Below are 56,080 nucleotides of genomic sequence, written 5' to 3'. Positions count from 1 at the left end.
CATGCTGGCGGTGCGCTTCAATCTGGTGCCGGGCGTCGGCGAGCTGTTCATGATCCCCGGCTACACCGTCTCCGGCGCCTGCGACATCATGTTCTGGGAGGGGATCCCCGGCGGCCCGCTGGACGTCTTCCAGGGCGTCAAGGACCCCGCCGAGCACCTGGACCTCACGCTGGAGCTGATGAAGCGCTTCACCCCGTGGGAGTACGACCGGGCCCGCAAGGTCGAGCTGACCGACGCCGGCGGCACGCTCGCCGGCCGCTACGCGCCGACCGTCCGCAAGCCGGTCGGCCGCCTTCCCTCGGGCGGCGCGGTGCTGGGCGTGGCGGACGTGGTGGTGGCCAACGACCCGATCACCGGCCAGGGTTCCAACACCGCCTCCAAGTGCGCCGCCTCCTATCTGGCCTCCATCCTGGAGCGCGGGGACAGGCCGTTCGACGAGGAGTGGATGCAGGCCACGTTCGAGCGCTTCTGGGAGGACACGGCCCGGCACGTCACCAAGTGGTCGAACGGCCTGCTGGCACCGCCGCCGGAGCACGTGCTGCAGCTGATCGGCGCGGGCATGGAGCACCAGGAGCTGGCGGACCGCTTCGCCAACGCCTTCAGCGACCCGTCCGACCTGGAGAACTGGTTCTTCGACCCGGAGAAGGCACAGGCGTACCTGGCGAGCCTGGCCTCGGACTGAGCCGCGCCCACCGCCGGCCGCGCGCCCCCGCCGGCCGTACGCGGCACGGCCGGTGCACACCTCACCGGCCGTGCCGCGCCGCCTCCGCGTGGCGCAGCGCGGCCAGTTCGCCGTCGTCGAGCGAGGCGAGCGCCCGTTCCACCTCCGCCAGCCGCCGCCCGGCCACCTCCCGCCGCCGCCCGCTGTCGGCGGCGAGAGTGAGCTGCCGGTCCAGGGCGTCGCGCGCCCGGGTCGCGAGCCGGTCCAGCCGCCGCTCCTCGGCCGACAACCGGGCCGCGTCGGCGGCCCGGTCGCCCAGCACCCGCTCCACCGCCCGCCCGTGCTCCAGCGCCGTGCGCACCTCCCGCTCGTCACGGCCGAACAGCAGCCGCAGGGAGGGCGGAAGCACCCCGGAGGAGCCCCGGTAGTGCTGCCGGGCCAGCCGTCCGGCCTCGTCGCGGGCCTCGGCCAGCCGTACGCGGACGCCGGCCAGTTCGCGCTGGAGCCGGTCGACCTTCCCGCGCCGCTCGGCCGTCTCCCGCTCGACGGCGCGGTGTTCCCGGCCGGCGCTCTCGGCCCGCCGGTACAGGTCCCGCATCCGGGTCAGCAGTTCGCTGACGGGCACGTCACCGGCCGCCGGGGCGTCCCCGAACGCTCCGCCTGCCTCCCCGGTCCCCCCGGCCCCGTACCCGTCCGGGGCCGGGGGAGGGGAGGGGGCCGCCGCGGCGGACGGCCCCGGACCCGCGGCGATCGCGGCACCCGTCACCACCGCCACAGCCGCCCGCACCAGACGGGCCCGCACCCTCGCCACCGGCTCACCTCCGCGCTCCGCACCGCCACCGCCTTCGCGGGCTCCCGCGAAGGCCCTGCGGCGATCGTGGCACGCGCGGCCGGGGCCGGCCTCCGCAGCGGCGCCCCGGCTGCGGCAAACGCCGTAAGGATCCGTGGAGCACGGTGGCCCGGCCGGTGCCTCAGACCGGCCGCTTGACGGTGATGGCCAGCGCCCAGTCGCCGGGCCGCTCGGTGTACATCACCGCACCCGCCAGATCGCTCTCCTCGGTGGGCGTGACGTCGTCGTAGGGGAAGGCGTAACCGCGGCCGTCGGCCGCCAGCTCGTGCACGGCCCGCGCGTACTCGTGCCGGGGACCGTGGGTGTAGAACCCGGCGGAGACCGCGTCGGGCTGGGAGGGATTGCTCAGCAGCGTGGTGCGGCACAGCGCGGCGCCCAGCACGGCGGCGATGCGTCCCTGCTGGGTGGCGTTGATCCCGTGGAGGGTGCCGTCGCAGCCGAAGATGTCGGCCTCGGCGGTGGTGCCGGCCGACCCCGGCCTGGCGAAGGAGGCGGGGGAGCCATCCGTGATGCCCTCGAAGACCAACCGGTCGCCGTGGGTCCGGCCGGTGACGGTCCTGCCCGGCCAGACGTCGCCCAGGGAGATCCGCAGGTCCCGGCCGCCGTCGGCACGGTAGGCGTGCCACACCTGGTCGACGTAGGACCGGTAGTGCCCGGCGAACACCTCCGTGCCCAGGTCCGGGAGCTTGGCGGGGCTGGAGACCCGCACCAGGCGGTCGCCGTCGTACAGCGCGCACCTCCCCCAGTCGCCGCCGGCCCGGCGCAGCCGCTCGGCCAGCGCCGCCGTCCCGCCGGCGGGCATGCCGCCGACGTGCTGCACCTGTCCGCTGCCGGGGGTGAGGGTCAGGGAGATGGGCAGGGCGACGCCGTCCACGCAGGTGATGTTCCCCCAGATCCCGCTCGGGTTGTAGGTGAACTCACAGTAGTCCCAGGCGGTGCGGTACGAGGGGTCGGAGGGGTTGGCGGCCGACGGCTGGACGAGGGCGCCGGCGGCGCCGCCCGCGTTGGGGTTGGCGAAGAAGGAGACGCTCTGCCCGAGCGAGACGTACGCCCGGCCGCCGGTGAGGTGGTCGTTGAGGGGGATGTCCCGGTCGAACGGGATCCGGTGTGATTGAAGGAAGCCGCTCAGGTCGTGCATTCGCTCGGCAGGGTTGGGGATCGGGTCCAGGCGGCCGGTGGAGGGGTTGAGGAAGCCCTGCCCGCCGCCGGGCACGTCGGCGTGGACGTAGGCGAACGCGGTGGACCGGCCGGTCTCGTTGGCGAACCGCACGGTCGGTACGGCGGCGGCCGCACCGGCGGGCGGGCCGGCGGCGAAGCCCGAGGACGTGGCGGCGTATCCGATGACGGGGGCCGAGACGGCCGCGGCGGACAGACCGAGGAACCTTCTGCGTGACACCACGGTGGGGATCTCCTGACGGACGTGGTATTGGCATGGGCACGACATGTAGAGCCGTGCGTCCGGCCGCGGCCCGAAGGGGCGGGGAAGGCCGGACGAGGCCACTGTGCTGAGAGCCCGTTCAAAGGTCAAGACTTTTGCCTGAGAGCGCTCTCATTTAAGGTTCTCTTACAACTCCCGAAGTTCCAGAGCGAGTTGAGCCGCCGCTCCGCGCTCCGTACTCAGCGGTCCCCGGTTCCCCCGGCCCCTGTGCCCGGCCGGCTCCACGGCCACCTCGGAGCGCGCCGCTGCCTGCCCTCCGGCTGGTACACGTACCGCCAGCCGCGCGGCAGCACCGACCACCTCCCGCCGCCGGTCACCGCCTCCAGGCGGTAGACGTGGACGACGGGCCGGCCGCCCGCCGGATCGGGGACGGGGATCTCGTAGTACTTCGGCGGGCGACCGGTGGGGCCGAGCAGGACGGGCAGCACCCGCCCGTCCATCGGCCCGCCGGTGAACGCCGTCTCCTCGCTTCTCACCGCTCCAGTGTCACAGCAGGTGGAGGGCGTCGCCGACCACCGGGGCCACCTGCCGGACCAGCCGCCCCGCCGGCCCGTCCGGCCGCTCCAGCGCCAGCGCGGCGCGGGCGATCCGCGCCGCCCGCGCATCGCCGGCGGCGGTGGCGGCGAGCAGGGCGAGGAAGTGGTCCACCAGCCAGTCGCGCAGCTCGGGCAGCGGCGGCTGCTTGCCCTCGTCGAGCCAGATCAGCGAGGCGGCCTCCACCGCGGCGATCCAGGTGCGGACCGCCATCCGCAGCCGCGGGCCCGGCTCCAGACCCGGTTCCACCCTCAGGTGCAGCAGGATCTGCTCGGCCGCGGCTCGCCGCACCCCGTCCACGATCGCGTCCGTCCGGGACGTCTCGGCGACGCTGCCGCCCCTCAGCAGGGCGGCGAACCCCGCGTCGTGCCCGTCGACGAAGGCGAGGTAGCGGTCCAGCGCCCGTGACAGCCTGCGGCTGAGCGGGCCGCTCTGCGGCTCGGCGAAGCACCGGCGCAGCTCCTCGGCCGCGCTGCCGAGGGCGGCCTCGTACAACTGCTGCTTGCCGCCGGGGAAGTAGCGGTAGACCAGGGGGCGCGAGACGCCGGCCGCCGCGGCGACGTCGTCGAGCGAGACGTCCTCGGGGGCGCGGTGCGCGAAGAGGACCAGCGCGGCGCCGATGAGCTGGTCGCGCCGCTCCTCCACGGTGAGCCTGCGGTATGCCGGGGCGGTCATGCGGGCAGCGTAACCGCCGCCGGGCACCCCCGTCCCGTCCGTCCGTACCGCCGCCCCCGCGCCGCGCCGCCCCGTACCGCCTTGCCCGGGCACCGTCCTATGCCAGCAGCCCGGAGCTCCGCCACAGCCTGCGGCCGGCCCCGCGCAGCACCCCGATCTCGTCCAGGAACTCCGTCAGCCGCCCGGCGCCCGTCTGCATCACCTCGCGGCGGTGGCCGCTCGCCCTCACCTGGGCGAGGGCCTCGCGGCGGTCGAGCCCGACGTCGGTGTAGACCTGCGGGTTGACGAAGGATATGGACATCACCCGGGCCGCCTGCCCCGAGCTGATCCGGGTCAGCTCCGCCTCCCAGCGCGGGCAGCTCACCATCTGGCGGCGCAGCTCCTCGCGTGCGTAGCGCACGTGCCGGGCCTCCTCGACGACGTGGATGCGGGTGATGCCGCGCACCAGCGGCTGGACGCGCTCGTCGGGGAACGTCAGCCGCTGCATCCAGTCCAGGACCTCCTCGCCCAGCAGGGTCGCGGTGAACGAACCGGGCGTGGTGGAAACGGTCTTGAGGACCCGGGCCAGGTTGTGGTGGAACCGCGGGACCGGGTACGGCCGCACCCCCGCCCGGGAGATGAAGCGGGTGAACATCTTGGAGTGCCGGCACTCGTCCTCGATCTCGGTGAGGGCGTAGCGCACGTGCGAGCTGTCCATGGGCTTGTCGTAGATGTGCCGCACCAGCAGCTGGATGAGGATGATCTCGAACCAGACGCCGAGCGAGGCGAGCGAGGCGGCCTCGCGGCGGGCGAGGTCCATCCGCTGCTCCTCGGACATCCGCTTCCACAGCGGGGTGCCGTAGAGGGAGACCAGCTCCGGCGGCCAGAACCACTTGCCCTCCTCGAAGGGCGCGTCCCAGTCCAGCTCGCGGTCGGGATCGAAGGAGTGCCTGGCCGACGACTCGAGCAGGCGCTCGGCCACCTGTTCGCGGTCCTTGAGCAGCCCGAGGGCGTCCCGGAGCCCTCCGGCATCGGTCGCGGTCGTCATCGCACGGCCACCTCACTGTCGGGTTACTGACGGTCACACCTGGCTCGCCTCTTATGAGACCGCTCGTCAGCAAGCCCGTCAATCCCCCGCGCACGACCGGCCGGACGCGCGGAAGCGTCCGGCACGGCCGGGAGTCAGTCCTCCCGGCCGTGCGGACCGAAGGTCGTGCGCAGGTCGAACGCGTACGGCGTCGGCCCGTGCTCCCGCAGGTGCAGCAGGCGCTCCTCGGCCTCCGCCACGGTGGGCCGGTGCCCGTCCGCCACCCACCACAGGGCGGCCATCGCCTCGCCGACCCGCTCGAACCACTCGTGGCGCCGCTTGAGCAGCTCCCGGTGGCGGCCGGCGTACATGAACGCCTTGAGTGAGGGGAGGTCCCGCCAAACCGACATGTTGATGATCAGCCAGTCGTCCCCGAGCACGGGCACGTCCGTCGCGTTGCCCGAATCGCTCTGCAGCCGCCACACGAAGCCGTCGGCGCCGTCGGCGGTGGCGTTGACCGGGTCGAGGGCCTCGGTGAAGTCCCGCAGCAGGGGAGAGTCCAGTGGAGCCCTGAGGCGGGCGATGTTGACCTGGGCGAGGTGGTGCGCGGAGTCGGTCGTCATGGACCGCACGCTAGCGGCGGGCGCGCCGGCGGTGCGGGGTTTTCCGCCCTTCGGACGGCCCGCGCACGGCGGCGCCCGCCCCCGCCGCCGGGTGGGCGACGGGGACGGGCGTGCGAAGGTTCGGCCGCGGCCGTCAGCGGTGGCAGAACTTCGGGGCCGGGCCGATGTTCTCCACGTAGCGGGCGGAGACCCAGCCGTCGTGGTGGTGGTGCTTGCGGTCCAGCTTGTACCAGCGCGGGTTGCCGTCGATGTTCTGGCTGTTGACCTTGCACTCGATGTGGATGATCTTGCCGTAGGGCAGGGTCGCCAGAACCCGGCTGCGGGTGTTGGGGTGGCTGCGGACGTTCAGGCCGGAGCGGGCGATGACCCGGCCCTTGTAGGTGTGGTGGTGCCTGTCGTCCATCGACTCCGGCGCCATCTCCGGGTTGCGCGTCTCGGCACCGGCGCGCGGGGCCTCGACGCTCTGCCGGCCGAGGTCGGCGGAGGGGGCGGGAGGCTCGGCGAAGGCCGGCCCGGCGGCGGTGGCGAGTGCGACGGCGCCACCGGCGGCGACCAGGGCGAGCTTGCTGAGCTTCGACTTGACCATTGTGGAGAAACCTCCTGGGAGGGGAGGGTCCGGTGCGGGGACCGGGCCCGGGGAAAGGACACATGGACTGCGTCACGGCCCGTGATGAGCCGATCACTACCACGCGCAATTCACGTTAAATCGGCACATATGAGCACGCAATTCATCACAGTCGGTGACCGAATCGGCTAAGTCCCAGCTCAGAGCCCTTGTGGCCGCCCGGAGGCGCTTTTCGTCCCGATGCCCCGCACGGGTGAAGACGCCAGTGCTTCCCCGCAGGTCAGCGGCCCGCCCCGTCACCCGGACGCACCCGCCGCGCCGCGAGGGGGAGGCCGGTGCCCGTCCGGAGGCGCGGGTCGCCGGACCGGCCGAATCCGCGGGGCCCGTCCATGCGTGTGCCCCGCCGGTTTCCCCCGGCGGGGCACACGCGTGGACGGATGCGGGCAGGCGCGGACGGACGCGGAAGGGTCCCGCCGGAGAAGCCCGGCGGGACCCTGTGCGGTCAGCGCGTCCCCGGTGCGGAGCGCCTCCCGGTCACCACGTCACGTTGCCGTTGCCGCCGTCGAAGACGACGTCGGAGCAGGAGTAGAAGTTCTCCTGGCTGTCGGAACGGGTCCAGTGGATGTACATGAGGTGCTGGCCGGAACGCTGCGGCAGCCGGACGTCCCAGTAGTAGTGGCCGCTCTCGGACCCGACGCTGCCCGACTGCGGCGGGTTGGTCACGGTGTTGATCTTCTCCAGGTCACCCCAGGCCAGGGCCTTGTTCGGGGACCAGCCCTGCTTGGTGATGTAGACGTCGAAGCGTCCCGGGTGGTGCGCCCAGTTGCTGTGCTTGATCCGGACGCTGGCGCCGGAGGTGAGGTGCGTCTTCGGCCAGTCGCTGCGGGCGGCGTTGTACGAGGAGAAGTCGAACGGCCCGCGGTCGCCGCCGCTGCACAGCTTGCCGTCCGGGATGTAGCCCGTGGTGCGTCCGCCGCCGTTGGAGTCGAGCACGGCGAACCAGTTGTACAGCCCGGTGGTCCCGTCCTCCCGGACCGCGGCCGCGCAGGCCGGGTTGGCGGGCGTCTGGTGCCCGCTCCTGACCAGGTCCTGGTAGCACAGGTAGGTGCGCGAGCCCGGCATCATGGTCGCGCCGTGCGCCGTCGCCGGGGTGGGCGCGGAGGCCATGACGAGGCCGAACAGGGCGGCCCCGAGGAGGGCTAAGGAGCGGGGGGAGCGGGCCGACGCCGTGCGCCGGGCGGTGTGCTGAACAGCCATGGTGGGGGGTCTCCTTCGGAGTCTTCCGCGCCGGCGGGCGGCCGCCGGCGCCCGCCCGCGGAGAACGGGCCGGGCCGGCGGCGACCCGCCGTCGGGTCTGCGGCCATGCACGGAGGCGCTCCCGTCGGCGGCGGTCGGCCTGAAGGGCGTGGGGATCATCCGGCGACTACCCCTGGGAGCGCTCCCATTGCTTCAAGGTATCGCCGCGTGAAGCGCTCGTAAACGTCTTCTCGCGACACGGCTTCGAAAGTTCCCCGGAACATGGGAGAAACCACCGCGAAACGACCCTGTGACGCCGGTGCCCGGCGCCGGCGCGTGCCCCGGCCCCGGCGGTCCGCCGCCCCTACACGGCCGGCCCGGCGGCCTCCCCCGCCAGATACGCGCGCATCACCTCGGTGTGCGCCGGGAAGGCCAGTTCGGCCGGCTCCTCCAGCACCATCCACTCCGTCGCCTCGGCCGTGGGCGCCGACGGAGGGAGGGAGGCGGCGTCCCGCTCGGGCAGCAGACCGAACACCAGGAGGCTGGTACCCCCGTTGTGGACGTCGACCAGGGTCACGTCCCGCGCCGCGGCCTCGAGCCCGGTCTCCTCCCACAGCTCGCGCACCGCGGCCTGCCGCCAGCTCTCGCCCAGCTCCATGTAACCGCCGGGCAGCGCCAGTTCGCCGCGGAAGGGCTCGATGTCCCGCCGCACCACCACCAGCCCCCGACCGCCCCCGGCGGTGGTGACGGGCTGGAGCGCGACCGCCACGGGCAGGGGGTTGGCCCAGCTCGTCTCGCCGCAGCCCGCGCAGTCCCTGGGCCACCCGGCGCCGTCCGCGTAGCGCGTCCCGCAGTACGGGCAGTGGGTGATGCGGCGGCCCGGCGTGAATCCCATGTGCTGACTGCCCCTCTTCCGTGTAAGGCCGCCCGCCGACGGTTCGGCGGCGCTCCCTCGTCCAACCCGCTCATCCAACCCGATCGGCCGAGGCGAGGGGAGCCGAGGGGGCCCGGCCGCACGGCCGGGCCCCCTCGTGCCGGTCACGTTCCGCCGCGCCGCGCGTCAGCAGTTCGGCACGCCCGGCAGCTTGGCGTCGGGGTGGTCGATGTAGATGTTGGAGATGAAGCCGCCCTGGTCGCGGAGCTTGCTCCACCAGTTGTTGGTGTAACCCTCGGCGTTGACGGTGTCGCCCTGCTTCTGGCAGACGACCGTGACCCGGGTGGGACCGGCCAGGGTGGTCACCACGGCCGAGGAGAGGTAGGCGTCGGCGCGCACGCGTACGCCCGAGCCCCAGGTCGTGAAGCTGCTCCCGCCGCCGCAGCCGTTGTCGCTGGTGAGGTAGTACTGGTGGTAGCCGCCGGGATAGGCCAGGGCCGAGCCGTTGATGCGGATGTTCTGCCCGACGCCGTTGTAGAGCTGCTCGTAGTGAATGTGGGCGCCGGAGGAGTTGCCGGTGCTGCCGGTGGTGCCGATCTGCTGCCCCTGCCCGACCCAGGCGCCGCTCGCCACGGAGAAGGACGCCAGGTGGAAGTAGTACGTCTTCCAGCCGCCGCCGTGGTCGATGACGACGTAGTTGCCCGCGCCGCCCGCCTGGTAGTGCCGGGTGGCCGTGCCCGCCGCCGAGGCCAGGACGGGGGCGCCCGCGGTGGAGCCGCCGTCGGCGCGGACGAAGTCCAGCGCGCGGCGCACCTCCGCGGAGTGGTGGCTGTAGGTCCATCTCTGGCCGCAGGCGTAGGGGGCCTTGAAGTTGGGGGCGGCCAGGGTGCCGGCCTCCGCCGCCGCGGCGGCCGGAGCCGCGGTGAGCGTTCCGGCCAGTACGGCCAGCATTCCGGCCAGCGAGGCCAGGAGCCGCCTGAGCGGCCGGCGCCGCGAGGCGGGGGGCGTGAGGGATCGCGAAGACATGCGGTGGCTCCTCGTGGTGTGAGGGTGGGGGCGCAGCCCGCGGAACGCGCCGGCCGCCGGCTGCGGGACGGTGGGAACCTAGCCGGACCGGCGCCGGCTCACAACGGGCGGCGGGAGCCTTTCGAACCAGCTGGAATGCCTTGCGCGCCAAGGACTTACGGCCTTCCGCGGCGACCGCCGCCGAGCGTCCCCTTCACAGGAGGCGGCCGTCCAGCAGGGCCGTGCCCAGCGGGGTGCGGCGGTGCAGCACCCGCATCCCGTCCCGCCGGGAGGCCACCAGCCCCGCGTCCCGCAGCACCGCCACATGGTGGCTCACCGTCGACGGCGCCAGGCCCGTACGCGCCGCCAGGCCGGTGGTCGTCACCGGCTCCTCCAGCAACTCCAGCACCCGCGAGCGCGTACCGCCGATCAGCTGCGCCACCGGCGGCGCCGCCTCGTCCCGCCGCAGCCGGGTCAGCCAGCCGGGCGCGGGGGAGAGCGGGTGAACCAGGACCGGCGGCAGCGAGTCGTCCGCCGGCACCAGTGGGGTGCGGACGCAGAAGAAGCCGGGCATCAACGTCAACGCCCTTCCTTTCAGGGGCAGTTCACGCTCCACCGGATACGGGGCGCGCAGCGCGTGCCCGCCGTACTCCCACCCCTCGGGCGCGGCGTAGCTCGCCAGCAGCGCCTCCGCGCCCCCGGTCAGGGCGGCCTCGCCCCGGCGGCCGCGGTCGGCCGCGGCCTGCGCCCGGACGGCCGCCAGATACGGGGCCACCGCCACGTCGTGGTAGCGGCGCAGGGCCTCGCCCAGCCAGCGCAGCGCCTCCGCCCCGCCCTCGGCCACCCACCGCACGCTCCGCGGCACCGGACCGCGTACGTACACCCGCGCCAGCTCCTCGGCCAGCCGCCGCCGGGGTGTGGCCAGCACCCGCTCCAGCGCCGTGTCCAGATCGTCCTCGCCGCAGCCGGGGGTGAGGAAGTCGGGGAAGTACGGGGCCGGCGGGCACAGCCGCATCAGCTCCCGGACCAGCGGGACCATCCGGTGCCGCTCCAGCGCGGCGCGCACCTCCTGCCGCCAGGGGTCGAAGACGAGCGCGGCCTGCCGGTTCTGCAGCAGGTGCAGGCTCAGTACGGCCTCCCACAGCGGATCGGTCCGCCGCGCCACTCGCAACCGGGCCAACTCCCCGCTGTCGAAGCGCACATGCAACATGGCACATCCCATCGAGGCCGCGGCCCCGCCGGGCCGATTCCAGCGGGAACCTTCCCACCGCCGAACCGGGTTGAACGGCCCCGCGCGACCACGTACCTGTCCGAGGCGGATGGCATCCTTGCCCGGTGCCGATCGACGCGCACGGGTACGCCCCGCCCGCCCCTGGGACCGTCCCGCCGCGCCGGGACCCCTCTGCCCACACCCTCCGGAGGAAGCATGGACCTGCTCGTGTCGCTCGACGGGGCAGTGGCCACTCTCAAGGCCCCGCTGGGCCCGGCGGACATCGAACAGGGCTGGTCCGACGACCTCCGCCGGGAGATCCAGGAGGAGATCTCGATCTGCCGCTCGGCACTGCGGTGCCACGGCCCGGCGATGGTCCGCCACCTGCGACCCCGCCTGGACGAGTGGCTGGCGCGTGAGGGCGTGAGGCCGGGACGTCTGCGCGATGTGGTGCTGGAGATGCAGCGGCTGATCACCGAGGCACGCGACGGTATCTGATACTCCGGTCGGATCGGTCGCCGCGGTAGAGGCGGAATGGGTCGATCAGCTGGACGGTGGGGTCTTCCTCGGCGAGGCGGCGCAGTTCGCCGGCCAGCGCAAGGCGTCGGCTTCGGTGGTCTCGGTGGCGGTGAACATGAAGCCGCCGCTCGCCCGCGTGACGGCGTCCGGGAGGAAAGTCTTTCCCCGGCGACGCCGGCCGGAGACCACGCCCAGGGCGGCGCGTGGGTTGGGCAGGGTGGCGAAGCGGGTCAGTTCAACCACCCTAAGTCGCGGTCGAACACCTCGACGGACCTGTCCACGGTGCGCATTTGCATGTATAAGTGCACTTATTATAGCTCCGCTTATTCATCGTTCCGGTCCTCTTTCGCGTGCGTGCAGACTCCGCCGAACCGCCGGTACCCGGCTCAACAGCACCTACATCCCGGTTCGCCACCGGACACGCCTCACGCAACCGATCGCGCATGGCCCACACCTCTCCGGCTCGCCCATCTGGCGACTACGGGCCCCGGGCTCATCGGTCGACGAGGCCCCTTGCCGCGTTCGCGCCCTGTGCGCAGGCGACAGCCGGAAGAACCGGCAGTCACTCCGAGGAGATCGCTCCCCCAACCGGTCACACTCGTTCAGAGAGTGGTGGGTTCCGCCGAATGGGCTACTCCGCGAGCGGTGAGAGTGGTCTCAGGAACAGCAACCGGAGGGAAGCACTCATGGGGAACGTCCATGTCCGCAAGGGAGAATACCGGTATGCCTACCACACCGACCCCGACTGTCCCGCGCTGAACGGCAAACCGGAGACCTTCGTCGGGAAGGTGGAGATCTCCGAGGAAGACGCACAGGCGCAGGGGCTCAAGCCCTGCCGACAGTGCAAGCGGTAGCAAGCGTGATCGTTCCGCACAGGGGCGCGGCATCAATTCGAGGAGAAGAGCATGGCGTTGAGGCGGAAAGGATCACGGCGCATCGTGGTCGACGGCACGGCCTACCGCTGGCGTCTGCGCGGGAGGCCTACATACGGCCAGGGCATGTGCTGGTCTCCCTGCACCTACGCCGTCGAGGAGGCCGGCCGGGCACCGTGCTCGTCGTCACCACCGACCGGCCGCACACCGGCAACTGGGTCGGCGTGCCCGCCGGCCCAGCGCTGCCCGGTGAGGTCGCGCATGCCGTCCGCACCGCCCTCGCGCGCGGCTGGACGCCGGAGCGCCCCGGCTCCCCGTTCCATCTGGACCGGTCGGCCGGCTTCGTCCCGTGGGGCTGAAGGGGCGGGTGATGTCCTGGGACCGTAGGTCCAGGTGCACATGTGAAGACCCCGCACCCAGCGTCGTGGCTGGTGGCGGGGTCTGTCGGTACCTTCTGCGAGGTACCCCCGGCAGGATTCGAACCTGCGCACACGGCTCCGGAGGCCAGTGGCGGGCGAACCGGTACATGGGCGCTGACCTGCGGGGGAGTGAGGTCGCGAGCCGGCCGAACTCAAGATCATTACGTCATTACTACGCGGACCGCCTGTCACGGCCGTAGGGCGGCCGGTAGCGTCGTTCGCATGATCCGGGGTGATGACGAGTCTCAGGGCTGGGCAGAGGAGTTCACGGCCGAGAGCGCGGGGGCCGTCCTCCTTCAAGCATGTGAGGCGGCTGGGCTGGAGCCTTCCGGCGCGGAGCTGCTGCGGCTCGGCTCCAATGCCGTGTACCGCCTGGCGGCCTCCCCGGTCATTGTCCGCATCGCGCGCGACCGGGGCAGCCTGGAGGAGATGGAACGGGCCGTACGGGTCGCGCGCTGGCTGGAGGAGCAGGACTTCCCGGCCACCCGCGTCGTCCCTGGCGTGGAACAGCCTGCGGTGATCGGCGGGCGGGTCGTCACGTACTGGGTGAACGCGCAGGACCGTACCGAGTACGCGGGCCTGGACGAACTGGCGGACCTGCTCCGTCGGCTGCACTGGCTGGAGGAACCGGAGTCGCTGCGGCTGCCGTACTTCGATCCGGCCGCCAAGCTGTGGGCGTCCTTCGACGGCCTGGACGGCGTCTCCGAGGAAGACCGGACCTTCCTGGAGGAGCGGGCCGGTCGGCTGCTCAAGGAGTACGACCGGCTGGACTTCGTCCTCCCCTTCGGCATGATCCACGGCGACGCGAACGTCGGGAACGCGCTCCGCGACCGCGACGGCCGGGCCATCCTCATCGACCTCGACGGCTTCGCGCTCGCTCCCCGGGAGTGGGACCTCGTCCTGACCGCGCTCTACTACGACCGCTTCGGCTGGCACACGCGCGCCGAGTACGAGTCGTTCGTCCACCACTACGGCTTCGACCTCATGAACTGGCCGGGCTATCCCGTCCTCGCCGACCTGCGCGAGCTGATGATGACGCTCTGGCTTGGCCACCGGGTGACCACCGACCCCAGGTCGGCTGAGGAGTTCCCCCGCCGCGTCCGCGCCCTGCGCACGGATGGCAGCCGGAAGGACTGGCAGCCGTTCTGAGCCGTGCTCAGACCTCCGGCGCTGCCGGATCGGATCACCTTTGGATCCGATCGCCTTCTTCGGTGAGGGTCAGGGTGAGCGCCCCCATGAACTCGAAGTCCGCGGTGTACTCCCAATTCGAGTCGTCTGCGAGGAGGCCGGGGAGGCTTACGCGTGGCAGCGGAGGGCCGGGTTGGAAGCCGGCGGTTCCGTCGGGAGCCGTCCAGGGGATGACGCGCGAGACGTTGATCCATACCTTGTCCACAAGAGACAGGAGGATGGGGACGAGTTCGGAAGCCGGGCCGCTGGCCAGAGGCTCGGGCAGATCCCCCCACACTCCGGGCAGGATGTCGATCTCGGAAGCGTTGATCATGAAGGCGCGTTCGGCAGAGGACAGATCCTCCGTAGCGGGGTAAACCATGAGTGGATCATCCCAGTCCATCGCGCTCGGGCCAGGGGCTACGTGGCGGGAAGCCTGTCGGCTGCTTCCCACAGCCGGTGATCCGCCGCCTGCTCGTGGAAGTCGCGGACGATGGCCGTGGGGCCGATGCCCGCCAGGCGCTGCCGGAACTCGGCGAGGTAGCTGACGCAGCGGGCGGACTTGAGCTGTTCGCCGAGGTCGAGGGCGTCCAGTGCCACCCGGCACGCCTCCTCCGGGTCGCCGGCCCGTAGGTGGGCGTCGGCGAGCACCATGGTGGCGAAGAAGTCGCTGCGGATGTGCGTGCCGCTCATGGCGTTCTCGGCGTGGGCGACGGCTCGGCGTGCGTGGTCGACGTCGCGGAAGCAGTGGGCGGCTTCCGCCGCGAGTTCGGCCTCGTCGAAGTAGGTGATCCACTCCGGTTCGTCGCCGCTGTTGCGGCTTTCCAGGGCCCGGGTCGCCTCGGTGAGGGCCTGCTCGCACGATCGTGTGTCGCCGGTGCGGGCCAGGGCGCGGGCCTCCATGGCGTGGAACTGGGCCATGAGCGTCGGGGTAGCCACACCGGAGATGCCCATACGGGCCGCGCGGGCGAGCGTGGCGGCCTGGGCGTAGTGGCCGAGGAACGTCGCCTGGTGGCTCATCGCGGACAGGATGCTTCCGGCGAGTCGCCGGTCGTCGCCGTCCTGGGCGAGACGGAGGGCCTGGAGGAAGTACCGCTGGGCGAGGCCGTGATGGCAGGCGTCGTAGGACATCCACGCGGCCAGAAGCGTGGCCTCCGCGACGGTGGAGAACAGCGCGCGGCCGACGGACGCCTTGTACTGGCCGGTGAGCAGTGGCGCCACGTCTCGGCTGAGGTACTGGATCAGGGCATGCCGGGCGTGGTCTCCTCCGAAGCGATCGTCCAACTGCGCGAACATCTCGCTCGTCGTCTTGATGGCGGCCACATCGGCGAGCCCTACACGGACGCCGCTCCGCTCCTCGACCGCCGGCGGTGAAGGCTCCGGGGCCACAAGCCAGCGGAGGGACGCCTCGCTCCACGCGGGCTCGGACGGCGCGGCATGGAGCAGCGGCTCGTACTCGTTGAGATCGGCACGCCACAACTGGGCGAGTGAGTCGATCGCGCTCTCGGGAGCCGGTGGATACCTGGTCTCCAGAAGCCGGGCGTCGTGGCCGGTGAGGTGGTTCAGCCCGAGTTCGGCACCGGTCTTGCCAAAGGCTTCGCACAACAGCGGCCCGTAGAACTCGTCCGGAACGCTGTGGTCGTTCTCCCAACTGGCGATCCTGCGTTTCACACTGGAGTCGGCCGGGAGCGTCTGGCCCTGGCGGGCGGCGGCCTGGCGCATCTCACGTACAAGCCGCAACTGACCCCACCCGCGGTCCTTGCGGGCACCGCGCAGAAGACCCCCTATCGACTGGGTCGTTGCCACCACCATCGCCCCCTGCACAAACAGCCTTCGTGGCCTCCACTCGCCATGACTCTACGCATCCGACAAGTTACACGGAACCGAAAAGCGGGGGGTGCCTCCCGACTGGGGGATGACGAGGGGTGACGTGGTCGCCCCATGTGCGTCATCCCTCGTCACCTCTCGTCATCTCCCCAGCTCAAGGCCCCGGGACCGAGTCTGATCACACGGCGGCCGAGGGGTCGCCGCATCGGTCAACCGAGGTGGTATCAGGTGCAGATGATGACGCGGCGGGGCGTTCAGTGGCTGTCCGCTGCCGCCGACGATCCGGGGGCATGCCGTGCGGCGTGGCTGGACGATCCCCGCCGACCGTACGCGCTGCCTGCCGGTCGCCTCTTCGACGTGGTGGTACTCGACCAGCGGATCGGCCTGGAGACCTTCGACCAGCTCGACCGGCGCGGGATGCCGCTCGGGCCGGTCTCGGCCGACTGGGCGGCGAAGCGGGTGGGCTTCTTCCTGCCGCCGAACTCCCGGAGCCGCTTCACGCGGATGGTGACGGGGGAGTCCCCGAGCCCTCCCGACTACCGCTACCTGGACGACGGCTCGGTCATCGTCGTCCCCGGCCCCATGCCGCTCAGCGGCGACCGCTACACCTGGCTGCGCGCTCCCATGCGACCGCCGGGCATCAGCCCGGCCCGGCTGGCGGCACTGGCAGCCATGTTCATCGCGGCCTCGGAACTGCTCGCACGGGCGGACCGGTACGGCGAGGAGCACACGCACGCGGACGGCGCGGGTCAGGAGACGGCTCGTGCACGGTGACGGCGGAGAACCGAACGACGCGGCGAGCTGGTCGCCGATCGACAGCCGTGAGTGGTACGCGGCCCGGGACGCGGTCGCGGCGCTGCGAGACGTGCTGATCGCGGCAGGGCTGCACAAGGACTTCCCCTATCTGCGAGCGGACCTCAACGCGTTCGGACAAGGGCTGATCGAACTGGGCCGTGTCTCCCCGCAGACGGCGGAACGACTGGCCGAACTGCTGCGGCTCGCCATGAAGTGCCCGCACGGCGCTGGAGGACATGGCGCCGAGCCGGCCGGCAACCCGCGCGGCCGACACAGCGACGGAACCCAGTCAGAGGAGTGAGCGACGTGACGGACCCGCGAGGCGTGTGCAAGAAGCGCGCGGAGAACCTGATGCCGGGAGTGCCGTACGTCCGCGGCTGGGCGGACGGCAAGCGAGGCGCGGACGCCCTCGCCACCGCGCTGCGCGAATTGGGCCTGGACTCCGACTTCCCCGGCCTCAAGGCGGACGTGAACGAGGAGGGTGACGGCGTGGTCTGCCTCGGCACCATCCGCCCCGAAGCAGCGGAGCTGCTGGCGTCCATGCTGATCGTCGGCCTCACGGTGGAGATGGCCACCCAACTCACCTCCGTTCCTCTGGATGGCCCGGACACCACAGCAGTCTGACTTTCAAGCCTCGAATCTTTTCGAAGGTGTCGGGCACCGGCCCCGCACTCCATACGCTTGATTTCTTCGTCACAGGGCGTGGAGTGCGGGGCTTTACCTATTCCGATGGATGCTACACAGCGTGTTGAACACCTCTTTAGCGGAGAGGCTGACTGAGATGTGGCTGCGTTGGGAGAGGAAGCGAGCGGCCACTCGACTGCGAAACATCAGTGTTGACCATTGCTGACCCTTGCTCCTGGCGCGGTTGTGGCATGAACCTCAGCCAACGGCGGTCAGCTGCAAGCGTGGGCGCGCCGACCAACGGGAGCGAGCGTGCTTCGCTATATCCCACCGTCCTTCACTGTTGCTGCCCTTCAATTGCGTTTACCCGTCCCGCGACTTCTGAAGGTGGGATCGTGAGTAAATTTCATGCTCGCAATAAGGTGTCTCGTGAAGGGCTGCCGTTTGGTGGCATCTGAGGCCGAACTCTTCGACTGAGCAGTGTAATTATCGAGTTCTTCCTTGACCTTAGCCCCTGACGCTTCGAGTTCTTCTTCGGTGAACTCCCTGTCTTGCTCGGCGAGTCGGGCAATATCTCGCCAGTGCGACGGATCCTTTCCGATTGTCTTCATGACCAGCGTGAAGGCGACGAAGGGGGCCAAGTACCGCCGCTCTGGATACTTGGTTTGAGATTTCCCTGACTGTAGATATTCATCGACTTGGCGCAATACTCGCGCAGCCCAATAGAAGAGTTGAGGGCTGGCCTTAGGGTCGAAAGCCTGTCGGTAACGAGCATCCTCGGCCAGTAGGGAATTTGGCTTACCGCGAGCCACTTCCGGTCGACCGTAGGCAATGGCATACATTGCCTGACCAAGATACGGGATGCTTACGATTTTGCCAGGATCTTTTCCAAGGTTTCGATAATAACCTTTGCGACGATCATAGAAAAGGCCCTTCGCTCCAAAATAGGCTTCAATTCTGCGCTGAATCTCGTCCGTCGCTCGGAGCGAAGCATCTGGAACGGGTGTTTGCCGGTTTGTAGCCCGGATAATTTTATCGCGTACGGCGTCGTCGCTTGCTTTGATGACGCGCACAAGAATCTTACGGTCATCGGCAGGCGGGCTTTCCCCTTTTTCGGCCCGCTCCTTGTACCAGTTGAAAATGGTATGCGAGGTCTGAAGGCCGTTAACGATTTGAATGTTCTTTAGTGCAAAAGTTTTTCCCACGCTGTGCGCTTCGTCGCATACGATGGTCACACCGTTGTTCAGCCACCAGAAGTCAGGGCTGGCGCTCTCGTTGAGTGAGTTCAGGATTTCTTTGTTAACGGCGACTTGCCCTTGGTAATCTCGGACGTTCGCCTCAAAGATATGCCTTCGTAGCGTAAGATTGTCGTCGGTAATTAGCCTAACGAAGCTTGACAGTCGAGCCAAGGCGACGTATGACTCGCCGCTTGTCAAAACTTCATCGCATTCAAGAGTCAAGGTTTCAGCCTTGCGGGTGTCGTACATCCTCCATAGCTCGTCGGCTCCAAGTAGGTCAACGCTGACATCTGCGGACGGGAGCTTGAGGAGGATCTCCTCTCTGAGTCGCTCGGCTCTGCTGGTTACGTTGATATTGGCTTGTTCTGTGAGGCCTCGACTCCCAAGTACCACCTTCACGAAGACCTTCGGTCGCCTGACGAGAAGATTCTTATATGCAGAGCGAAACACGGTCAGCTTTTCGATGACTTGCTCATTAAGCTCGTCAGACAGCTCGTCAAGCTGGGTTCCTAGATCAAGAGCGGACGGCAGTACAGATTGGAGTGCTGAAACGGAGTTTTGGGTAAAGCTTTGGCTGAACTTAGATTGAATAACGTATAGTGCTAGTTCAAGACCTTCGGGAAGTTCTCGGGCTGCTTGTGGCTCTTCGACTACTTGGTGGTCAATCGGAAGGATGCTTCCCTCTAGGAGGGTGTAGATAGCGTCAACGCCACCGTCATTCGACCCGTCAACGACTCCATCGCTGATGGTGTCAAGGGTCACGTCTTTATCGCGCAAAAGGAGCCAGGCAAGGAAAATTTCCCACGCGTCGGAATCCGACATGTGGGCGGTGTTTTGTCCCTTCCACTGCTCATAGACAGTTGTGATCAGGGTTTGCGCTCCGGACACTGTCCAATCCCTCTTTAAGGCGAACTAGGCGGCAAGAGGTCCATAGTGTACGTCCGAGACCGGACGATGTCTCCGGAATCGGTCGTCGTAAGGCGACTAGTTGTAGTGCACGCCTGCACGCGAGGTCGGTGGAGATGGGTTTGGGCGGTGTCCTGCCCGGGCTGGGGTCGGGCATGACCAGGGGGCCGTACGCTGGTTGGCAACTCGGGCAGGCTTTGGACCTGCCCGCAATGTGTCCGACTGGCCCCCTGGGCTTGCTCGACGCGGGTCCCGGACCGGGGAGGTGCGTAAAGCCGTCGGAGCCGACCCCCAGCCACAACGCCGCTTGCTCAGCAACCATGTGGCATGCCGCTGGCGCGCGGCCGGCGGGCGCCGGGGCGGAGCGGGGCGAAGACTGGAGCGGCGGCCCGGCGGGGAGCCGGGCCGCGCGCGGTGAGCGGCAGCGAGCCGCCTTGATGATGTAGAGAAAGTTTGAGCCAGGTTCTGGCTCAGAGGGGGTAGGCGAGTTCGAGGTCGTCGCCTGGGACGTGAAACTCTTCCAGGGCGAGCGGCTTGTCGTCCGTGTTGAGCGTGACGCGGAGGATCTGGAACATCGGGACGCCGTCCGGCAGGCGGAGGGCCTGGGCCTGGTCCGGGAGCGGCATGCGGGTGCGGACGTATTCGGTGAAGTGCAGCTCGTGGCCGAGCTCGGCCAGTGCCGTGTAGAGGTGCGGCGCCGGGGGCGGGGCCTGTTCTTCGAACTTCGTGCCCAGCAGGACGGAGAATGGCACGTAGATGCGGCGGAGTTGGCGGAGACGTCCCCGGTCGGCGGTCTGCAACGCGCCGTAGGTGTACATCGGTTCGCCCGGCGGGATGCGGAGGAGATCGGCCAGGGCGAGTGGGGCGTCTGTGCGGGTGGCTACGGGTTCCTCGGCGTCGTCCCAGCGGAGGCCGTCGGCCTCGACGTAGCGGCCGTCCGGCTCGCGGCGTACGCCGCGCGGGCGCGTGAGGCTGGGGCGGCTGTGGGGGGAGCGGACGAACATCCCCCGGCCCATCATGACCTCGACCAGGCCCGCGGCCCTTAGCTCCGCGATGCCCTGGCGGACCGTCGGGCGCGTGACTCCGTACTGCTTGGCGAGCGATTCCTCCGACGGCAGGGGCTGGCCGGCCGGGTAGGTGCCGCTGAGGATGCCTTCCCGCAGGTGGTCGGCGATCTGTTTGTACCGGGGCTTCGGCTTCTCGACCGGCATCGGTGGCCTCCTCGGCGGTGCTAGCTCCTCCGCGTTCCGATGCGGAGACGAATCGTCCCCGTGCGGAGACGGGGACAGCGTCTCTCACAACCAACCGGCTTGACAACCCGTACTACGGGTCTCACTCTGGACTCCGCACCCGTACTACGGGTGGAAGTCATCCCGAAGGACAGCCCTTCGGGTGTCGAGAGATGAGGAGTTCAAGCAGTGGTAGCCCTACCGATCGATACGGCGAAGTTCACCGGGATCATCTGCGCCGTCCCCCCGACCCCGCGCGTGGCGAACCGGGAGACCGGACAGCTCCGCGTGGACAGGGAGACCGGCAAGACCGTCTACCAAGTTGGCCTCTGCCTGATGGCCGGTACGTCGGCCGACGTGGTGACGGTGAACGTCCCCGGTGAGCCGGTCGGCGTGCAGAACGGCATGCCGGTTCAGGTCCGAGACCTGGTCGCCACCCCGTGGGAGAACGAGGGGCGGCACGGCATCGCCTTCCGCGCCACCGAGATCAAGCCCCTCGCTGCTCCGCCCGCCTCCTCCGGCTCGGCGGGCAAGGGGGCTGGGCAGTGATCACCCTGGCTTCCACACCCTCCGCCGGGCAGACCTGGCTGAGCTGGTTCCTCGTGGTGGCCGCAGTGCTGGTGTCGGGTCTGCTCCTCGCAGGCCCGGCCCTGCGCCGCTGCTCCCCGGCGGCCTGGTGGCTGCTCCTCGGCTTCCCGGTTGCATGCCTGCGGGTCGCGCGCACCTGGCGGCCGCTGATGGCCGGTTGCGGCCTGGCCGTGAGCCGTAAGGCCGCGCTGACGGTCGTCTCCGGACTGCTCGCCCACGGTGCTCCGCCTCCTCATCCGCGGGTGCCCCGGCGGGGCGGGATGCGGCCGACGGCTCACGGCTTCTGGTTCCCCGTCCGGCTGCTCCCCGGCCAGACCCCGGAGGACTTCGTGAAAGCCGCTCCGGCCATGGCCCATGACTGGCGGGTCCACGCGGTGCGCGTCACCACGGCGGAACCGGGCGTCGTCCGAGTCACCGCGACGGTCCTGGACCCGCTCCGGCAGCCGCGCGCACCCCGGCAGCGGGGTACCGGTCCTCTGCTCCGCGTGGTGGTCGGCGTCCTGGAGAGCGGGGCGCCGTGGGCGGTGGACCTGCGCAAGATCCCGCACTGGCTGATCGTCGGGGCGACGCGCTCCGGCAAGTCCACGCTGATCAATGCCCTCGTCGCGGGCTTCGCCCCGCAACCGGTGGCCCTGGTCGGGATCGACTGCAAGGGCGGCATGGAGCTGTCCCTCTACGAGCGGCGCCTGTCCGCCCTGGCGACGGACCGGACGCAGGCGGTCAAGCTCCTCGCCGCGCTCATGGACCTGACCTCGGCCCGTATGGAGGTCTGCCGGGCGGCCCGCGTCCGCAACATCTGGGGCCTGCCGGACGAGGAGCGGCCCGTCCCGGTCGTCGTGATCGTGGACGAGATCGCGGAGCTCTTCCTCGTCGCCAACCGCAGCGAGAAGGACGAGGCGCAGGCGGCGGCCACGGGACTGGTCCGGCTGGCCCAGCTCGGCGCGGCCCTCGGTGTGTACCTCGTCGTCGCCGGTCAGCGGGTCGGCTCCGACCTCGGCCCCGGCGTCACCGCCCTCCGAGCCCAGCTCGGCGGACGGGTCTGCCACCGGGTGACCGACTCCGGCACTGCGGAGATGGCCCTCGGCGACCTCAACCCGGACGCCCTGGAAGCCGCCCAGACCATTCCACCCGACCAGGCCGGTACGGCTGTCCTCGCCTCGGCGGACGGCTGGGAGCGTGCCCGCTCCCACCTGGTCCCGGAGGAGCGCGCCGAGGAGATCGCGGCCACGTACGCGCACCTCACCCCGTACCTGCCGGGGCTGGCCGATGCCGTCGGCGAACCGGCGGACGGGACGGCCTTGCACATCGAACGACTCGACCGGGACGCCTGAGAGGGGAACGCCGTGCTCGTCTCCATGTCGGCCGTGCTGCTGCTGGGCCTGCTGATCTGGTTCCTGCTGCGCATCCGCTACCTGCGCTGGGCCGAGTTCCTGCTCTGCACGATCTTCGGCTTCCTGCTCGCCAAGACGGCCGCCGAACCGCTCGTTCAGGCGGCCCTCGACGGAGTCGGCGGCTTCCTCGGCCAACTCCAGTTCTGAACCCGCCCACCCGCGAAAGGAGGGGACACCCGTGCCTGTCCACAAGACCAGAGGAGCGCCGGTGAGCGCCCTCGTAACGGGCTCCCGACGGGGCGCGAAGTCGCCAAACCCGACCCCGTCAGGGCCCTACTCCATCCGCCACACAAGCAGTGAAAGGAGCACCCTCACCTTGTCCAATGCGCCTCGATCGCGCAAATCCCCGAAGTCTCCGGAGTGCGAACTCCGCGAGGAGGAGCGGCCCACCTGCGTCGGCCGTGAGCAGGTCGTCATGGCCGGGCCGGACGGCCGGGAGCAGCGGCTCTGCCCGGCCCATGCCGCCGCGCTCTGGCTGACGGAGCCTGCTCTCCGCTTCACCGCGAAGACCAGGCCGGAGGCCATCGCGGCCGTGATGCGGCAGGCGTTCGGAGGTTCGCGATGACGCAGAGTCTCACCGCGGGCGAGCTGCCTGGTGCGGTCGCCGCGCTCGTCGAACGGGCCGCACAGCCGGACTTCGACGCCTGGCGCCGCCACATTGTCCGCCTCGGCGGCTGCACCAACCCGATCCACCTCGTCGGCACCGGTGCTCTGGTCGACGCCGCCACCGGGGAGGTGCTGCACACGTACGGCTCGGCCGAGCGGGGCGGACGGCTGCTGACTGCGTGCGGCAACCGCCGTACCGCCGTCTGCCCGACCTGCGCCCGCCTCTACCGGGCGGACACCTACCAACTCCTGCGCGCCGGTCTGGTCGGCGGCAAGGGCGTTGGGGCGGAGGTCGACGGGCACCCCCGGGTGTTCGCCACCCTCACCGCTCCCGGCTTCGGCCCGGTCCACACGCGACGCGAGAGCGGCGGGCGGGTACGTGCCTGCCGTCCCCGCGGGACGGGGGAGCGGTGCCCGCACGGGACGGCCCTCGGGTGCCACGTACGGCATGCGGAGGACGATCCGCGCCTCGGCGAGCCGCTGTGCCCGAGATGCTACGACTACGCGGGCGCCGTGCTCTGGCAGGCGCAGGCCGGGCAGCTCTGGCACCGCTTCGCCCTGGAGCTGCGCCGCGAGCTGGCGCGCAGGGCCGGCCTATCGCGTAGCGAGTTCGCCGAGGTGGTGCGGCTGTCGTACGCCAAGGTCGCCGAGTACCAGCGGCGCGGCCTGGTCCACTTCCACGCCGTGATCCGCCTCGACGGACCCGACGGGCCGCAGACGACTCCGCCCGGCTGGGCCACGATGGCACTCCTGGCGGACGCGGTCCGCACCGCCGTCGGCCTGGTCCGGCTCCCGGCCCTCGGCGCGGAGGTCGTCGGGCGGCGCGTGCTCCGCTTCGGTGCCCAGGTCGACGTGCGGCCGATCACCGCGTTCGGCGCGGAGGACCGGCTGACCTCGGAGGCCGTGGCAGCGTACATCGCCAAGTACGCCACCAAGGGCGCGGAGGCCGCGGGCGCCGTCGACCGCCGGATTCACCACGGGAGGGACCTGGCGGAGCTGCCGGTACGGGACCACACGCTCCGGATGATCGGCACGTGCTGGTGGCTCGGCGGCCTGGAGCCGTTCGAACCGCTGCGGCTGCGGCGCTGGGCCCACATGCTCGGCTATCGGGGCCACTTCTCGACCAAGTCGCGACGCTACTCGACCACGCTCACCGCCCTGCGGCAGGCGCGGGCCGAGCACCGAGCGGAGGAACAGCGGGCGGTTCTGGGCCTCGGTGACCGGTCCACGGTCACGGTCGGCCAGTGGCGGTACGCCGGGCGCGGCTACGCCCCGGAGGAAGCTCTCGTGGCCGACTCGGTCCGGGAGGGCGGTGGCGTCCATGGCGCGTGACAGTACGGAACTGCTCACGGTTCCGCAGGTTCTGGAGGAGCTGGGCGGGATCTCCCGGCGCACCTTCTACCGCTGGCGTGAGCTGCGGAACGCGCCGCGCTGCATCCGCCTCCCGAACGGCGAGCTGCGCATTCCGCGCGAGGCGCTGAACGCCTGGTTGGAGGAGTTGGGGGAGGAGGCGCGGTGAAGTCGTACAAGGTCTCCGTCTGGAAGCTCAGCGTCAACCGGACGACGAAGAAACCGACCTATGTCGTCCGCTGGACCGTCGACGGGTCTCCATTCAGCGAGTCGCACAAGACCAAGGCACTGGCCGACCGGTTCCGTGCGAGGCTCCTCCGGGCGGTCGACAAGGGGGAGCCCTTCGACACCGTGACGGGGCTGCCCGACTCGCTGCGCGGGAGCAAGACGGCGCTGACCCTGCTGGAACTGGCCGTCAAGTACATCGATGGCCGCTGGGCCAGCGCTTCCGCCAAGCAGAGGGACAGCATGACCGACTCCCTGGCCGTCGCCGTTCCCTCCCTGGTCAAGCAGGTGCGGGGGCGGCCGGAACCCGAAGTGCTGCGCCGGGCTCTGCGCTCGTACCTGCTGCCACCACCGCGTCGCTCGCGGGACAGACCGGAGGAAGTGGCCGCGGCTGCTCGCTGGATCGAGAAGGCGTCTCTGCCGGTGGCCGAACTGACGGAGACCGATCGTGTCCACACGCTTGTGGATGCCCTGACGCGCAAGCTGGACGGCGCACCGGCCGCGAACCAGACGTACAAGCGCAGGCGGGCGGTGACCTACAACGTGCTCGAATATGCCGTGGAGCTGGAAGCGCTGGCCTCCAACCCTCTGGGGAAGGTGCGCAGGAAGCGCGGACAGCAACCCGTGCAGGAAGTGGACCGTCGGGTCGTGGTCAACCCTCGGCAGGCACGCGAGCTGCTGACGGCGGTGACCTACGTCGGTGGCTGGGACCGGGCCAGCGGCCGACGGCTCCGGGCCTTCTTCGGGTGCATGTACTACGCGGCCCTGCGGCCGGGGGAGGCTCTGGGACTCCGCCGCTCCGACTGCGAGCTGCCCGCCGAGGGATGGGGCCGGATCACCGTGGAGGAGACCCGGCCCTCGGCCGGCAAGGCGTGGACGGACTCGGGAGAGGCCCACGACCGGCGCGGGCTCAAGCAGCGCAGTCCCGGCGAGGTGCGCATCGTGCCCATCCCTCCGCCGCTGGTTCGGATGCTGCGGGAGCACCTGGAGGAGTTCGGCGCGGCGGAGGACGGCCGGATCTTCTCCAGCGAGCGGGGCAACGTGGTGGCGTCCTCGTCGTACTACCGGGTGTGGCGCCAGGCTCGCAAGCTGGGCCTCGTACCCGAACAGGCCGCATCCGTCCTGGCGGCCAAGCCCTACGACCTTCGGCACGCCTGCGTGTCCCAGTGGCTCAACTCCGGCGTTCCGGCTCCGGAGGTGGCTGTACGGGCGGGGCACTCGGTGGAGGTGCTGCTCAAGATTTACGCCAAGTGCATCGACGGCCAGGAGGAGGAGATGAACGAGCGGATCATGAGGGGATTGGGCGAAGAGTAAGAACGCTGACTCGGCGAGCTAGGCGGATCTGCTGAGCAACCGACGAGAGCCCCGGGGTCGGGGCTCTCGTCTTGTATGATCGCAGGCACTGAACGCCCTCACCGCCAGAGTGCGCGACGACACTGGGTGTCATGTTGTGTCCCGCCAGCAACGCCTACAACTGAACACACAGGTTGCTCTATCGTCGCGGGGCTCCTCCAAGATTGTTGGTTAGCGAATCTTGATGGAGTGCTGCGGTGGAGTATGTGCGGGTCACCCGACTGTTGGCGATCTGCCTGGTGTTTGTGGCATCTGCGCTGGTAGCTGTGCTTACAGCTTGGTTTGCCTCTGAGAAAGGCGCAGGGGTTCTCGGTGTTTTGGGCACAGGGATCGCTGTCTTCGGCGTTGCTTTCCCGGCATGCGCGTGGGCGGTCTCTCACCTGGAAGGACCCTGACTGAAGGAGCCGCCTATCCCGGAGGTCGCGCCATCGGGGCGGCCAAAGGGATGGCGACATCTGCAGGGTGGGCCGGGTGTTCAGGTGGGCATCAGCAGAGGGCTCGCAGCCATCATGGGCGATAGAGGTCGGCTCCCCCGCCGTCGGTGCGAGATCGCTGGCTCCGGCGAGTGGATGGAGCCGCCGCAAAGCCTGGGCTGACCTGCGCCGGAGCCCTCCAAGATCATCACGCTATTACAGCGTGATCACTGTCATGGGGCTGCCTCCGGCAGCATCCGCCTGCGCACGTACGAAGACCCCGCTTCCAGCGTCTGGGCTGGTGGCGGGGTCTGTCGGTACCTTCTGCGAGGTACCCCCGGCAGGATTCGAACCTGCGCACACGGCTCCGGAGGCCGTTGCTCTATCCCCTGAGCTACGGGGGCCTGTCGGCGGCGGTCGGTTGATCGCTGCGACAGGTAGAACACTACCAGCTTCCCGGGGGTGGACAGGACAGGGTTTGCGGGTGCCGGGCGGGCGGAAAAGGGGGAAAGCCGGACGCAGGCGGAGGTGTGGGCCTACTCTCTGGGATGTGCCTGGCATGTCCGGCCGGATCCTCGTGGTGGACGACAGCGAGGTCATCCGGCAGCTGATCAGGGTCAACCTCGAGCTCGAAGGCTTCGAGGTCGTGACCGCGGCCGACGGTGCCGAGTGTCTGGAGATCGTGGAGCGGGTGCGGCCCGACGTGATCACGCTCGACGTTGCCATGCCCCGGCTCGACGGCCTGCGGACCGCCGAGAGGCTGCGCGCCGGCGAGCGGACGCGGGGCATCCCCCTGGCGATCGTCAGCGCCTGTACGCGGTCGGAACTGGGCGGCGAGCGGGCGCGGGCGGCGGCGGTGGACGCGTTCGTGGCCAAGCCGTTCGAGCCGGTGGAGCTGGTGCGGACGGTGCGGCGGCTGGTCGCCGGCGGGCGCGGCAGCGGCGGTGCGTGCGGGACGGAGCCCGTCGTGGGGCGGCCGGGGTGAGTACGGCGGGCCCCGGTGAGCGGGAGGGCCCGTGGGGCGCACCGGCCGGGGCCGGCCGGTGTGAGGTGCGTGTCATCCCTTGAAACGCGTTCGCGCCTCCCCACCCCCTCTCCCATACCCTTGACGCGTGACTCCCGCCCAGCTCTCGCGCACCGTGCTGCGCACCGTGCGCCGCGCTGCCGGCGACGGCGCGCTGGGCGAGCTGTCCCCGGGCGCGCTGGAGGCGCTGGACGGGCTGCCGGAGCGGATCACCGTGGGGCGTCCGCCGCGGCCGGGCTGCGGTGACTACGCCACCAACGCCGCGCTGCGGCTGGCCGCCGTCACCGGACGGCCCGCCCGGAGCGTGGCCGAGGTCCTGCGGGAGAGGCTGGCGTGCGAGGCCGGCATCGCCGAGGTGGCGGTCGCCGGGCCGGGGTTCCTCAACATCACCGTGGCGGGCGGGGCCCGGGCGGAGCTGGTGGGGGCCCTGGCGGCGCGGGAGGGGGAGTACGCGCTCGCGGAGCGCACCGACCCCGCGCGCGACGTCCGCGGGTGGGCCGCCGCCACCGGCGTGGAGCCCGGCCCGAAGCTGCTGGAGCAGCGCGAGTCCAACCCCCTCTTCCTCGTCCAGTACGCCCACGCCCGCTCCCGGGCACTGCTGCGCGGCGCCCGCGCCCTGGGCTTCGCGCCCGAGGCCGGGGCGGGCGGGTACGCCTACGACACCCCGCGCGAGGCGGAGCTGCTGGGGGCGCTGGCCGAGTACGAGCGGATCGCCGCGCTGGCCGATACCGGCCGGCTCGCCCGCCGTCTGGAGACGGTCGCCGACGGCCTCCTCGGCATACACGCGTCCGTGCTGCCGGCCGGGGAGCACAAACCCCTGGCCGCCCACCGCGCCCGGCTGGCCCTGGCCCAGGCCGCCGGGACGGTGCTGGCCGGCGGCCTGTCCCGGCTGGGCGTCACCGCACCCGTACATCTGTGATGGAGAGCACGAAGCGACCATGAGCCGTTCCGCACACCCCGCCGGGCCCCGCCACGCCGACGTCCTGCCCGAGGGGCACTACACCCCGCCGCCCGCCGACCTCAACGCCCTCGACCCGCGCGTGTGGGCCCGTACCGTCGCACGCGACGAGCGGGGGGTGACCACCGTCGGGGGGCTGGACGTCGTCGCGCTGGCCGAGGAGTTCGGCACCCCCGCCTACGTCCTGGACGAGGACGACTTCCGGGCCCGCTGCCGCGCCTGGCGCGAGGCCTTCGGCGACGAGGCCGACGTGTTCTACGCCGGGAAGGCCTTCCTGTGCCGCGCGGTGGTGCGCTGGCTGACCGAGGAGGGCCTCAACCTCGACGTCTGCTCCGGCGGTGAGCTGGCCACCGCGCTGGCCGGCGGGATGCCCGCCGAGCGCATCGCGCTGCACGGCAACAACAAGTCCACCGCCGAGATCGAGCGGGCCGTGGAGGCCGGGGTCGGCCGGATCGTGCTGGACTCCTTCCAGGAGATCGCCCGCGTCGCGCACATCGCCGAGCGGCTCGGCAGGCGCCAGCGGGTGCAGATCCGGGTGACGGTGGGCGTGGAGGCGCACACCCACGAGTTCATCGCCACCGCCCACGAGGACCAGAAGTTCGGGCTCGCGCTCGCCGACGGGCAGGCCGCCGAGGCGGTGCGGCGGGTGCTGAAGCTGGACAGCCTGGAGCTGGTGGGCATCCACTCCCACATCGGCTCGCAGATCTTCGACATGGCCGGCTTCGAGGTCGCCGCGCGCCGTGTGGTGCAGCTGCTGACCGAGGTCCGCGACGAGCACGGTGTGGAGCTGCCCGAGATCGACCTCGGCGGCGGTCTGGGCATCGCCTACACCCCCGAGGACGACCCGCGCGAGCCCCACGAGATCGCCAGGGCGCTGCACGAGATCGTCGCCCACGAGTGCCGGGCCGCCGGGCTGGCCGCGCCGCGGCTGTCGGTCGAGCCGGGCCGGGCCATCGCCGGTCCGACGACCTTCACCCTCTACGAGGTCGGCACCGTCAAGGAGCTGCCGGGCCTGCGCACCTACGTCAGCGTGGACGGCGGCATGTCCGACAACATCCGCACCGCGCTGTACGACGCCGAGTACTCCGTGGCGCTGGCCTCCCGCACCTCCGAGGCCGCGCCGATGCTCTCGCGCGTGGTCGGCAAGCACTGCGAGAGCGGCGACATCGTGGTGCGCGACGCCTTCCTCCCCGCCGACCTGGCCCCCGGCGACCTGCTCGCCGTCCCGGCCACCGGCGCGTACTGCCGGTCCATGGCGAGCAACTACAACCACTCCCTGCGGCCGCCGGTGGTGGCGGTCTCGGGGGGCGAGGCCCGGGTGATCGTGCGGCGCGAGACGGAGGAGGACCTGCTCGGCCTGGACGTCGGCTGAGCCCGGCCCTGGCGGCGTCCGTACACCGCCGGACGCCGCCCGGACGGCGGCCCCCTCACCGGGCCGTCTCAAAAACGGAGGATGACGTCTCGCATGCTGGATGGAACGGGGGATCCCGTCATCCGTGCGTGAGACTTGAGTCCACAGGACTGTGGAGAAGCGAGGTCTGATGATGCGTACGCGTCCGCTGAAGGTGGCGCTGCTGGGCTGTGGGGTCGTCGGCTCAGAGGTGGCACGCATCATGACGACGCACGCGGAGGACCTCGCCGCCCGGATCGGGGCCCCGGTCGAACTGGCCGGGGTCGCCGTCCGCCGTCCCGGGAGGGTCCGCGAGGGCATAGCGCCCGAGCTGGTCACCACCGACGCCGCCGCCCTGGCGGCCCGGGACGACATCGACGTGGTCGTCGAGGTCATCGGCGGCATCGAGCCGGCCCGCACCCTGATCACCACCGCCTTCGAGCACGGCGCCAGCGTGGTCACCGCCAACAAGGCGCTGCTGGCCGAGGACGGTCCGGCCCTCCACGAGGCGGCCGAGAAGCACGGGGTGGACCTCTACTACGAGGCCGCCGCCGCGGCCGCGATCCCGCTGGTGCGCCCGCTGCGCGAGTCCCTGGCCGGCGACAAGGTCAACCGGGTCCTGGGCATCGTCAACGGCACCACCAACTTCATCCTCGACCGGATGGACTCCACCGGCGCCGGGTACTCCGAGGCGCTGGACGAGGCCACCGCCCTGGGGTACGCCGAGGCCGACCCGACCGCCGACGTCGAGGGCTTCGACGCCGCCGCCAAGGCCGCGATCCTGGCCGGCATCGCCTTCCACACCCGCGTCCGCCTGGACGACGTGCACCGCGAGGGGCTGACCGAGGTCACCGCCGCCGACATCGCCTCCGCACGGCGCATGGGCTGCACGGTCAAGCTGCTGGCCATCTGCGAGCGCGCCGCCGACGGGCGCTCGGTCACCGCCCGCGTCCACCCGGCGATGATCCCGCTGACCCACCCGCTCGCCTCCGTCCGCGAGGCGTACAACGCGGTCTTCGTCGAGGCGGAGGCCGCCGGCCGGCTGATGTTCTACGGGCCCGGCGCGGGCGGCGCGCCCACCGCCTCGGCGGTGCTGGGCGACCTGGTCGCCGTCTGCCGCAACAAGCTCGCCGGCGCCCGCGGGCCGGGGGAGTCGGCCTACGCCCAGCTCCCGGTGAGCCCGATGGGCGAGGTGGTCACCCGCTACCACATCAGCCTGGACGTAGCCGACAAACCGGGCGTCCTCGCCCAGTGCGCCACCGTCTTCGCCGAGCACGGGGTCTCCATCGACACCGTGCGCCAGCAGGGCATCGACGGTCCCGGCGACGGCGCGTCGCTGGTCGTCGTCACCCACCGGGCCTCGGACGCGGCCCTGTCGGCGACCGTCGAGGCGCTGCGCAGACTGGACACCGTACGGGGTGTCGCGAGCACCATGCGGGTCGAAGGGGAATGAGGAAGATGACCGTCACCACCGCCAGTCCTGGCAGCACCAGCACTCCTCGAATGTCCGGCACCCACCAGTGGCGGGGCATCATCGAGGAGTACCGCGACCGGCTTCCGGTCACCGAGTCCACCCCCGTCGTCACCCTGCGCGAGGGCGGCACCCCGCTCGTGCCCGCGCAGGTGCTCTCCGAGCGCACCGGCTGCGAGGTCCACCTCAAGGTCGAGGGCGCCAACCCCACCGGATCCTTCAAGGACCGCGGGATGACGATGGCCATCAGCCGCGCCAGGGAGGAGGGCGCGAAGGCCGTCATCTGCGCCTCCACCGGCAACACCTCCGCCTCGGCCGCCGCCTACGCGGTGCGCGCGGGGATGGTCTGCGCGGTGCTGGTGCCGCAGGGCAAGATCGCGATGGGCAAGATGGGCCAGGCGCTGGTGCACGGCGCCAGCATCCTCCAGGTCGACGGGAACTTCGACGACTGCCTCACCCTGGCGCGCGGCCTGTCCGACAACTACCCGGTGTCGCTGGTCAACTCGGTCAACCCGGTGCGGATCGAGGGCCAGAAGACCGCGGCGTTCGAGGTCGTCGACATGCTCGGCGACGCCCCCGACATCCACGTCCTGCCGGTCGGCAACGCGGGCAACATCACCGCCTACTGGAGGGGCTACCGGGAGTACGCCGCGCCCGGTCCCGACGGCGGGGTCCACGCCTCGCGCACACCGCGGATGTGGGGCTTCCAGGCCTCCGGCTCGGCGCCCATCGTGCGGGGCGAGCCGGTCAAGGACCCGCGCACCATCGCCACCGCCATCCGCATCGGCAACCCGGCCTCCTGGGAGCACGCGGAGGCGGCCCGCGACGAGTCCGGCGGGCTCATCGACGAGGTGACCGACCGTCAGATCCTGGCCGCCTACCGGCTGCTGGCCGCGCAGGAGGGCGTCTTCGTCGAGCCGGCCTCGGCCGCCTCGGTCGCCGGTCTGCTCAAGGCGGCCGAGCAGGGGAAGGTCGACCCCGGCCAGCGGATCGTCTGCACCGTCACCGGCAACGGCCTGAAGGACCCGGACTGGGCCGTGCAGGGCGCTCCCCAGCCGACCGTCGTACCCGTCGACGCGGACGCCGCGGCCGAGCGCCTCGGCCTGGTGTGAGGGCGCCGGGCCCGTGACGCCCTCCGCGCCGGGTGCGCGCCCGCCAGGGGCCGCACCCGGCACGGGGGCGCACCGGCAGCGCGCGACACGCATCGTGCGCCTCCCGTACGCCCTGTACCGCCACCGAACCGTCCTTCGATAGGGTGGGAGTCACGTCCCGACCTGTCATACGGCATGTGCCAGAGGTCAGTGGACCGGTCCGGCTTCAGCCGCGGTTCCCGAAGGCGTCCCGCCGCGCGTCCGCGTCCCGCGCCGGACCGGCGTCCGCCCGCACATCCGACCGAGCATCCGAGCACCACAGTCCCCGCAGGACAGTCACACCAAGGAGAGTCAACGAGCGATGGCCGGTCCCGCGTTCCGCGCCGCCGCCGTCCGGGTGCGCACCCCCGCCACCAGCGCAAACCTCGGTCCCGGCTTCGACGCCCTCGGTCTGGCCCTCGGCCTGTACGACGACGTCGTGGTCCGCGTCGCCGACTCCGGACTGCACATCGACATCGCCGGCGAGGGCGCCGACACCCTGCCCCGCGACGAGAGCCACCTGCTCGTACGCTCCCTGCGCACGGCCTTCGACCTGCTGGGCGGCCAGCCGCGCGGCCTGGAGGTCGTCTGCGCCAACCGCATCCCGCACGGCCGCGGCCTGGGCTCCTCCTCCGCGGCCATCTGCGCGGGCATCATCGCCGCCCGCGCGGTGACCACCGGCGGCGCCGAGAAACTCGACGACACCGCCCTGCTGGAGCTGGCCACCGAGATAGAGGGACACCCCGACAACGTGGCCGCCTGCCTGCTCGGCGGTTTCACCCTCGCCTGGACGGACGGGGGCGCGGCGCGGGCGATCAGGATGGACCCGGACCCCGCCGTCGTCCCGGTGGTCTTCGTCCCCGACCGGCCGGTGCTCACCGAGACCGCCCGCGGACTGCTCCCCCGTACCGTCCCCCATGTGGACGCCGCCGCCAACGCCGGCCGCGCCGCACTGCTCGTCGAGGCGCTGACCCGCCGCCCCGAACTCCTGCTGCCGGCCACCGAGGACCGGCTCCACCAGGAGTACCGCGCCCCCGCGATGGAGGAGAGCGTGGAACTGGTGCACCGGCTGCGCGCCGACGGGGTGCCGGCCGTCATCTCCGGTGCCGGGCCCACGGTTCTGGCGCTGGCGCGGGACGCCACGGCCGACAGGGTCGCGCGTCTGGCGGGCGACGGATGGGCGGCCAACCGGCTGTCCCTCGACACGGCGGGAGCCGGTGTGCTGCCGCTGGCCGGCACGGGCCGGTGACACGAATGCGGGCCTTGGGGAGGGGGAATGTTTGTTGGGTCCGGTAGTGTTAACCTCAAGTCTGCACTCGCAGCCTCCTGGGACGACCCGAGGGCGGTGCGGTGCTCTCCGTGATCCCATGGGTACAGTCCCATACGGGGCCACTCCTTCTTCCGGGAGCCTCCAGAACTGCCTGAGCAGCCTGCCGAGCAGTGCCGAGCTCGCTCCGGAACGGCGTGATTGACGCACGTCATCCCCTCACGCCACACCACGTATTGACTATGTACTGATTCCTCCGCCGTACATCCGGGCGGAACCACCGCCCCGGCCCGGTCGAGACGAAGACCGCCGCCGGACAGCACAACCGGTCGCCGAGCCAGACAGGCCGACGCCCGCTCCAGGGAAGGACCCTTCGTGAGCGATACCACCGATCTGATGGGCGTGGACGCCGCCGAAGCCGCCGCGCCCGCCACGGACGCCCCTGCCGCGCCCGCATCCGGTACCGCCCCCAGGCGTCGCCGCTCCGGCACGGGCCTCGAGGGCATGGTTCTCGCCGAGCTGCAGCAAGTCGCCTCCGGTCTCGGTATCAAGGGCACGGCGCGGATGCGCAAGAGCCAGCTGATCGAGACGATCCGGGCCAGGCAGGCCGAGAACGGCTCGGGCCCCGCCCCCGCCGCCGCCGAGGCACCGGCCACCCCCGCCGAGAGCAAGCCGCGCCGCCGCGCGACCTCCAAGGCGCGTACGGGCGAGAGCGCCGAGGGCGCCGCCGACGAGGCCGCTCAGCAGCAGATCGACATCCCCGGCCAGCCCGTCAGCGACGAGCCCGCCGGCGAGCGCCGCCGCCGCGGCAAGGGGGCCGAGGGCAGGAGCGCCGAGGCCCCGGCCGCCGCCGAGACCGCCGAGGACAGGCCCGCCGAGGGCCGGGGCGACGGCGGCAGGCAGGACAAGCAGGAAAAGCAGCAGGACAAGGGCGACCGCCAGGACAAGGGCGGCGACCGCCAGGGCAAGGGCCGCCAGCGCGACCGCCGCGGCAAGGACGGCGGCCAGCAGCAGGGCCAGGACGGCGGCAACCGGCAGGACGGCGGCAACCGCCAGGGCCGCGACCGCGGTGACCGCGACAACCGCGGTGACCGCGACGACGACTTCGAGGGCGGCCGCCGCGGCCGCCGGGGCCGCTACCGCGACCGCCGGGGCCGCCGGGGCCGCGACGACTTCGCCGCCGAGCCGCAGGTCTCCGAGGACGACGTCCTGATCCCGGTCGCCGGAATCCTGGACATCCTCGACAACTACGCGTTCGTGCGCACCTCCGGCTACCTGCCCGGCCCGAACGACGTGTACGTCTCCCTGGCCCAGGTCCGCAAGAACGGCCTGCGCAAGGGCGACCACGTCACCGGCGCGGTGCGCCAGCCGCGCGAGGGCGAGCGGCGCGAGAAGTTCAACGCGCTGGTCCGCCTGGACTCGGTGAACGGCATGTCGCCCGAGAGCGGCAAGGGCCGGCCCGAGTTCGGCAAGCTCACCCCGCTGTACCCGCAGGAGCGGCTGCGGCTGGAGACCGAGCCGAACCACCTCACCTCGCGGATCATCGATCTGGTCTCGCCCATCGGCAAGGGGCAGCGCGGTCTGATCGTGGCCCCGCCGAAGGCGGGCAAGACCACGGTCCTGCAGTCGATCGCCAACTCCATCACCCGCAACAACCCCGAGTGCCACCTGATGGTCGTGCTCGTGGACGAGCGGCCGGAGGAGGTCACCGACATGCAGCGGTCGGTCAAGGGCGAGGTCATCTCCTCGACCTTCGACCGCCCCGCGGAGGACCACACCACCATCGCCGAGCTGGCCATCGAGCGGGCCAAGCGGCTGGTGGAGCTCGGCCACGACGTGGTGGTGCTGCTGGACAACATCACCCGCCTGGGCCGCGCGTACAACCTGGCCGCCCCCGCGTCGGGCCGCATCCTGTCCGGTGGTGTCGACTCCACCGCGCTCTACCCGCCGAAGAAGTTCTTCGGCGCCGCGCGGAACATCGAGGACGGCGGCTCCCTGACGATCCTGGCCGCCGCGCTGGTCGAGACCGGCTCGCGGATGGACGAGGTCATCTTCGAGGAGTTCAAGGGCACCGGCAACATGGAGCTCAAGCTCGACCGGAAGCTCGCCGACAAGCGGATCTTCCCGGCGGTGGACGTCGACGCGTCCGGCACCCGCAAGGAGGAGATCCTGATGGGTGCCGAGGAGCTGGGCATCGTCTGGAAGCTGCGGCGCGTCCTGCACGCGCTGGACCAGCAGCAGGCCATCGAGCTGCTGCTGGACAAGATGAAGCAGACGAAGTCGAACGCCGAGTTCCTGATGCAGATCCAGAAGACGACGCCGGCGCCCGGCAACGGCGACTGACCGGCGCTCGGCGCAGCACGGCACGGCGAGGGCCGCCCCACCGCACACGGTGGGGCGGCCCTCGCAGTGTGTCACCGTTCCGTCGCCGCCGTACCCGCTCCTGCCCGCCTCCGCGGCCCGCCCCGGAGGGAGGCGCGGAGTGATCAGGCCCGATGGGGGTACGCCGTCGCAAGTGGAGAAGGAGGTCCCCGCTGTCCGCCCGGCCCGGCCCGACCCGGCCCGCCCCGGCCAGGCGGCCCCGGCAGGCGCCGGACGGCCCCGCGACAGCCCCCACACGACAGGGGAGAGATACGGCAGACGAGGAACGACATGGCGGACGAGGACACCACCACAGGCGGCGGGGGAAGCGGCGGACGGGAACGCCGCGGCCCGCGCCCGCGGCGGCGCAGGGGGCTGTACGCGGCCGCGTGGGCCACGGTCGGCGCCCTCGTGCTGGCCGGGGCCGGACTCGGGCTCGTCTACCTCAGGATCGACGGCAACATCGCCGGTGTCGACATCGACTCCGTCCTGGGCCCCGACCGGCCCGCCGACGTCCCCGACGGCACGCTGGACATCCTCCTGCTCGGCTCCGACACCCGCGCCGGGGACAACTCCCGCTACGGCCGCGACGACGGCACCGCCCGCTCCGACACCGCGATGATCGTCCACATCAACAAGGCGCACGACCGGGCCTCCATCGTCTCCATCCCCCGCGACACCCTCGTCGAGCGGCCCGAGTGCGAGAAGACCGGCGGCGGCACGGCGCCCGCCGCCCGGCGCGCGATGTTCAACCAGGCGTACGAGATCGGCGGCCCGGCCTGCACCGTCAAGACGGTCGAGTCGATGACCGGCATCCGCATGGACCACTACATCGAGCTCGACTTCACCGGCTTCGAGAAGGTGGTCGACGAACTGGGCGGGGTGGAGGTCACCGTCGCCGAACCGATCGAGGACGAGGACAGCCGGCTGGAGCTGGAGCCGGGACGCCACACCCTGGACGGGGAGCGGGCCCTGGCCCTGGTCCGCACCCGCAAGGGCGTGGGCAACGGCAGCGACCTGGGCCGCATAAAGCTCCAGCACGCCTTCGTCGGCGCCCTCGCCGACCGGGTGGGGGAGATCGGGGTGTTCTCCGACCCCAAGAAGACCTACGACCTCCTCGACACCGTCACCGCCCACCTCACCACCGACGCGGCCCTGGCGTCGGTCCCGGACCTGGCCGGCCTGGCCGGGGCCGTGAAGGGAATCGACTCGCGGGACATCGAGATGGTCACCCTGCCGGTGCGCTACTCCTCCGCCGACCCCAACCGGTTGGTGCCGATCGGGGTGCAGACGGAGCGGATCTGGGACGCGCTCAAGGCGGACCGGCCGATCCCCGACTCCGCCACCGAGGGGTCCGCGGCCCGGGAGGCCACGGAGGCCGAGGACGCGGTGGAGGCGGAGGGAGCCGGGCGGACCGGGGAATAGCATCCTCCGCCACCTGGTTTTGGGAGGTGCGGCCAGTAGTGGCAGACTGGTGCGTCGGTCCCGGTTCACGCGCAGGCAGCCATCCCCGTCGCCCGACCGTCGGGCGCGAGGAGCCGGTGCGACCCGGAACCCTCCCGATACCTAGGAGAGACCTTGAAGCGCGACATCCACCCGGAGTACGTGGAGACCCAGGTCAGCTGCACCTGCGGAAACTCCTTCACCACCCGTAGCACCGTCACCGACGGCACCATCCGCGCCGACGTGTGCTCCGCGTGCCACCCGTTCTACACGGGCAAGCAGAAGATCCTCGACACCGGTGGCCGTGTGGCCCGCTTCGAGGCCCGCTTCGGCAAGAACGCCGGGTCGAGGAACAAGAAGTAGCGACCCCGAACGCCGGTCCTCGGCCGTCCCCCCAGGGAGGGCCGGACCGGCGTTTTGCCGTCCCGGCAGCCCTCTCCCCACACGAAGGACTCAACGATGTTCGAGGCGGTCGAGGAACTGATCGGCGAGCACGCCGACCTCGAGAAGCGGCTCGCCGACCCCGCCGTCCACGCGGACCAGGCCAACGCCCGCAGGCTGGGCAAGCGCTACGCCGAGCTGACCCCGGTCGTGGGCGCGTACCACGACTGGAAGCGCACCGGCGACGACATCGCCACCGCCCGCGAGCTGGCCGCCGACGACCCCGACTTCGCCGCCGAGGTCAAGGAGCTGGAGACCCGGCGCGAGGAGCTCACCGAACGGCTGCGGCTGCTGCTCGTCCCGCGCGACCCCAGCGACGACAAGGACGTCATCCTGGAGATCAAGGCGGGCGAGGGCGGTGAGGAGTCCGCGCTGTTCGCCGGCGACCTGCTGCGCATGTACCTGCGCTACGCCGAGCGGCAGGGCTGGAAGACCGAGATCATCGAGGCCAACGAGTCCGACCTCGGCGGCTACAAGGACGTCCAGGTCGCGGTGAAGACCAAGAACGGCACCGAGCCCGGCCAGGGCGTGTGGGCCCGGCTGAAGTACGAGGGCGGCGTCCACCGCGTCCAGCGGGTGCCCGCCACCGAGTCCCAGGGCCGCATCCACACCTCCGCCGCCGGAGTCCTCGTCCTTCCCGAGGCCGAGGACGTCGACGTCGAGATCAATCCGAACGACCTGCGCATCGACGTCTACCGCTCCTCCGGCCCCGGCGGCCAGTCCGTGAACACCACCGACTCCGCCGTCCGCATTACCCACGTGCCCACCGGCATCGTCGTCTCCTGCCAGAACGAGAAGAGCCAGCTGCAGAACAAGGAGCAGGCGCTGCGCATCCTGCGCGCCCGCCTGCTGGCGGCGGCCCAGGAGGAGGCGGAGAGGGAGGCCTCCGACGCGCGCCGCAGCCAGGTGCGTACGGTGGACCGGTCGGAGCGGGTGCGCACCTACAACTTCCCGGAGAACCGGATCTCGGACCACCGGGTGGGCTTCAAGGCGTACAACCTGGACCAGGTGCTGGACGGCGACCTGGACGCGGTGGTCCAGGCGTGCGTGGACGCCGACTCCGCGGCCAAGCTGGCCGCGGCTCAGTAACCGTGCGGCGCCCCGGGGCGGGGCGCGCAGGGACGGGTGGAGGACGAGGAACGTGAACGTACTGCTCGCCGAGGTGGCCCAGGCCACCCAGCGGCTCGCCGACGCCGGAGTGCCCTCCCCGCGCTTCGACGCGGAGGAGCTGGCGGCGTACGTGCACGGCGTCAGGCGGGGGGAACTGCACCGCGTCGCCGACGCCGACTTCGACGCCCGCTACTGGGAGGCCGTCGCCCGCCGCGAGGCCCGCGAGCCGCTCCAGCACATCACCGGCCGGGCCTTCTTCCGCTACCTGGAACTCCAGGTGGGCCCGGGGGTGTTCGTGCCGCGCCCCGAGACCGAGTCCGTGGTCGGCTGGGCGATAGACGCCGTGCGCGCCATGGACGTCGCCGAGCCTTTGATCGTCGACCTGTGCACCGGCTCCGGGGCCATCGCGCTCGCACTCGCCCAGGAGGTGCCGCGCTCGCGCGTGCACGCCGTGGAGCTGGACGAGGGGGCGCTGGAGTGGGCCCGGAAGAACACCGAGGGCTCCCGCGTCACCCTGCACCACGGCGACGCCACGACCGCCCTGCCCGAGCTGGACGGCCAGGTCGACCTCGTCATCTCCAACCCGCCCTACATCCCGCTCACCGAATGGGAGTACGTCGCCCCCGAGGCACGTGACCACGACCCGCAGATGGCGTTGTTCTCCGGCGAGGACGGACTGGACGTCATCCGCGGCATCGAACGCACCGCGCACCGCCTGCTGCGCCCCGGCGGCCTGGTCGTCGTCGAGCACGCCGACACCCAGGGCGGCCAGGTCCCCTGGATCTTCACCGAGGACCGCGGCTGGGCGGACGCCGCGGACCACCCCGACCTCAACAACCGGCCCCGTTTTGCCACAGCCCGCAGGGAGGTGCCGTAAATGGCACGGCGTTACGACTGCTCCGACGCGACCGACCGCGCGACCGGCCTGCGCGAGGCCGCCTCGGCGGTCCGCCGAGGCGAACTCGTCGTGCTCCCCACGGACACGGTCTACGGCATCGGCGCCGACGCCTTCACCCCGGAGGCCGTCGGTGACCTGCTGGAGGCCAAGGGACGCGGGCGCGGCATGCCCTCGCCCGTCCTGATCGGCTCCCCCAACACCCTGCACGGCCTGGTCACCGACTTCTCCGAGCAGGCGTGGGAGCTGGTGGACGCCTTCTGGCCCGGCGCGCTCACCCTCGTCGCCCGCCACCAGCCGTCGCTCACCTGGGACCTGGGCGAGACCGGCGGCACGGTCGCCGTCCGCATGCCGCTGCACCCGGTGGCGATCGAGCTGCTGACCGAGACCGGTCCGATGGCGGTGTCGTCGGCCAACCTCACCGGCCACCCCGCCCCGCAGACCTGCGACGCCGCGCAGGAGATGCTGGGCGACTCCGTCGCCGTCTACCTCGACGGCGGCCCCACCCCCGACTCCGTGCCCTCCTCGATCGTCGACGTCACCGGCCCGGTGCCCAGGCTGCTGCGTGCGGGCGCGATCAGCGCGGAGGAGCTGCGCAAGGTCGTACCCGGCCTCGAGGCCGCCAGTTGACCCCGCCCGCCGGGGCGTCCGAGGAGCATGGCATACCGGTCTTCCGCATCCTCCACGTCTCCACCGGAAACGTCTGCCGTTCGCCCATCACCGAGCGGCTGACCAGGCATGCCCTGGTGGCCAGACTCGGCGACGAGCGGGCCGGCGGACTGGTGGTGGAGAGCGCGGGGACATGGGGGCACGAGGGCGCGCCGATGGAGGAGCACGCGGCGGAGGTCCTGCTGGAGTACGGCGCGGACCCGTCCGGCTTCCTCGGCCGCGAACTGCTGGACGAGCACGTCATCAGGGCCGACCTGGTGCTGACCGCCACCCGCGACCACCGGGCGCAGGTGATCTCCATGGGGCACTCCGCGGGGCTGCGCACCTTCACCCTCAAGGAGTTCACCCGCCTGGTGCGGGCGATCGACCCCGCCACCCTGCCCGGCCCGGACGCCGACGGCGGGGTGGTCGGGCGCGCCCGGGCCCTGGTGCGGGCCGCCGCGGCACTGCGCGGCTGGCTGCTGGCGCCCAGTGCGGAGGCCGACGAGGTCTACGATCCCTACGGCGCCCCCATCACCTACTTCCGCAGTGTCGGCGAGGAGATCAACGCGGCGCTGGATCCGGTGGTCACGGCCCTGACGGGGGTCCCGGCGCGGACGTGAGACCGTACCGGGCGGTGCCGGGCTCGCGACCGCCGGTGCCGGGCCGTTGTCTAAGGTGTGGTGTCCCGGGCGTGGGCCCGGGGAGCCCGCGAGAGTCATGGGGAATCCGTGCGTGAATACCTGCTGACGCTGTGCGTCACGGCCGCGGTCACCTACCTCCTCACCGGTCCGGTGAGGAAGTTCGCGATCGCGGCGGGCGCGATGCCCGAGATCCGTGCCCGTGACGTGCACCGTGAACCGACGCCCCGGCTCGGCGGCATCGCCATGTTCGGCGGGCTGTGCGCGGGCCTGCTGGTGGCCTCCCAGCTCACCAACGTCGGCGACGTCTTCCGGCTCTCCGACGAGCCCCGTGCGCTGCTGGCCGGCGCGGGCCTGATCTGGCTGCTGGGCGTCCTGGACGACAAGTGGGGCGTGGACGCGCTGATCAAGCTAGGCGGCCAGATGATCGCCGCGGGCGTGATGGTCTGGCAGGGCCTGACGATCCTGTGGCTGCCGGTGCCGGGCGTGGGCAACGTCGCGCTGACCCCGCTGCAGGGCACGCTGCTGACGGTGGCGGTGGTCGTCGTCACCATCAACGCGGTCAACTTCGTCGACGGCCTGGACGGCCTGGCCTCGGGCATGGTCGGCATCGCGGCCGCGGCGTTCTTCATGTACGCCTACCGGATCTGGTACGGCTACGGCATCGAGGCCGCGGCCCCCGCGACGCTCTTCGCCGCCGTCCTGATGGGCATGTGCCTGGGCTTCCTGCCGCACAACATGCACCCCGCGCGGATCTTCATGGGCGACTCCGGATCGATGCTCATCGGCCTGGTGCTGGCCGCCGGGGCGGTCTCCATCACCGGCCAGGTCGATCCGGACGTCATCACCGACACCACCGGCTCGGTCAAGACCACGGTCCAGACGATGGTGCCGGTCTACATGCCGGTGCTGCTGCCGCTGACGATCATCGCGGTGCCCATCGCCGACCTGGTGCTGGCGGTGGTGCGGCGCACCTGGCGGGGCCAGTCGCCGTTCGCCGCCGACCGCGGCCATCTGCACCACCGGCTGCTGGAGATCGGCCACTCCCACAGCCGGGCGGTGCTGATCATGTACTTCTGGTCGGCGCTGATCGCCTTCGGCGCGGTGGCCTTCTCGGTGCGCTCCTCCAGTCTGGTCATCGTGCTCGCGATCGTGCTGCTGAGCGCGGTGGGGCTGGTGATCCTGCTGCTGCCGAGGTTTACCCCGAGGGTGCCCGGCTGGGCGCAGCGGCTCGTGCCGCCGCGCTACCGCTCCCGGCGCGGTCCGGGCCGGCGGTCCGGGACGGAGGCGGTGGACGAGGGCGCGGACGTGGACGAGGGCGCGGGGACCGGTCCGGAGGCCGGGCGGCGGCCCGCGGGGGCGACGGCGCTCGGCGAGTACGATCGCCTGGTGCGCGACGGCCGCCCCACGGCCGACCACCGCTCATAGCAGTCCCGCCGCCGTTCGTCCCCGTGGGGTACCGCCGGCTGACCCACTCGTGTGACAGTCCGCACACGAACTAGGTAAAGACCTCATCAAATAGTTTGTGATACCGTTCACGAGTCCGGCGAGAAGGCCGGTGGCCTCCAGTGCCCCCGATCAGCGAGTCCGTTCCGCCGGGCGACCACAGCTTTCGAAGGTCACGCACCGCCCCCCGTAGACCACCCTGCTGGAGCAGCGTTTATGCAGTCGAACGACGCCCGGATCCTTCGTGGCGCCGCGATTCCCTCAGCCGGTGCCGGCCTGGTCGGCGTGATCGTCGGCGCGGTCGTCTCGGGAGGCGAGGGCGCCCTGGGAGCAGGCCTGGCCACCGTGGTGGTGCTCGCGTTCTTCGGCGCGGGCCTCCATGTGCTCGGCCGGGTCGGACGGCAGTGGCCCGAACTCCTCCTCGGAGCGGGATTCCTGGTCTACACGACCCAGGTGATCGCCATGTTCGTGGTGATGAGGCTCCTGCGGGACGCCACCTTCATGGACGGCCGTGTGTTCGGCTTCACGGTGCTGGCCTGCCTCCTGGTGTGGCTCGCCGCCCAGGCGTGGACGCACACCCGCCTCAAGACCCCGTACGTGGAGCCCGCCGGGACCGGCAAGGGATCCACGGGCTCCTCCGCCGCGGAAACCCGCGCGTGATCGGGAACAGCGCGAAGGCTCCGGGCAGGGGCGGTGGGAAGCCACACCCGCCGGGCTGCTATCGTCCGACGCCGAGAGGGCCGCGAGCCTTGGAGAAGGCGCTGTGCGGGACAGCGCCGGACGCTCCTCGCCTCTTCACGGGCCGTCCTGCCGCCGCGCCGGCCGGCTCCCTCCCGCCCACCCCCAGTCCAGTGCCGCCCCGTGGCCCAGCGCCATGCCGACCCCCCGAGGTAGCCGTACCCATGCGTCCGACCGAAGGAGCTCGCGGTGAGTAGTGACCAGTTGCTCGCCTTCGAGGTTGACTGCCACCTGTTCAAGGACTGTGGCTTCGAGGCCCCCAGTGTGTGGTCGTTCCTCTTCGACCCGATCTTCGAGGTCGGCGGGTTCGAGTTCAACAAGCCGATGCTCCTCGCGCTCATCGGCACGGCCGCGATCCTCACGTTCTTCTGGGCGGCGTTCTCCAAGCCCAAGGTGGTCCCCGGCAAGCTGCAGATGGTCGCCGAGGCGCTGTACGAGTTCGTGCGCCGGGGCATCGCCCGGGAGGTGATGGGCAAGAAGGGCGACGCCTTCGTCCCGCTGCTGGTGTCGCTGTTCTTCTTCGTGTGGATGCTGAACCTCTGGGCGATCATCCCCATCGCCCAGTTCCCGGTCAGCTCGGTCATCGCCTACCCGGCCGGCCTCGCGTTCGTGGTCTGGGTCACCTACATGACGGTGACGTTCAAGACGAACGGTTTCGTCGGCGGCATCCGCAACCTCTGTGTCCCCGGCGGTCTGCCCAAGCCGATCTACGTGCTGCTCACGCCGATCGAGTTCATCTCCAACATCTTCGTGCGGCCCTTCACGCTGGCGGTCCGGCTCTTCGCGAACATGTTCGCCGGCCACATCCTGATCCTGATCTTCACGATCGCCACCTGGTACATGCTCGGCACCTTCCTCGGCACCCTCTACGCGACCGCCTCGTTCGCGATGACCGTGGTGCTGACGGTCTTCGAGCTGTTCATCCAGGCGCTGCAGGCCTACGTCTTCACCGTGCTGACCGCCACCTACCTCTCCCAGGCCCTGGAAGAGGCGCACTGACCGGACCGGCACCGCGGTCCCGACCAGCCACCACCCGCCCAACCCCAGACGTCCGGTGGACCAACCACCCACCGGCCCACCAAGAGAAGGAACCCAAGGAATGTCTGCTCTGGAGACCCTCGCAGCTGTCGAAGGCAACGTCGGCACCATCGGCTACGGCCTCGCCGCGATCGGCCCCGGTATCGGCATCGGCATCATCTTCGGTAACGGTGTGCAGGCCATCGCCCGCCAGCCCGAGGCCGCCGGCCTCATCCGCCAGAACATGCTGCTCGGTTTCGCGGTCGTCGAGGCCCTGGCGCTGATCGGCTTCGTCGTTCCCTTCATCCTCAGCTGATACAGGCAGCTGAAATCGACGAAAGGTCCACCATGATGAACCTGGCAGCTTCGGAACCGCAGTCCCCGCTGCTTCCGGTCTGGCCCGAGGTCGTCATCGGCCTGATCGCCTTCGGCATCGTCTTCTTCGTGTTCGCCAAGAAGCTCCTCCCGGCCATCAACAAGGCCCTGGACGAGCGCCGCGAGGCGATCGAGGGGGGCATCGAGAAGGCCGAGGCTGCTCAGGCCGAGGCGCAGCAGACGCTCGAGGAGTACCGAGTCCAGCTCGCCGAGGCTCGTCACGAGGCCGCGCGCCTGCGCCAGGAGGCGCAGGAGCAGGGCGCCGCGCTCATCGCCGAGATGCGCGAGGAAGGCCAGCGGCAGCGTGAGGAGATCATCGCCGCGGGCCACGCCCAGATCGAGGCCGACCGCCGGCAGGCCGCGCAGTCGCTGCGCCAGGACGTTGGCAAGCTCGCCACCGACCTGGCCGGCAAGCTGGTCGGCGAGTCCCTGGAGGACGTCGCCCGGCAGAGCCGCACGATCGACCGCTTCCTCGACGAACTCGAGGAGAAGGCGGTCTCCGCCGAGTCCTCTGGAGCCGCCCGATGAACGGAGCGAGTCGCGAGGCACTGGCCGCCGCCCGCGGGCGACTGGACGCGCTGACGGACTCCACGTCCGTCGACGCGGCCCGGCTCGCCGAGGAGCTGGCCGCGGTCACCGCGCTGCTCGACCGCGAGGTGTCGCTGCGCCGGGTCCTGACCGACCCGGCGCAGCCCGGCGAGGCCAAGGCCGAGCTGGTCGGACGCCTGCTGGGCGGCCAGGTCGGCGGAGAGGCCGTCGATCTGGTCTCCGGTATGGTCCGCTCCCGCTGGTCGCGCTCGCGCGACCTGGTGGACGCGGTCGAGCAGCTCGCCGACGTCGCCGACCTCACCGCGGCCGAGCGTGACGGCACGCTGGACGACGTGGAGGACGAGCTGTTCCGGTTCGCCCGGACGGTGGCCTCCTCCCCGGAGCTGCGTGCGGCTCTCGGCGGCAAGATCACCGACGACAGCCTGAAGGCGGCCAAGACCGAGCTGCTGCGGCGGCTGCTGGGCGGCCGGGCCAAGCCCGCCACCGAGCGACTGGTCGTCCGCCTCGTGCGCCAGCCGCGTGGCCGTAGTCTTGAAGGAGGGCTCGAAGCCCTCTCCAGGCTGGCCGCCGAGCGCCGCGACCGCTCGGTCGCGGTGGTCACCTCGGCCGTACCGCTCAGTGACCGCCAGAAGCAGCGCCTCGGCGCGGCCCTGGCGAGGCTCTTCGGGCGGGAGATGCACCTCAATCTGGACGTGGACCCGGAGGTCCTCGGCGGAATCCGGGTGCGGGTCGGCGACGAGATCATCGACGGCACCGTCTCGGAACGCCTCGAAGGGGCGACCCGGCGGATGGCGAGCTGAGCCCACGGCCGGCGGACACCGCGGGCGGTAGGCCACACCAACTCAAGAAGCAGTACTGGCGGCCCGAGTTGGGCCGTAGCAGACACATACGGGCCCAACAAGGAGAGCAGGGAACCCAGATGGCGGAGCTCACGATCCGGCCGGATGAGATCCGGGACGCGCTGGAGAACTTCGTCCAGTCGTACAAGCCGGACGCGGCCTCGCGCGAAGAGGTCGGGACGGTCAGCCTTGCCGGTGACGGCATTGCGAAGGTCGAGGGTCTTCCCTCGACCATGGCGAACGAGCTGCTGAAGTTCGAGGACGGCACCCTCGGCCTCGCCCTCAACCTCGAGGAGCGCGAGATCGGCGCGGTCGTCCTCGGCGAGTTCAGCGGCATCGAGGAGGGCCAGACGGTGCGCCGCACCGGCGAGGTCCTCTCCGTCGCGGTCGGCGACGGTTACCTCGGCCGTGTCGTCGACCCGCTGGGCAACCCGGTCGACGGCCTCGGCGAGATCGAGACCGAGGGCCGCCGCGCCCTCGAGCTGCAGGCCCCCACGGTCATGCAGCGCAAGTCGGTGCACGAGCCGATGGAGACGGGCTACAAGGCCGTCGACGCGATGACCCCGATCGGCCGCGGCCAGCGCCAGCTGATCATCGGCGACCGCCAGACCGGCAAGACGGCCCTGGCGATCGACACGATCATCAACCAGCGCGACAACTGGCGCTCCGGCGACCCGAGCAAGCAGGTCCGCTGCATCTACGTCGCCGTCGGCCAGAAGGGCTCCACCATCGCCTCCGTGCGCGCGGCGCTGGAGGAGAACGGCGCGCTGGAGTACACCACCATCGTCGCCGCCCCGGCGTCCGACCCGGCGGGCTTCAAGTACCTGGCGCCCTACACCGGCTCGGCCATCGGCCAGCACTGGATGTACCAGGGCAAGCACGTCCTGATCATCTTCGACGACCTGTCCAAGCAGGCCGACGCCTACCGCGCCGTGTCCCTGCTGCTGCGCCGTCCGCCGGGCCGCGAGGCCTACCCGGGCGACGTCTTCTACCTGCACTCCCGGCTGCTGGAGCGCTGCGCCAAGCTCTCGGACGAGATGGGCGCCGGTTCGATGACCGGTCTGCCGATCATCGAGACCAAGGCGAACGACGTGTCGGCGTTCATCCCGACCAACGTCATCTCCATCACCGACGGCCAGTGCTTCCTGGAGTCCGACCTGTTCAACGCGGGCCAGCGCCCGGCGCTGAACGTCGGTATCTCCGTCTCCCGAGTCGGTGGCTCGGCCCAGCACAAGGCCATGAAGCAGGTCTCCGGCCGGCTCCGTGTGGACCTCGCCCAGTTCCGCGAGCTGGAGGCGTTCGCCGCCTTCGGTTCCGACCTGGACGACGCCTCCAAGGCGGCGCTGGAGCGCGGTAAGCGCATGGTCGAGCTGCTCAAGCAGTCGCAGTACGCGCCGTACCCGACCGAGGACCAGGTCGTCTCCATCTGGGCGGGCACCACCGGCCGTATGGACGACGTCCCCGTCGAGGACATCCGGCGCTTCGAGAGCGACCTGCTGGAGCACCTGCACCGCGAGCGCAAGGACCTGATGACCGGCATCCGCGAGGGCGGCAAGATGTCCGACGACACCCTCCAGTCGCTGTCGGACGCCATCGCCTCCTTCAAGAAGCAGTTCGAGACCTCGGACGGCAAGCTGCTGGGCGAGGGCTGAGCATGGGCGCGCAGGTCAGGATCTACAAGCGGCGGATTCGCTCCGTCAGCGCGACCAAGAAGATCACCAAGGCGATGGAGATGATCTCCGCGTCGCGCATCGTCAAGGCACAGCGCCAGGTGGCCGCGTCGACTCCGTACGCCGACGAGCTGACCCGGGCCGTCGCGGCCGTCGCCACCGGTTCCGACACCCAGCACCCGCTGACCACCGAGGCCGAGAAGCCGGCCCGCGCCGCGGTCCTGCTCGTCACGAGCGACCGCGGTCTGGCGGGCGGCTACTCCGCCAACGCGATCAAGGCGGCCGACCGGCTGACCGAGCGGCTGCGGGCCGAGGGCAAGGAGGTCGACTCCTACATCATCGGCCGCAAGGGCGTGGCCTACTACGGCTTCCGCGACCGGAAGGTCGCCCAGTCGTGGACGGGCTTCACCGACCGGCCGTCGTACGCCGACGCCAAGGCCGTCTCCGGGCCGCTGATCGAGGCGGTCCGCAGGGACACGGCTGAGGGCGGCGTGGACGAGCTGCACATCGTCTTCACGGAGTTCGTGTCGATGATGACGCAGAACCCGGTGGAGAAGCGGATGCTGCCGCTCAGCCTCGACGAGGTCACGCAGCAGGTGGAGAAGCAGGAGCGGATCCGCCCGCTGTACGACTTCGAGCCGTCGGCGGAGGAGGTTCTGGACGCACTGCTGCCGCGGTACGTCGAGAGCCGTATCTACAACGCGCTGCTGCAGTCCGCCGCCTCCGAGCACGCCGCCCGCCGGCGCGCGATGAAGTCGGCGACGGACAACGCCGAGGACCTCATCAAGTCGCTCACGCGGCTTGCCAACCAGGCCCGCCAGGCCGACATCACCCAGGAAATCAGCGAGATCGTCGGTGGTGCCAGCGCGCTGGCCGACGCTTCTGCGGGGAGTGACTGACAACTATGACCACCACTGTTGAGCCGACCGCTGCGGCGGGCGTGGCCACCGGCCGCGTCGCGCGGGTCATCGGCCCGGTCGTCGACGTGGAGTTCCCCGTCGACGCGATGCCGGAGATCTACAACGCGCTGACCGTCGAGGTCGCCGACCCGGCCGAGGAGGGTGCGAAGAAGACCCTCACCCTCGAGGTCGCCCAGCACCTGGGCGAGGGCCTGGTCCGCGCGATCTCCATGGAGCCGACCGACGGCCTGGTCCGCCAGGCCCCGGTGACCAACACCGGCCGCGGCATCACCGTGCCCGTCGGCGACGTCACCAAGGGCCGGGTGTTCAACACCCTGGGCCGCATCCTGAACGAGCCGGAGGCCGAGTCCGAGGTCACCGAGCGCTGGGAGATCCACCGCAAGGCCCCGGCCTTCGACCAGCTCGAGTCCAAGACCGAGATGTTCGAGACCGGCCTGAAGGTCGTCGACCTGCTGACCCCGTACGTCAAGGGCGGCAAGATCGGTCTGTTCGGCGGCGCGGGCGTCGGCAAGACCGTCCTCATCCAGGAAATGATCATGCGTGTGGCCAAGCTGCACGAGGGCGTTTCCGTGTTCGCCGGCGTCGGCGAGCGCACCCGTGAGGGCAACGACCTCATCGAGGAGATGGCCGAGTCCGGCGTTCTCCCGCAGACCGCGCTGGTCTTCGGCCAGATGGACGAGCCCCCGGGCACCCGTCTGCGCGTGGCCCTGGCCGGTCTGACGATGGCGGAGTACTTCCGCGACGTCCAGAAGCAGGACGTGCTGTTCTTCATCGACAACATCTTCCGCTTCACCCAGGCCGGTTCCGAGGTGTCCACCCTGCTGGGCCGCATGCCCTCCGCGGTGGGTTACCAGCCGAACCTGGCGGACGAGATGGGTCTGCTCCAGGAGCGCATCACCTCCACCCGCGGCCACTCGATCACCTCGATGCAGGCGATCTACGTGCCCGCGGACGACCTGACCGACCCGGCCCCGGCGACGACCTTCGCCCACCTGGACGCGACCACCGTTCTGTCGCGTCCGATCTCGGAGAAGGGCATCTACCCGGCGGTGGACCCGCTGGACTCCACCTCCCGGATCCTGGACCCCCGGTACATCTCCAAGGACCACTACGAGTGCGCCTCGCGCGTCAAGGGGATCCTGCAGAAGTACAAGGACCTCCAGGACATCATCGCCATCCTCGGCATCGACGAGCTCGGCGAGGAGGACAAGCTGGTCGTCCACCGCGCCCGCCGTATCGAGCGCTTCCTGTCGCAGAACACCCACGCGGCGAAGCAGTTCACCGGCCTGGACGGATCGGACGTTCCGCTGGACGAGTCGATCGCGGCGTTCAACGCGATCGCCGACGGCGAGTACGACCACTTCCCGGAGCAGGCGTTCTTCATGTGCGGTGGCCTGGACGACCTCAAGGCCAAGGCCAAGGAGCTGGGCGTCTCCTGACGTCCGCGCCCCACGACAGGGGGCGGGTGAAGCCCGCCCCCTGTCCCGCGCACCGTTATTCTGTGAAAACCCCAGTTTCGAGGAGCCACTGTGGCTGAGCTGCACGTCGAGTTGGTCGCCGCGGACCGCAAGGTCTGGTCGGGCGAGGCCAGCCTGGTCGTCGCGCGCACCTCGTCGGGTGATATCGGCGTCATGCCCGGCCACCAGCCGCTGCTCGGTGTGCTGAAGCCGGGCCCGGTGACGATCCGTACGACCGGCGAGAGCGGGGGCGGCACCGTCGTCGCCGCGGTGCACGGCGGCTTCATCTCCTTCGCGGACAACAAGCTGTCGCTGCTCGCGGAGATCGCGGAGCTGTCCGAGGAGATCGATGTCCAGCGCGCCGAGCGCGCACTGGATCGGGCGAAGTCGGAGGCGGACGCCGCCGCCGAGCGCCGCGCCGAGATCCGGCTTCGGGCCGCCTTGGCGAGCGCGCGCTGAGACCCGCGCGCATGTAGGTGCCCCAGCCGCGGACCGCATCGGAGCATAGCTCCGGAGCGGTCCGCGGCTGAGGTGATTGCTGGCTGCTGTACGGACGGACGAGGCGAGGAGGTCGGTGAAGATGGTCCTCGCTCTCGTGCTGTCCGGGGCGGTGCTGGCTCTGGTGCTGCTGGGACTTTTCGCCTTCGGGCTGCGGCGGCGGCTGATCCAGCGGCCGGGCGGCACCTTCGACTGCAGCCTGCGGTGGGGCGCGCCGGATCCCGGCGAGGGAGCCGAGGCCGGCGGCAAGGGCTGGGTGTACGGCGTCTCCCGCTACAGCGGGGACCGGGTCGAGTGGTTCCGGGTCTTCTCCTACGCGCCGCGGCCGCGCCGCCTGCTGGAGCGGGAGGCGATCGAGGTGCTGGAGCGCCGCAGGCCCGAGGGGGACGAGGAGCTGGCGCTCCTGTCGGACTCGGTGATCCTGGCCTGCTCGCACCGCGGCACCCGGGTGGAGCTGGCGATGAGCGAGGACGCCCTGACCGGCTTCCTCGCCTGGCTCGAAGCAGCCCCCCCAGGTCAGAGGGTTAATGTCGCCTGAGCGGTGCCCCCGTTGTCTGGGGGTGCCCCCGGACGGAGTCTGGGGGAGGGTTAATGTCGCCTGAGCGGTGCCCCCGTTGTCTGGGGGTGCCCCCGGACGGAGTCTGGGGGAAGGTTGACGTCGCCTGAGCGGTGTCCCGGTGCTTGGGGGCGTCCCCGGACGGAGCCCCGGGGGAGTACGGACAGCGAACCGGGGAGACGGCGTGCGGGCCGTCTCCCCGGTTCTGTCACTTCCGGTGGTGCGTGGGGCGGGTCACCGCCCGGGCGTCACTTGTTCAGCCCGTTGTGGATGGCGGTGATCAGCTCGCCGTTGGCGGTGTCCCCGCTGATCTCCCAGAAGAAGGCTCCGCCGAGCTTCTGCTGCTTGGCGTAGTCCATCTTCCCCGTGATGGTGGCCGGGGTGTCGTAGCTCCACCACTCGTTGCCGCAGTGCGCGTAGGCGGTGCCGGCTATGACTCCGTTGGCAGGGCAGCGCTCCTTGAGGATCTTGTAGTCCTCGATGCCCGCCTCGTGCTTGCCCGGTGCGGCGCCGGTGGCGGTGCCGCCCGGCTCCTTCTGGGTCACGCCGGTCCAGCCGCGGCCGTAGAAGCCGATGCCCAGCAGCAGCTTCTCGGCGGGGACGCCCTTGGCCTTGAGCTTCCTGATCGCGGCGTCGGTGTTGAACGCCTCGTTCGGGATGCCGGCGTACGAGGTCAGCGGCGAGTGCGGGGCGGTCGGCCCGGTCTTGTCCCAGGCGCCGAAGTAGTCGTACGTCATCACGTTGTACCAGTCGAGGTACTGCGCGGCGCCGCCGTAGTCCGCAGAGTCGATCTTGCCGCCGCTGGAGGCGTCGGCGGTGATCGCGGCGGTCACGAGCTGCTTGCCGAACTCGGCGCGGAAGGCCTGGGCCATGGTCCGCATCACGGCCGGGCCGCTGGTGTCACAGGTCAGACCGCAGGCGTTGGGGTACTCCCAGTCCAGGTCGATGCCGTCGAACAGACCCTGCCAGCGCGGGTCGTTGACCAGCTGGTTGCAGGACTTGGCGAACGCGGCCGGGTTCTTCATGGCGTCGGGGAAGCCGCCGGACCAGGTCCAGCCGCCGAAGGACCACAGGACCTTGATGTGCGGGTACATCTTCTTCAGTTTCAGCAGCTGGTTGAAGTTGCCGCGCAGCGGCTGGTCCCAGGTGTCGGCCTTGCCGTCGACGCTCTGCTCGGCGGTGTAGGCCTTGTCGGTCGCGGCGAAGGCGTCACCGATGGTGCACTTGCCGCCCTGGACGTTGCCGAAGGAGTAGTTGATGTGGGTCAGCTTCTCGGCGGAGCCGGAGGTGACGATGTCCTTCACGTGGTAGTTGCGGCCGTAGATGCCCCACTCGGTGAAGTACCCCAGGTTGACGTACTGGCCGGGGGTGCCGCCCCCGCCGTCGCCGCCGGTGGTCCTGACGGTGACGGAGCCGCTGGCCGGTCCGGTCTGGTCGGCGGTGTCGCGCGCCACCACCGAGTAGGTGTAGGAGGTGCCGGCCTTCAGACCGGAGTCGGTGTGGGAGGTGCCGGTGACGGTGGCGACCTTGGCGCCGTTGCGCAGGACGTCGTAGTTCTTGACGCCCTTGTCGTCGCTCGCGGCGCCCCAGTTCAGCTTCACCGATGTGTCGGTGATGTTGCTCGCGGTGGGGGTACCGGGTGCGCCGGGCGGGGCGTCCTCGGGGTTCCCCCCGCCCGAGCCGTCGCAGGGGCGGCCGTTGAGTGTGCAGGCGGAGGGGGAGCCGGTGCCGGTGCCGTTGAAGCCGAAGCTGACGCTGGCCCCGGGGGAGAGGGTGCCGTTCCAGCTCATGTTCTTGGCGGTGTAGGTGTTGCCGGAGCTGGTGACGGAGGCGTCCCAGGCGGAGCCGACCCTGGTGCCGGTGGGGAAGTCCCACTTCAGCGTCCAGCCGCTGATGGTGGTGTCACCGGTGTTCTTGATCGTCCACTTGCCCTCGAAGCCGCTGCCCCAGTCGGAGGGCTTGGAGAAGGTGGCGGTCGCCTGCTCGGCGGCCTGGGCGGGGGATGCCAGGGCGACCAGGGCGCCGAGGGGCATCAGCATCGCGGCCGCGGCCGCTACGGCTTTCCGTCTGATGCGGTGTGCGGTGGTGTTCGTTCTCAAGAGCGCTCCTCGCACAGGGCCCGGTGCCGGACCGGGCCGTTGGGGGTCTCCTGCGCCGCTCGTGGAGAGTGCCATGAGCATGGCATGGGCGTGCAGTTGACCTGGAGCGTAGATTGGTCTGGACCACCGGTCAACAGGTATGCACCAATGAGGAATTCATTCCCCGGTCACACCCAACTCCCGCGCCAGCACCGCGGCCTGCACCCTGCTGCGCAGCTCCAGCTTCGCCAGCAGCCGGCTGACATGCGTCTTCACCGTCGCCTCCGCCATCGACAGCCGCACGGCGACCTCCGCGTTGGACAGCCCCTCGCCCAGGCACGCCAGCACCTCGCGCTCGCGCCGGGTGAGGGCGTCGAGCACGTCGGGGTCGGCCCGGCGCCCACCCCCGGGCACGGCGGAGGAGCGGGCGAACTCCCGGATCAGCCGCCGCGTCACGACCGGGGCGATCACACCCTCACCGCGCGCCACCGCCCGTACCGCGTCCACCAGCTGCGCCGCCTCGCTGTCCTTGAGCAGGAAGCCCGCGGCGCCCGCGCGCAGCGCGCCGAAGACATACGCGTCGAGGTCGAAGGTGGTCAGCACCAGCACATCGGCCAGCCCCTCGCCGACCACCCGCTCGGTCGCCGAGACCCCGTCCAGACGCGGCATCCGCACATCCATCAGCACCAGATCCGGCCGGAGTTCACGGGCCAGCCGCACCGCCTCCTCGCCGTCCGGTGCCTCCCCGACGACCTCGATGTCCGGCGCACCGCGCAGGATCAGGACGAGTCCGGCGCGCACCGCCGACTGGTCCTCGGCCACGAGCACCCGGATGGTCATGCCCCGTCCCCTCTCCTCGTTCCGGCCCCACCGGCCCCACCGGCCTCACCGGCCCCGCCGTCCGCGATGCCGTGGACGGCATCCCCCAGGGGCAGCACCGCCCGCACCTCCCACCGTGTGCCGCCGGCCGTCCGGACCGGGCCCGCGCCGAAGACGCCGCCCAGCAGTTCGGCGCGCTCGCGCATCCCGACCAGCCCGGCGCCCGAACCGGGGGCGCGCGGTCCGGGGCGCCGGTCGCAGGGGCTGGTGACGGTGACGGTCAGCGCGCCGTCACCCCTGCCGCCGCCCTCCTGGCCCGGCGACTCCAGCACGACGGCCACCTCCCCGGGGGAGGCGTGCTTGAGCGCGTTCGTCAGAGCCTCCTGCACGATGCGGTAGGCCGCCAGCTCCACGGGCGCCGGCAGGGGGCCGCCGGAGCGCTCGTCGCGCAGGGCGAAACCGAGCCCTCCGGCCGCACCGTGCCTGCGGGCATGGGACAGCAGCGCGTCCAGGCCGCCCAGGGTCGGCGCGGCGGACACCTCCTCGTCAACCCCCGCCGTCCGCAGCAGACCGATCAGACGGCGCATCTCGGCCAGCCCGTGCACGCTGTTCTCGCGGATGACCGCCAGCGCGTCCCCGGTGGCGGCGCGGTCGTCGAGCGACTGCGCCGCGGTGGCGTGGATGGCGATGGCGGAGAGGTGGTTCGCCACCACGTCGTGCAGTTCGCGGGCCATCCGGGCGCGCTCGGCGGTGACGGCCTGGACGCGGTCCATCTCCGCCAGCAACGCGGTCTGCTGGGCGCGCAACCGTTCGGCGGCCGCGGCGTTGCGGTGGTCGCGGACGATGAGGCCCGTCCACGCCGGGCCGACCGTGACCAGCCCGCAGACGACGCCCACCAGCAGCGCCTGGGGTTCGCGGGTGGCGGCCAGGGCGCCCACGGTCACGGCGGCGGTCAGCGCGGCACTCGCCGGCGGCACCACCCGCGACAGCCTCGGCCCGCCGTGGAGCACGGCCGCGTAGACCACGTCGGAGAACATCACGATCGTCGCCAGCAGCGACCGGGTGACCAGATCGCCGGCCAGCGCGACCGTCCCCAGCACCAGCGCGGCGGACGGCGCGGTACGGCGCAGCGCCTCCGCCAGCGCCATCACCGCCAGCGGCAGCAGCACCCAGCCGCCTCCCAGGGGAGGGTGCGGGTTGTTGAACAGCCCCAGGGCCCACGAGGCCAGCCCGCCCACCAGGCCGGCGGCGGCGACCAGCAGGTCCCCGCGGGGCGGGAGGGGCAGGGGGAGACGGGCGGTGCTCACCCGGCCATCCAACACCGCCGCGCCGGCCGCCTCCGCGTCCGGGCCGGTACGGAAGCGGGCGGGATACATCGAAGGATGCAGTCCGGGATCGTCGCGGCAGACGACGCGCCGGGCCCGGACGGCGGCCAGGCTGGAGGCAGCGAACCAAGAGGAGGGGGCCGGCCGTGGTCGTCACACTGATCATCGTCTGCGAGGTGGCCTTCTGGGTGCTGCTGGCGGCCGGACTGGTGCTGCGCTACCCCGCCCGCAAGCCCCGCCTGGGCGCCGCCGTGCTGCTGTGCGAGCCGCTGCTGGAGGTGGTGCTGCTGGTCGTCACCGCGATCGACCTGAGGAACGGTGCCGAGGGCGACTGGAAGCACGGCCTGGCGGCCGTCTACATCGGCTTCACCGCGGCCTACGGTCACTACATGGTCAAGTGGGCCGACGGCCACTTCGCCCACCGCTTCGCGGGCGGTCCGCCGCCGGTGAAGCCGCCGAAGTACGGGATGGCGCGCGCCGTCCACGAGTGGAAGATGTGCGCCCGCTCGGTGCTCGGCGCGGTGATCGCCCTGGCGCTGCTCCAGGGCGCGGTCCTGTACGTCGGCGACGCGGAGCGGAGCGAGTCGCTGACGCAGTGGCAGCACAAGATGCTCTTCGTCATCGGCGTCAGCGTGGTCATCGCGGCCAGTTACACGATCTGGCCCAGGAAGCCGAAGGCGCCCTCCGGCGAACCGCGGGACCCCGCCGGCGCCCTGCCCGCCGACCGGGAGACGGCCGGGCGCTGACGCCCGGCGCCGGTGCGTGCGCCGGAGACGGCCGGGCCCCCGCTCCCGGAAGGGGACGGGGGCCTCGCA

58 protein-coding genes, 1 tRNA gene and 1 pseudogene (1 of these 60 only partly in view) are annotated in these 56,080 nt (G+C 71.1%); 40 read left to right on the top strand and 20 right to left on the bottom strand.

The genetic code is table 11. The annotated features are described in order from the left end of the window. A protein-coding gene (locus ACW69E_RS08250; protein ID WP_457497521.1) for a styrene monooxygenase/indole monooxygenase family protein crosses the window boundary here: on the top strand, nt 1-682 show its 3' portion. Its footprint begins 557 nt before the window's first position; 682 of the gene's 1,239 nt are visible here — the last part of the coding sequence; its start codon lies beyond the left edge, outside the window; its stop codon occupies nt 680-682. Between the two features lie 61 nt (nt 683-743). Here the strand turns inward: ACW69E_RS08250 and ACW69E_RS08245 are convergent, their stop codons facing one another. The 11 genes and pseudogenes from ACW69E_RS08245 to ACW69E_RS08195 form a co-directional block, all read right to left on the bottom strand. Beyond that, complete coding sequence (locus ACW69E_RS08245; protein WP_457497520.1) at nt 744-1,472, bottom strand: hypothetical protein; 729 nt, start codon at nt 1,470-1,472, stop codon at nt 744-746. A 160-nt stretch (nt 1,473-1,632) separates the two neighbouring features. Further along, nucleotides 1,633-2,910 carry a glycoside hydrolase family 64 protein gene (locus ACW69E_RS08240; RefSeq protein WP_457497519.1) on the bottom strand — a complete coding sequence of 426 codons (1,278 nt, stop codon included), beginning with the start codon at nt 2,908-2,910 and terminating at the stop codon, nt 1,633-1,635. 218 nt (nt 2,911-3,128) lie between these two features. After that, nucleotides 3,129-3,425 carry a hypothetical protein gene (locus tag ACW69E_RS08235; RefSeq protein WP_457497518.1) on the bottom strand — a complete coding sequence of 99 codons (297 nt, stop codon included), beginning with the start codon at nt 3,423-3,425 and terminating at the stop codon, nt 3,129-3,131. A 10-nt stretch (nt 3,426-3,435) separates the two neighbouring features. Beyond that, nucleotides 3,436-4,158, bottom strand: coding sequence for a TetR/AcrR family transcriptional regulator (locus tag ACW69E_RS08230; RefSeq protein ID WP_457497517.1), 723 nt, complete (start codon nt 4,156-4,158; stop codon nt 3,436-3,438). A 97-nt stretch (nt 4,159-4,255) separates the two neighbouring features. Then, on the bottom strand, nt 4,256-5,185 hold the full coding sequence (locus ACW69E_RS08225; RefSeq protein ID WP_457497516.1) for an AurF N-oxygenase family protein: 930 nt from the start codon (nt 5,183-5,185) through the stop codon (nt 4,256-4,258). A gap of 134 nt (nt 5,186-5,319) precedes the next feature. Continuing rightward, on the bottom strand, nt 5,320-5,787 hold the full coding sequence (locus ACW69E_RS08220; protein WP_457497515.1) for a DUF3291 domain-containing protein: 468 nt from the start codon (nt 5,785-5,787) through the stop codon (nt 5,320-5,322). Nucleotides 5,788-5,920: 133 nt separating this feature from the next. Next, a complete protein-coding gene (locus ACW69E_RS08215) occupies nt 5,921-6,373 on the bottom strand; it encodes an SH3 domain-containing protein (protein WP_457497514.1) in 453 nt (150 codons plus the stop codon). A gap of 519 nt (nt 6,374-6,892) precedes the next feature. After that, nucleotides 6,893-7,609 (bottom strand): annotated as a pseudogene (locus ACW69E_RS08210) (lytic polysaccharide monooxygenase auxiliary activity family 9 protein); the annotation flags it as partial. A 343-nt stretch (nt 7,610-7,952) separates the two neighbouring features. Continuing rightward, nucleotides 7,953-8,483 (bottom strand): NUDIX domain-containing protein, encoded by a 531-nt coding sequence (locus ACW69E_RS08205; RefSeq protein WP_457497513.1) that lies wholly within the window; start codon nt 8,481-8,483, stop codon nt 7,953-7,955. A 165-nt stretch (nt 8,484-8,648) separates the two neighbouring features. After that, a complete protein-coding gene (locus ACW69E_RS08200) occupies nt 8,649-9,488 on the bottom strand; it encodes a M23 family metallopeptidase (RefSeq protein ID WP_457497512.1) in 840 nt (279 codons plus the stop codon). 193 nt (nt 9,489-9,681) lie between these two features. Beyond that, nucleotides 9,682-10,677 carry an ArsR/SmtB family transcription factor gene (locus tag ACW69E_RS08195; RefSeq protein WP_457497511.1) on the bottom strand — a complete coding sequence of 332 codons (996 nt, stop codon included), beginning with the start codon at nt 10,675-10,677 and terminating at the stop codon, nt 9,682-9,684. Nucleotides 10,678-10,893: 216 nt separating this feature from the next. Here ACW69E_RS08195 and ACW69E_RS08190 point away from each other — a divergent pair, with 216 nt between their 5' ends. Beyond that, nucleotides 10,894-11,175, top strand: a complete 282-nt coding sequence (locus ACW69E_RS08190; RefSeq protein WP_457497510.1) for a hypothetical protein — start codon at nt 10,894-10,896, stop codon at nt 11,173-11,175. Nucleotides 11,176-11,220: 45 nt separating this feature from the next. Here the strand turns inward: ACW69E_RS08190 and ACW69E_RS08185 are convergent, their stop codons facing one another. After that, a complete protein-coding gene (locus ACW69E_RS08185; protein WP_457497509.1) occupies nt 11,221-11,439 on the bottom strand; it encodes a hypothetical protein in 219 nt (72 codons plus the stop codon). A gap of 443 nt (nt 11,440-11,882) precedes the next feature. Here ACW69E_RS08185 and ACW69E_RS08180 point away from each other — a divergent pair, with 443 nt between their 5' ends. The 3 genes from ACW69E_RS08180 to ACW69E_RS08170 all read left to right on the top strand — a co-directional run bounded on the left by ACW69E_RS08180 (nt 11,883) and on the right by ACW69E_RS08170 (nt 13,636). Beyond that, nucleotides 11,883-12,050 (top strand): hypothetical protein, encoded by a 168-nt coding sequence (locus ACW69E_RS08180; protein ID WP_457497508.1) that lies wholly within the window; start codon nt 11,883-11,885, stop codon nt 12,048-12,050. Nucleotides 12,051-12,244: 194 nt separating this feature from the next. Beyond that, nucleotides 12,245-12,427, top strand: coding sequence for a hypothetical protein (locus tag ACW69E_RS08175; RefSeq protein ID WP_457497507.1), 183 nt, complete (start codon nt 12,245-12,247; stop codon nt 12,425-12,427). 282 nt (nt 12,428-12,709) lie between these two features. After that, on the top strand, nt 12,710-13,636 hold the full coding sequence (locus ACW69E_RS08170; protein ID WP_457497506.1) for a phosphotransferase enzyme family protein: 927 nt from the start codon (nt 12,710-12,712) through the stop codon (nt 13,634-13,636). Nucleotides 13,637-13,670: 34 nt separating this feature from the next. Here ACW69E_RS08170 and ACW69E_RS08165 read toward each other — a convergent pair whose 3' ends face one another. Continuing rightward, the gene (locus tag ACW69E_RS08165) at nt 13,671-14,036 is read right to left on the bottom strand and encodes a hypothetical protein (RefSeq protein ID WP_457497505.1); all 366 of its coding nucleotides are present in this window, start codon (nt 14,034-14,036) and stop codon (nt 13,671-13,673) included. Between the two features lie 38 nt (nt 14,037-14,074). Beyond that, complete coding sequence (locus ACW69E_RS08160) at nt 14,075-15,325, bottom strand: hypothetical protein (RefSeq protein WP_457497626.1); 1,251 nt, start codon at nt 15,323-15,325, stop codon at nt 14,075-14,077. 390 nt (nt 15,326-15,715) lie between these two features. Between ACW69E_RS08160 and ACW69E_RS08155 the strand changes: the two genes are divergently transcribed. Genes ACW69E_RS08155 through ACW69E_RS08145 form a run of 3 tightly spaced genes read left to right on the top strand, consistent with a single transcriptional unit; the run spans nt 15,716 to nt 16,900 of the window. Beyond that, nucleotides 15,716-16,255, top strand: coding sequence for a bifunctional DNA primase/polymerase (locus ACW69E_RS08155; protein ID WP_240958286.1), 540 nt, complete (start codon nt 15,716-15,718; stop codon nt 16,253-16,255). Further along, complete coding sequence (locus ACW69E_RS08150) at nt 16,245-16,577, top strand: hypothetical protein (protein WP_457497504.1); 333 nt, start codon at nt 16,245-16,247, stop codon at nt 16,575-16,577. The genes ACW69E_RS08155 and ACW69E_RS08150 overlap by 11 nt, the downstream gene beginning before the upstream one ends. A 5-nt stretch (nt 16,578-16,582) precedes the next feature. After that, the gene (locus ACW69E_RS08145; protein WP_457497503.1) at nt 16,583-16,900 is read left to right on the top strand and encodes a hypothetical protein; all 318 of its coding nucleotides are present in this window, start codon (nt 16,583-16,585) and stop codon (nt 16,898-16,900) included. 353 nt (nt 16,901-17,253) lie between these two features. Here ACW69E_RS08145 and ACW69E_RS08140 read toward each other — a convergent pair whose 3' ends face one another. Together ACW69E_RS08140 and ACW69E_RS08135 are read right to left on the bottom strand one after the other, a co-directional pair. Beyond that, entirely contained in the window at nt 17,254-19,026 is a 1,773-nt protein-coding gene (locus tag ACW69E_RS08140; protein WP_457497502.1) for an AIPR family protein, read from the bottom strand. A 488-nt stretch (nt 19,027-19,514) separates the two neighbouring features. Further along, a complete protein-coding gene (locus ACW69E_RS08135; RefSeq protein ID WP_457497501.1) occupies nt 19,515-20,255 on the bottom strand; it encodes a GntR family transcriptional regulator in 741 nt (246 codons plus the stop codon). 207 nt (nt 20,256-20,462) lie between these two features. Between ACW69E_RS08135 and ACW69E_RS08130 the strand changes: the two genes are divergently transcribed. The 7 genes from ACW69E_RS08130 to ACW69E_RS08100 all read left to right on the top strand — a co-directional run bounded on the left by ACW69E_RS08130 (nt 20,463) and on the right by ACW69E_RS08100 (nt 25,747). After that, the gene (locus ACW69E_RS08130) at nt 20,463-20,822 is read left to right on the top strand and encodes an SCO3933 family regulatory protein (protein WP_457497500.1); all 360 of its coding nucleotides are present in this window, start codon (nt 20,463-20,465) and stop codon (nt 20,820-20,822) included. Then, a complete protein-coding gene (locus ACW69E_RS08125) occupies nt 20,822-22,192 on the top strand; it encodes an FtsK/SpoIIIE domain-containing protein (protein WP_457497625.1) in 1,371 nt (456 codons plus the stop codon). Before ACW69E_RS08130 ends, ACW69E_RS08125 begins: the two co-directional genes overlap by 1 nt. Before the next feature lie 12 nt (nt 22,193-22,204). Further along, a complete protein-coding gene (locus ACW69E_RS08120; protein ID WP_457497499.1) occupies nt 22,205-22,399 on the top strand; it encodes a hypothetical protein in 195 nt (64 codons plus the stop codon). Between the two features lie 169 nt (nt 22,400-22,568). Further along, nucleotides 22,569-22,817, top strand: coding sequence for a hypothetical protein (locus ACW69E_RS08115; protein ID WP_457497498.1), 249 nt, complete (start codon nt 22,569-22,571; stop codon nt 22,815-22,817). Beyond that, on the top strand, nt 22,814-24,190 hold the full coding sequence (locus tag ACW69E_RS08110) for a replication initiator (RefSeq protein ID WP_457497497.1): 1,377 nt from the start codon (nt 22,814-22,816) through the stop codon (nt 24,188-24,190). Before ACW69E_RS08115 ends, ACW69E_RS08110 begins: the two co-directional genes overlap by 4 nt. Then, entirely contained in the window at nt 24,180-24,377 is a 198-nt protein-coding gene (locus ACW69E_RS08105) for a helix-turn-helix transcriptional regulator (RefSeq protein WP_457497496.1), read from the top strand. Before ACW69E_RS08110 ends, ACW69E_RS08105 begins: the two co-directional genes overlap by 11 nt. Then, on the top strand, nt 24,374-25,747 hold the full coding sequence (locus ACW69E_RS08100) for a tyrosine-type recombinase/integrase (protein ID WP_457497495.1): 1,374 nt from the start codon (nt 24,374-24,376) through the stop codon (nt 25,745-25,747). Before ACW69E_RS08105 ends, ACW69E_RS08100 begins: the two co-directional genes overlap by 4 nt. A 784-nt stretch (nt 25,748-26,531) precedes the next feature. Here the strand turns inward: ACW69E_RS08100 and ACW69E_RS08095 are convergent. Continuing rightward, a tRNA-Arg gene (locus ACW69E_RS08095) sits at nt 26,532-26,603 on the bottom strand. 155 nt (nt 26,604-26,758) lie between these two features. On the opposite strand from ACW69E_RS08095, the gene ACW69E_RS08090 reads away from it, so the two are divergent. The 24 genes from ACW69E_RS08090 (at nt 26,759) to ACW69E_RS07975 (ending at nt 51,025) form a co-directional block, all read left to right on the top strand. Beyond that, nucleotides 26,759-27,184, top strand: coding sequence for a response regulator (locus tag ACW69E_RS08090; RefSeq protein ID WP_457497624.1), 426 nt, complete (start codon nt 26,759-26,761; stop codon nt 27,182-27,184). A 127-nt stretch (nt 27,185-27,311) separates the two neighbouring features. After that, complete coding sequence (locus ACW69E_RS08085) at nt 27,312-28,142, top strand: DALR anticodon-binding domain-containing protein (RefSeq protein WP_457497494.1); 831 nt, start codon at nt 27,312-27,314, stop codon at nt 28,140-28,142. A gap of 19 nt (nt 28,143-28,161) precedes the next feature. Then, nucleotides 28,162-29,553 carry a diaminopimelate decarboxylase gene (gene lysA, locus ACW69E_RS08080; RefSeq protein WP_457497493.1) on the top strand — a complete coding sequence of 464 codons (1,392 nt, stop codon included), beginning with the start codon at nt 28,162-28,164 and terminating at the stop codon, nt 29,551-29,553. Nucleotides 29,554-29,722: 169 nt separating this feature from the next. Further along, a complete protein-coding gene (locus tag ACW69E_RS08075) occupies nt 29,723-31,024 on the top strand; it encodes a homoserine dehydrogenase (protein ID WP_237880850.1) in 1,302 nt (433 codons plus the stop codon). Between the two features lie 50 nt (nt 31,025-31,074). Continuing rightward, a complete protein-coding gene (gene thrC, locus ACW69E_RS08070; RefSeq protein ID WP_457497623.1) occupies nt 31,075-32,154 on the top strand; it encodes a threonine synthase in 1,080 nt (359 codons plus the stop codon). A gap of 340 nt (nt 32,155-32,494) precedes the next feature. Beyond that, entirely contained in the window at nt 32,495-33,421 is a 927-nt protein-coding gene (thrB, locus tag ACW69E_RS08065) for a homoserine kinase (RefSeq protein ID WP_457497492.1), read from the top strand. A gap of 393 nt (nt 33,422-33,814) precedes the next feature. Beyond that, a complete protein-coding gene (gene rho, locus ACW69E_RS08060; RefSeq protein ID WP_457497491.1) occupies nt 33,815-35,782 on the top strand; it encodes a transcription termination factor Rho in 1,968 nt (655 codons plus the stop codon). 309 nt (nt 35,783-36,091) lie between these two features. Beyond that, nucleotides 36,092-37,225 carry an LCP family protein gene (locus ACW69E_RS08055; RefSeq protein WP_457497490.1) on the top strand — a complete coding sequence of 378 codons (1,134 nt, stop codon included), beginning with the start codon at nt 36,092-36,094 and terminating at the stop codon, nt 37,223-37,225. Nucleotides 37,226-37,378: 153 nt separating this feature from the next. Beyond that, nucleotides 37,379-37,606 carry a 50S ribosomal protein L31 gene (gene rpmE, locus ACW69E_RS08050; RefSeq protein WP_093661957.1) on the top strand — a complete coding sequence of 76 codons (228 nt, stop codon included), beginning with the start codon at nt 37,379-37,381 and terminating at the stop codon, nt 37,604-37,606. Nucleotides 37,607-37,702: 96 nt separating this feature from the next. After that, on the top strand, nt 37,703-38,773 hold the full coding sequence (gene prfA, locus ACW69E_RS08045; protein WP_457497489.1) for a peptide chain release factor 1: 1,071 nt from the start codon (nt 37,703-37,705) through the stop codon (nt 38,771-38,773). 52 nt (nt 38,774-38,825) lie between these two features. After that, nucleotides 38,826-39,671, top strand: coding sequence for a peptide chain release factor N(5)-glutamine methyltransferase (prmC, locus tag ACW69E_RS08040; RefSeq protein ID WP_093847681.1), 846 nt, complete (start codon nt 38,826-38,828; stop codon nt 39,669-39,671). Then, nucleotides 39,672-40,319 carry an L-threonylcarbamoyladenylate synthase gene (locus tag ACW69E_RS08035; protein ID WP_093847679.1) on the top strand — a complete coding sequence of 216 codons (648 nt, stop codon included), beginning with the start codon at nt 39,672-39,674 and terminating at the stop codon, nt 40,317-40,319. After that, entirely contained in the window at nt 40,316-40,960 is a 645-nt protein-coding gene (locus ACW69E_RS08030; RefSeq protein ID WP_101255645.1) for an arsenate reductase/protein-tyrosine-phosphatase family protein, read from the top strand. Before ACW69E_RS08035 ends, ACW69E_RS08030 begins: the two co-directional genes overlap by 4 nt. A gap of 108 nt (nt 40,961-41,068) precedes the next feature. After that, nucleotides 41,069-42,406: an MraY family glycosyltransferase gene (locus ACW69E_RS08025; RefSeq protein ID WP_457497488.1), complete on the top strand. Its 1,338-nt coding sequence runs from the start codon at nt 41,069-41,071 to the stop codon at nt 42,404-42,406. A 234-nt stretch (nt 42,407-42,640) separates the two neighbouring features. Beyond that, nucleotides 42,641-43,084, top strand: a complete 444-nt coding sequence (locus tag ACW69E_RS08020; RefSeq protein ID WP_457497487.1) for a hypothetical protein — start codon at nt 42,641-42,643, stop codon at nt 43,082-43,084. A 267-nt stretch (nt 43,085-43,351) separates the two neighbouring features. Beyond that, a complete protein-coding gene (atpB, locus tag ACW69E_RS08015) occupies nt 43,352-44,161 on the top strand; it encodes a F0F1 ATP synthase subunit A (RefSeq protein WP_457497486.1) in 810 nt (269 codons plus the stop codon). Nucleotides 44,162-44,261: 100 nt separating this feature from the next. Next, nucleotides 44,262-44,495 carry an ATP synthase F0 subunit C gene (gene atpE, locus ACW69E_RS08010; protein ID WP_031505870.1) on the top strand — a complete coding sequence of 78 codons (234 nt, stop codon included), beginning with the start codon at nt 44,262-44,264 and terminating at the stop codon, nt 44,493-44,495. Nucleotides 44,496-44,527: 32 nt separating this feature from the next. Next, complete coding sequence (locus ACW69E_RS08005) at nt 44,528-45,082, top strand: F0F1 ATP synthase subunit B (protein WP_457497485.1); 555 nt, start codon at nt 44,528-44,530, stop codon at nt 45,080-45,082. Continuing rightward, a complete protein-coding gene (locus tag ACW69E_RS08000; protein ID WP_457497484.1) occupies nt 45,079-45,903 on the top strand; it encodes a F0F1 ATP synthase subunit delta in 825 nt (274 codons plus the stop codon). The genes ACW69E_RS08005 and ACW69E_RS08000 overlap by 4 nt, the downstream gene beginning before the upstream one ends. Before the next feature lie 119 nt (nt 45,904-46,022). Next, nucleotides 46,023-47,594: a F0F1 ATP synthase subunit alpha gene (gene atpA, locus ACW69E_RS07995; protein WP_457497483.1), complete on the top strand. Its 1,572-nt coding sequence runs from the start codon at nt 46,023-46,025 to the stop codon at nt 47,592-47,594. A gap of 2 nt (nt 47,595-47,596) precedes the next feature. Then, nucleotides 47,597-48,511: a F0F1 ATP synthase subunit gamma gene (locus tag ACW69E_RS07990; RefSeq protein ID WP_237879741.1), complete on the top strand. Its 915-nt coding sequence runs from the start codon at nt 47,597-47,599 to the stop codon at nt 48,509-48,511. 5 nt (nt 48,512-48,516) lie between these two features. Beyond that, nucleotides 48,517-49,971: a F0F1 ATP synthase subunit beta gene (gene atpD / locus ACW69E_RS07985; RefSeq protein WP_237879742.1), complete on the top strand. Its 1,455-nt coding sequence runs from the start codon at nt 48,517-48,519 to the stop codon at nt 49,969-49,971. A 90-nt stretch (nt 49,972-50,061) separates the two neighbouring features. Further along, on the top strand, nt 50,062-50,448 hold the full coding sequence (locus tag ACW69E_RS07980; protein WP_206349625.1) for a F0F1 ATP synthase subunit epsilon: 387 nt from the start codon (nt 50,062-50,064) through the stop codon (nt 50,446-50,448). Nucleotides 50,449-50,569: 121 nt separating this feature from the next. Then, entirely contained in the window at nt 50,570-51,025 is a 456-nt protein-coding gene (locus ACW69E_RS07975) for a DUF2550 domain-containing protein (protein WP_457497482.1), read from the top strand. A 266-nt stretch (nt 51,026-51,291) separates the two neighbouring features. Here ACW69E_RS07975 and ACW69E_RS07970 read toward each other — a convergent pair whose 3' ends face one another. The 3 genes from ACW69E_RS07970 to ACW69E_RS07960 form a co-directional block, all read right to left on the bottom strand. Next, complete coding sequence (locus ACW69E_RS07970) at nt 51,292-53,082, bottom strand: glycosyl hydrolase family 18 protein (RefSeq protein ID WP_457497622.1); 1,791 nt, start codon at nt 53,080-53,082, stop codon at nt 51,292-51,294. Between the two features lie 216 nt (nt 53,083-53,298). After that, nucleotides 53,299-53,961, bottom strand: a complete 663-nt coding sequence (locus ACW69E_RS07965) for a response regulator (RefSeq protein ID WP_457497481.1) — start codon at nt 53,959-53,961, stop codon at nt 53,299-53,301. Beyond that, complete coding sequence (locus ACW69E_RS07960) at nt 53,958-55,247, bottom strand: sensor histidine kinase (protein WP_457497480.1); 1,290 nt, start codon at nt 55,245-55,247, stop codon at nt 53,958-53,960. The genes ACW69E_RS07965 and ACW69E_RS07960 overlap by 4 nt, the downstream gene beginning before the upstream one ends. Before the next feature lie 164 nt (nt 55,248-55,411). On the opposite strand from ACW69E_RS07960, the gene ACW69E_RS07955 reads away from it, so the two are divergent. After that, nucleotides 55,412-56,011 carry a hypothetical protein gene (locus ACW69E_RS07955; protein ID WP_457497479.1) on the top strand — a complete coding sequence of 200 codons (600 nt, stop codon included), beginning with the start codon at nt 55,412-55,414 and terminating at the stop codon, nt 56,009-56,011. The last annotated feature ends 69 nt before the right edge of the window (nt 56,012-56,080 follow it).

The organism is Streptomyces sp. SS8, from assembly GCF_054072955.1.
Note: the sequence above shows the minus strand (reverse complement) of the source record. Positions and strands in the feature narration are given on the sequence as shown.

Bases quoted from the DNA above. Each gene is read 5' to 3' on its own strand.
- ACW69E_RS08075 (WP_237880850.1), top strand. From the start codon at position 29,723: ATGATGCGTACGCGTCCGCTGAAGGTGGCGCTGCTGGGCTGTGGGGTC.
- ACW69E_RS08155 (WP_240958286.1), top strand. From the start codon at position 15,716: ATGATGACGCGGCGGGGCGTTCAGTGGCTGTCCGCTGCCGCCGACGAT.
- ACW69E_RS08220 (WP_457497515.1), bottom strand. From the start codon at position 5,787: ATGACGACCGACTCCGCGCACCACCTCGCCCAGGTCAACATCGCCCGC.
- ACW69E_RS08165 (WP_457497505.1), bottom strand. From the start codon at position 14,036: ATGGTTTACCCCGCTACGGAGGATCTGTCCTCTGCCGAACGCGCCTTC.
- atpD (WP_237879742.1), top strand. From the start codon at position 48,517: ATGACCACCACTGTTGAGCCGACCGCTGCGGCGGGCGTGGCCACCGGC.
- ACW69E_RS08180 (WP_457497508.1), top strand. From the start codon at position 11,883: ATGGGGAACGTCCATGTCCGCAAGGGAGAATACCGGTATGCCTACCAC.
- ACW69E_RS08215 (WP_457497514.1), bottom strand. From the start codon at position 6,373: ATGGTCAAGTCGAAGCTCAGCAAGCTCGCCCTGGTCGCCGCCGGTGGC.
- ACW69E_RS08200 (WP_457497512.1), bottom strand. From the start codon at position 9,488: ATGTCTTCGCGATCCCTCACGCCCCCCGCCTCGCGGCGCCGGCCGCTC.
- ACW69E_RS08110 (WP_457497497.1), top strand. From the start codon at position 22,814: ATGACGCAGAGTCTCACCGCGGGCGAGCTGCCTGGTGCGGTCGCCGCG.
- ACW69E_RS08055 (WP_457497490.1), top strand. From the start codon at position 36,092: ATGGCGGACGAGGACACCACCACAGGCGGCGGGGGAAGCGGCGGACGG.
- ACW69E_RS08205 (WP_457497513.1), bottom strand. From the start codon at position 8,483: ATGGGATTCACGCCGGGCCGCCGCATCACCCACTGCCCGTACTGCGGG.
- thrB (WP_457497492.1), top strand. From the start codon at position 32,495: ATGGCCGGTCCCGCGTTCCGCGCCGCCGCCGTCCGGGTGCGCACCCCC.
- ACW69E_RS07975 (WP_457497482.1), top strand. From the start codon at position 50,570: ATGGTCCTCGCTCTCGTGCTGTCCGGGGCGGTGCTGGCTCTGGTGCTG.
- atpE (WP_031505870.1), top strand. From the start codon at position 44,262: ATGTCTGCTCTGGAGACCCTCGCAGCTGTCGAAGGCAACGTCGGCACC.
- ACW69E_RS08005 (WP_457497485.1), top strand. From the start codon at position 44,528: ATGATGAACCTGGCAGCTTCGGAACCGCAGTCCCCGCTGCTTCCGGTC.
- ACW69E_RS08090 (WP_457497624.1), top strand. From the start codon at position 26,759: ATGTCCGGCCGGATCCTCGTGGTGGACGACAGCGAGGTCATCCGGCAG.
- ACW69E_RS08135 (WP_457497501.1), bottom strand. From the start codon at position 20,255: ATGCCGGTCGAGAAGCCGAAGCCCCGGTACAAACAGATCGCCGACCAC.
- ACW69E_RS08035 (WP_093847679.1), top strand. From the start codon at position 39,672: ATGGCACGGCGTTACGACTGCTCCGACGCGACCGACCGCGCGACCGGC.
- prfA (WP_457497489.1), top strand. From the start codon at position 37,703: ATGTTCGAGGCGGTCGAGGAACTGATCGGCGAGCACGCCGACCTCGAG.
- ACW69E_RS07970 (WP_457497622.1), bottom strand. From the start codon at position 53,082: ATGCTGATGCCCCTCGGCGCCCTGGTCGCCCTGGCATCCCCCGCCCAG.
- atpA (WP_457497483.1), top strand. From the start codon at position 46,023: ATGGCGGAGCTCACGATCCGGCCGGATGAGATCCGGGACGCGCTGGAG.
- ACW69E_RS08230 (WP_457497517.1), bottom strand. From the start codon at position 4,158: ATGACCGCCCCGGCATACCGCAGGCTCACCGTGGAGGAGCGGCGCGAC.
- ACW69E_RS08195 (WP_457497511.1), bottom strand. From the start codon at position 10,677: ATGTTGCATGTGCGCTTCGACAGCGGGGAGTTGGCCCGGTTGCGAGTG.
- ACW69E_RS08225 (WP_457497516.1), bottom strand. From the start codon at position 5,185: ATGACGACCGCGACCGATGCCGGAGGGCTCCGGGACGCCCTCGGGCTG.
- ACW69E_RS08020 (WP_457497487.1), top strand. From the start codon at position 42,641: ATGCAGTCGAACGACGCCCGGATCCTTCGTGGCGCCGCGATTCCCTCA.
- ACW69E_RS08000 (WP_457497484.1), top strand. From the start codon at position 45,079: ATGAACGGAGCGAGTCGCGAGGCACTGGCCGCCGCCCGCGGGCGACTG.
- lysA (WP_457497493.1), top strand. From the start codon at position 28,162: ATGAGCCGTTCCGCACACCCCGCCGGGCCCCGCCACGCCGACGTCCTG.
- ACW69E_RS08105 (WP_457497496.1), top strand. From the start codon at position 24,180: ATGGCGCGTGACAGTACGGAACTGCTCACGGTTCCGCAGGTTCTGGAG.
- ACW69E_RS08190 (WP_457497510.1), top strand. From the start codon at position 10,894: ATGGACCTGCTCGTGTCGCTCGACGGGGCAGTGGCCACTCTCAAGGCC.
- ACW69E_RS08170 (WP_457497506.1), top strand. From the start codon at position 12,710: ATGATCCGGGGTGATGACGAGTCTCAGGGCTGGGCAGAGGAGTTCACG.
- ACW69E_RS07990 (WP_237879741.1), top strand. From the start codon at position 47,597: ATGGGCGCGCAGGTCAGGATCTACAAGCGGCGGATTCGCTCCGTCAGC.
- ACW69E_RS07965 (WP_457497481.1), bottom strand. From the start codon at position 53,961: ATGACCATCCGGGTGCTCGTGGCCGAGGACCAGTCGGCGGTGCGCGCC.
- thrC (WP_457497623.1), top strand. From the start codon at position 31,075: ATGTCCGGCACCCACCAGTGGCGGGGCATCATCGAGGAGTACCGCGAC.